The following is a 55,739-nucleotide window of genomic DNA, read 5'->3' as shown; positions in this document are numbered from 1 at the left end:
CAAATCATCACGACGATCCAGCCGGCGATCAGCATGAACGTCGGCGAGAAGCGCAAGCCCACCACGAGCGCCGCTGCCATCGCCACCTTCGTATCCCAGCCGCCGATGAAGAAGGCTGGTGCAACAAGCGTGGTGAGGACGGCGGCCGGCACTGCATTTAACGCCGCCTCGACGCGCGGAGGAATGCGGGTCATCTTGGTAATGAGGATGTAGCCGCCGATGCGTGTGAGGTAGGTCACGACGGCGGCGGCGAGGATCAGCAGAACCATATGCGGATCGAAATCGGTCATGGTCAAACCTCGTGATTTTCAGTCGCGAGGTCGGGCTTGCGGTTCGACCGGACCGGCGGAAGCATGGCTGCTAGGGCCACGCCGGCAAAGGCGCCGATGCTGACGTGCCAGGGCGAACCGACATAGCGATAGGCGATGGCCGAGGCGGCGGTGCTTGCAATCACCACGGGCAGGAAATTGTCGCGTTTGCGGAAACCGATGACGATGCCGAGGAAATAGATCGGCAGCAAAATATCGAGGCCGATCGTCTTGGGATCGCCGACGAGGCTGCCAAGCATGCCGCCGATGAGGCTGATCACCACCCAGGGAACGTAGATCATCGCTGCGAAACCGAAGTACCAGGCAAAGGTGACCGGCTTGCCGCTCTCGGCGCGCTTGATCGTTTCGGCAAATTGCGGATCGACCAGCAGGAAGAAAGTTAAGAATTTTTCAATTGGCGAGAAACGCCTGATGTAACGGGCGATCGCGGCCGAGTAGAGCACATGGCGGAAATTGACCGCCAGGATCGACAGAACGATCAGCCACGCCTGGACATTGTGGCCGAATAGCTCAATGCCCACCATCTGGCTGGCGCCGGCATAGACGGTGCCGCTCATCAGGGTGAGTTCACCGAGCGACATGCCCTGATCGCGCGCCAAGGCCCCGAACAACGCGCCGAACGGCGCCGCAGCAAGGCCGATGGGAATACCACCCTTCAACCCCTCAAAAAAATCCGCGCGACCCATCGCCCGCTTTGTCCTTTATGGAAAACTTTTCGAGCTGTAAGCTGCGGGGGGAGCCTCGGCAATTCAATTTCCTTGATGGGACAATTGATTTCTTTGAACTAGCCGATTGGATTTGCTTCTAAAACGCCGGAGCGCAATGAATGAAAAAGATTACCTTCCCGAAAGAGGAAAAAGCCGCGATCGTCGCCCGCCTTCAGCAATATTTCGCCGATGAGCTCGACCAGACGATCGGCGCATTGCCGGCAGAATTCCTGCTGGATTTCTTCGCCACGGAAATCGGTCCGCATTTCTACAATCAGGGCCTGCGCGACGCCCATGCGGCGCTGATGACCAAGATGGAGGATTTTGGCGAGGCGATCTATCTGCTGGAGAGGGAAGCGGAAAACCATTCACGTCAGGCGAAGCGCTAAGCGACATCGGCGCAATCAAGCGCTTTACCTTCAGTCATTCGCAGCAAACCATCGTCCGCTACTTTTTCACTTGGAATGTATGTTCCTGCCCCGGGAATGTCCGTGCCTTCACCTCTTCCGCATAGGCTTCCGCCGCCTTTGAAACCACTGGCGCCAGCTCCGCAAAATGCTTTACGAAGCGAGGCTTGAAGTCGCTGAAGAGGCCAAACATATCGTCGGAGACGAGGATCTGGCCATCGCAGGCTGGCGAGGCGCCGATGCCGATGGTCGGGATGCTGATCGAGGCGGTAATTTCGCGGGCGAGCGGTTCGACCGTGCCCTCTATGAGAAGCGCGAAAGCACCGGCTTCGGTGATCACCCTGGCGTCGTGCCGGATCTTTTCCGCTTCCTTGTCAGAGCGGCCGAGCGAGCGATAGCCGCCACTCGTGTTGATCTTTTGCGGCATCAGGCCGACATGTCCGAAGACCGGGACGCCGCGATTGGTCAGGAATGCGACGGTCTCGGCCATCTCCTCGCCGCCCTCCAGCTTGACGCCGTTACAGCCAGTTTCTTTCAAAATGCGGGCCGCATTGCGGAAGGCCTGTTCCTTCGATTCCTGATAGGAGCCGAAGGGCAGGTCGACGATGACGCAGGCCTTTTGGGCACCGCGCATGACGCCTTGGCCATGGGCGATCATCATTTCCAGCGTCACGCCAACCGTCGATTCCATACCGTAGAGCACCATGCCGAGGGAGTCGCCGACCAGAAGCAGGTCGCAATGCGGATCGAGCAGGCGGGCGATCGGCGTCGTATAGGCCGTCAGGCTGACGATCGGGCGCGTGCCCTTCATCGCCTCGATCTGGGCGGGCGTGGTGCGTTTGATTTGTCCGATCGTGCTCATCTCAGGCGGCCTTGTTATTGGTGGCCTGCTTGAGGCCAATGACGCGGTTGTCGAGCAGGCGGGTGGTGCCGATGCGGACAAAAAGGGCGACGAGGATAGGCTGGCCCTGCAGTTTCGTCAGCGGCTCCAAGGTGTCGGGATGGCGAACAGCGGCGACTTCGGGCGTTGCCAGCGGCTCGTTGGCGATGAATGCGCGCAGTGCCGCCTCGAAAGTGGCGGGATCGTCGGCGCCCTCTGCATAGAGCCGTTCGGCTTCGGCCAGTGCCTTCGGTACGATGATTGCGGCGGCGCGTTCTTCTTTCGAGAGGTAGACATTGCGCGACGACAGCGCCAGGCCATCGGCATCGCGTACGGTCGGCACCGGCACGACGCGAACGGGCTGGGCCAGATCGTCCACCATGCGGCGGATGATCGCCACCTGCTGATAGTCTTTTTCGCCGAAATAGGCGCTGTCGGGCTGGACGATGTTGAAAAGCTTGGTGACGACGGTGGCAACACCAGAGAAATGGCCGGGGCGAACCGCGCCCTCCAGCTCCATCGCGAGCTTCGGCACGTCGACGAGCGTCTCCATCGGCCGCGGATACATGTCGGCGACACCGGGCGCGAAGAGGATATCAACCTTGCCATCGTGCAGCATGGCGCTGTCGCGCTCGAGATCGCGCGGATACTTCGCAAGGTCCTCGTTGGCGCCGAATTGCAGCGGATTGACGAAGATCGACACGACAACGATATCGTTTTCCGCCCTGGCGCGGGCAATTAGTTCCATGTGGCCGGCGTGCAGATAACCCATGGTCGGCACCAGGCCGATGCTTTTGCCAGCCTTGCGATGTTCGCCGAGCTGCACACGCAGGGTGGCAATCGTGGTGATGGTTTCCATAATGGCGCTCCTCCGCTGACAACGCCTTCCCACGTCGCCTGCTTCCATCCCTAAAATTGCGGGGTCTTCTAACGTGTGCAGTGCAAAAAAGCAATTCAACGAGATTGGTCTGTTGCAATCCGGAGGGCGTTCGTCCGCTAAAATTTGAGAAGTATCTTTCAGGGAGGCGAAGGATCTCCGTGCTGTATTGCCGTCGGTCAACGCTTCGTGGGGGATCGCGTGATTGATATTCTTTTCGGCTTCCGGGGAACCTTGGGGAGACGGCAGTATTTTTGGTGGCATTTTGGCGTCGGTTGCCTGGCTGGTATCTTACTTGCTCTCCTGCTCGACGTTATGGCTTTCACCGGCAACGGCAAACCAACGATCCTTAGTCCCTGGGCATTGCTGCCCTTCGGACTCTTCCTTGCTCCGTTTATCTGGATGGATTTGAGTATCCAGTCGGCAAGAATGCGCGACATAGGAGTGCCGCCGCTCCGTGTCTTTCTGGCGTTTGTTTTGATTTTTCTTGTCACGACCGCTGTCTCGATTTTTATGCATGATGGGTCGATAGAGAAGATATTCAATATACTGTATCGCGGCATTGGAGTGGTCTATTCTGCCCTGCTTCTATTCGCTCCTAGTGGATGCCTCTCACATTGGATGTCGCCCGATCCCGAAGACACGGATCAAAATGGACGACCAGCACCGGTCGCCTATGTTGCTCCGAACAATCCTACGACGGGTAGGACCAGTTTTGGTCAGCGTGGCTTGAACCGGAGCTAGTCTCATACACCGCCCTGGCACGGCCGGAAGCGTCTCCCGACGCGCCTGCGAAGATGCTGTCGCTGGTTTTGATGCAGTCTGATAGCAAAGTGCATCGCGATAGGCTCGATTTACGTACAGAATTGCTCGGTCCGAATTAGCGCTTTTCTCAGCTTTTTGCTGTTAGCTGCCGCCATGGCAAAGATCATAGCATTGGCTGCATATTTCTATCAGGCGGCGGTGGCTTTCGGGCTGCTGATCGCGGTCGCGCATCTGCTGTCGCCGGCGGATTATGCGGCCTATTCGCTGTTCATCTCCATCAGCCAGTTCGCGGCGATCTTCTGCTTCGAATGGGTGCGCTTTGCGTGCAGCCGCTTCTATCCGGGGCAGGTGCCAGGCAGCGAGGCAGCGGAGCGTACGGCATTGAGCGTCGAATTCGCCGCCTGCTCCGTGATCTGCATTCTGGCCGCGGTTGCGTCGACCTTCTTCGCCGTGCCGAAGGAGATCGCGGTGCTTGGCGGTCTGGTGGCGATTTTTCAGGGAGGCAGCGATCTGCATCTGACGATGCTGCGCTTCCGCCAGGAGTTCCGCGCCTTCTCGCGGCTGCAGGGTTCGCGGGCCACCATTCTGGCGGTCGGCACGCTGGGCGGCGCGGCGATGATGCCGAGCTTCGCGTATACGGTCGCCGGTCTGCTTGCCGGTTACGTCGCCTATAGTGCGCTGGCAATGTTCCTGACCCGCAACAGCCTGCGGGAGGCCGCCGGTCTCCAACTGCCGCTGGTGCGAAAGCATTTTATCTATGGCAGCGTCGCGGCGGGTGCCTCGGTCATCGGGCTTTTGGCACCGCTTGGGTTGAAATCGATCCTGACGGCGGCATTGGGGGCAGGCGGGGCCGCGGGCGCGCTACTGGCACTCGACCTGCTGCAGCGGCCTTTCGTGCTGATTGTCTCGGCTCTTCAGGCCATTCAATATCCCGATGTGGTCGCAACATATGACCGCGAGGGCGCCACCGCAGCATTCCGGCGGCAGCTCGGCGGCTATTATTCGCTGCTCACGGGTTTCACCTTGATGACGGCGGCAGGGATTTTTGCGCTGCTGCAACCGGTCGGCCATTTCGTCATCGCTCAGGGCCTGCGCGATGGCTTTTTGAGTGCGGCGCCGTTCGTCACCGGCCTGTCGGTCTGCCGTGCCTTGACGCTCAACATGCTGCCGACGCCGGCGCATCTGCGCCATCGGCTGCTGGCGATCTTTTTGCTGGCGGTCGTAGATTGCGCCCTGCTCAATGCAGGAGCTTTGGCGGGCGGCTATCTCGCTTCCTTCAGCGACGGCGCGCTGATGGCCGGAGCCATGGTCGGGGCGCTGATCGCGATGGTGATCGGCGTGAAAGTGCTGATGGCGCTGCCCTTCGATTTCGTATGGCAGCCGGTGGTGCTCTCCGCTGCCGGGCTTACGGTGCCGGTGCTGGCGACGGCCGGATTCGACTATTCGCTCTGGATATCGGTCGGCACAGGAATGGCCGGCGGCGCGGCCTTCTGTCTGCTGGGTCTCTACAGTTATTTCGTCAAGATGATCCGCCGGCAGGCTATATCCTAAAGCATGTCGCGCAAAAGTGCGCTGCGGTTTTGCGATAACGACACGCGCAAAATCGAGGGCTAAAGCGCAAGAAGCGAATCTGAAAGATCGCGACGCGCTTTAGATCAGAGATCTTCCAGCATGGTCAGCACCCGATCGGCGCTGCGGTCCCAGGAGAAACGGGCGACATTCTCGCGGCCCCTTTGGCGCAGGTCCGCGCGCAATGTTTCATCGCCGGCAATCCGGCGCATGGCGGCAACCAATTCATCCTGCCTTGTTGGATCGAAATAGATCGCGGCGGTGCCGGAGGCTTCGCGTACCGCGGGGATATCGGCGGCGAGCACCGGGCAGCCCTGCGTCATCGCTTCCAGGGGCGGAATGCCGAAACCTTCGTAGAGGCTCGGGAAGACGAAAGCGGTGGCGTGACGTTCGAGAGCGGCAACTTCCGCATCGCTCAGCCGGCCGGGAAAGAGCATGTGATCGTTTGATTCGGGACCATCCGACTTGAACACTGTCGGCGCGGTGCCGCCGACGACCACCAGCTTTTGATCGGGATCGCCCAGAGCTTCGAAAGCCCGGATGGCGAAATCGAGGTTCTTGTTCGGCTTCATCGTGCCGACCAGCAGGAAGAATCCGTTCGTTTTGAGGTCCAGGCGCTCAATGATCGTCTCATCCGGCTCGATGGCGGCGAAATGATCGACGGCGTTGTAGACGACGTCGATATTGTCGGAGGGGACATGGAAGACGGAGGCCAGTTCCTTGCGCGAGAATTCCGATACGGTGCCGATCTTCGCGGTGCGGGTCAGCACCGAGCCGAGCGCGCCGTGCAGCAGGCGATAGCTGCGCTTGAAGGATTGGGGATGACGGAAGATCGTCACGTCATGGATGACCACGGCCTGGCGGCGATGCAATAGGGGACCGCTGCCGCCGAAGCCGATCAGCCGGCCGCCGCGGGAATGGGCAAGCAGCGCCGTCTGTTCCCAGACATGGCCCGGACCGGAGCTGAAGGCATTGACCGATATGGCCGAGAGGCCGATATCAACCGGCGTATCGCGCGGCACGGCCAGCCGCCAGTTGATGCCCTTCAAGGCCGCTGGCACGGCGCCTGCGGCGATCTTGCGGTCTAGCGCCAGCGTCAGTTCGCGGGCGAAACGTTGCACGCCCGACAAAGGCTGGCTGAGGAAACGGCCGTTGATGGTGATCGACTGCACGCGAAATGTCCCAATATCTTCAATACCGGGAACAGCTTGCGCTATTTTCTTTAGGGAAGGTTTAGCCTGATAGGAGGAATTTTAGGCAAGCACTTCTTTGCTGTCGATAATGGCGACGCCACGCGCCCGCATTTCGTTGATCGCGGCCTCGACGCCGTTCGGATCGATGCCGCGGCTGGCGTCCTCGATGAAGCGGACCTTTACACCCGGCAGCATCTCCACGGCGTCCAGAGCCGAGAATTTCACGCAGTAATCCGTCGCCAGCCCGCAGAGGTCGAGTTGGGTAATACCCTCGGCGCGCAAATGCTCGGCAAGACCGGTAAGGGCTGCATGATCATTGTCGCGGAAGGCGGAATAGCTGTCGACAGTCGGATTCTGACCCTTCTGCTGGATGAAATCGATACCGTCGAGGTTCAGTTCAGGGTGAAGCATGGCGTCTTCGGTATTCTGCACGCAATGATCCGGCCACATCATCTGCGGCTTGCCGGAGAGCATGCCCATTTCGAAGGGCTTCTTGCCGGGATGGGCGGAAGCGAAGCTGCCGTGGCCGGGGGGATGCCAATCCTGGGAGGCAAGAACCAGATCGTATTTGCCACTGTCGATCAGCCTGTTGGCGACAGGCGCCACCTGATCCCCATCCGGCACCGGCAGATTGCCGCCGGGGCAGAAGCCATTCTGGATATCAATCAGCAGCAGCGCTTTCATGGCTTGTCCTTCATCTCTGTTGCACTGCACGATGCCAAGCGTTGCGCGTTGGATCAAGCTTTTAATGCTCAGACTGAATATAAGGTGGAGCGCGATGGTTTTCGAGGGGCTATGCGGGCTTGTGGCTTGGGGGCCAGGGAATGCTTGAAGTGCACCGGACAATTGGGGCGGCATGTGGCAACGCACGCTGTTGAGATTGCTGACGGGTCGCGGTGACGTGCCGGACATTGAAGATACCTGGTGAATCTCAGGAAACTGAGGTGTCTTGCCAACCAGCGTCGCCGAGGTGTCCGCGATTGACAAATGAACGCGAAGCCATAATCTGCTTTTCAGCCCTTGCGATCATCCGTTTTTCGGAGACGAGGATAATGCTGGTGCCGTTGCCCCGCATACAGGTCTGGCCAAGCGCATGAGACGGTTGCTGCTGACGGGCCTTGCCGTTTTCTTTTCGATCTGCGGAGCGAGCGCCGGGACGCTCGACACGCTTCACCAGCATACAACCCTGCGCATCGGCTACATCGCCGACGAGGCACCGTTTTCATCCAGCAAGCCGAATGAAAAACCGACGGGATATGCCATCGACCTCTGCGGGAAGGTCGCGGACGAAATCGAGCATGCGGTTCCGCAGTTGAAGCGCGAATATGTAGAAATGACGCTGGCCAATGGTTTCGACGCTGTCAAGAACGGTCAGATCGACCTGCTTTGTGGGGCTATCACCGTCAATCTGGAGAGGCGGAAACTTGTCGATTTCTCACAGCCGATCTTCCTGACCGGAGCGAGCGCCCTGCTGCGCAAGGATTCGCCCGACTATCTGCACGCGCTTTTTCTCGACACGCCCGCCGTTCGTTCCGTTAGCCAGCGTGCTCCATCCACCAGCGTCATCGGCGTGCGCGCAAACACCACGACGGACGCAATATTGCGCGAGGCGCGCAGCATCGAGACGTCGAAAACCCGGATCGCCGATTTCGACACGCACGAAGACGGACTTAAGGCGCTGGAGGAACATAAGATCGACGCCTATTTTGCCGATCGGGTGCTACTCATGAGCTTGGCCCAGCGCGCGCACGATCCGTCCTTGCTTGAAGTCGGCGATCGCCTGTTCACGCATGAACCATATGCAATCGCCCTGAGGCGCGACGATGCCGACTTCCGCCTAGTGGTCGACCGCGCGCTCACGGATTTTTATCTATCGGACGATTTTCTGCCGCTACTGAAGACTTACTTCGGAAGCGAAGCGCCGATGCTGCACACGCAAATCATGATGGAGCATGTGCCCTAGCTCCGGGGCAAAGGGCATTGCGTTGGCAAAGCAGATGATCGATGCGGCAGATGCCCACCGCAACCGTCAAACCCTCTCCACAAACCCATCCAGCACCCTTTTCTGCCCAGCCCGATCGAAATCGATCGTCAGCTTGTTCCCTTCGATCTCGGAAACATTGCCGTTCCCAAACTTTATGTGGAAGACGCGGTCGCCGATCGCAAATTTAGAGGGTTCGGTGGAGGTGGATTTGGCGACGAGTTCGCCGTCGATGGTGCGGGTTTTGGGGCCGCTTTCGCCGTAGCCGATGCGTTCGACGGCGTGGCCGGAGCGGGAGCCCCAATTGTCGCGGGTGGCGTCGGTCTTGTTGGCCTGGGCGCGTTTCCAGCCGGGAGTGGAATAGGAGTTGGCGAAAGGGTCGGCCTTGTCGAAGCGCGACTGGCCATAGCCGCCGCGGCCGTAACCGCCGTAAGATTGCTCCATCTCGGCCACTTCGACATGGGTTTCCGGCAGTTCGTCGAGAAAGCGGGAAGGGATGGTCGATTGCCAGAGGCCGTGGATGCGGCGGTTGGAGACGAACCAAATGTGGCAGCGGCGCTTGGCGCGGGTGAGGCCGACATAGGCGAGGCGGCGTTCTTCCTCCAGGCCGGCGCGGCCGCTTTCGTCGAGCGAGCGCTGGTGTGGAAACAGGCCTTCCTCCCAGCCAGGCAGGAAGACGGTGTCGAATTCCAAGCCCTTGGCGGAGTGCAGCGTCATGATCGAGACTGCGTCCAGATCCTCGTTCTGCTCGGCGTCCATGACGAGGGCTACGTGTTCGAGGAAGCCGCGCATGGATTCGAAGCTTTCCATCGAGCGGATGAGTTCCTTCAGGTTTTCCAGCCGTCCGGGTGCTTCCGCCGATTTGTCATTCTTCCACATGTCGGTATAGCCGGACTCTTCGAGAATCTGCTCGGCAAGCTCGGTATGCGGGGTGTTTTCAAGCAGTCCCTGCCAGCGGCGGAAGGATTGCACGACGTCGAACAGCGCCTTGCGCGCCTTCGGCTTCATTTCGTCCGTTTCGATGATATCGGCCGCTGCCGCCAGCATCGGAATGTCGCGGACACGGGCGTAATCGTGCAGCGCGCGCACGGTGGTGTCGCCGAGGCCGCGCTTCGGCGTATTGATGATGCGTTCGAAGGCGAGGTCGTCGGCCGGCTGGCAGACGAGGCGGAAATAGGCCATGGCATCGCGGATTTCGAGGCGTTCGTAGAAGCGAGGGCCGCCAACGACGCGGTAGTTCAGGCCGAGCGTAACGAAGCGGTCTTCGAATTCACGCATCTGGAATGAGGCGCGCACGAGGATCGCCATGTCGTTGAGATTGTGCTTGTTGCGCTGAAGCTGCTCGATCTCCTCGCCGATCGCGCGGGCTTCCTCCTCGGAATCCCAGGAGGCGTGCACCTGCACCTTGATGTCGTCGGGATCGGAGCGGTCAGTGAATAGTGTCTTGCCAAGTCGGCCCTCATTATGGGCGATGAGATGTGCGGCCGCGCCGAGAATATGCTCGGTAGAGCGGTAATTGCGCTCCAGTTTGATGACCTTGGCGCCGGGAAAATCCTTTTCGAAACGCAGGATGTTGTCCACCTCAGCGCCGCGCCAGCCGTAGATCGACTGGTCGTCGTCACCGACGCAGCAGACATTCTGCAGCTCGCCCTTTTGCCGCTGCGCCAGTAAACGCAGCCACATATATTGAGCGGTGTTGGTGTCCTGATATTCGTCGACGAGGATGTAGCGGAACCGCTGGTGATAATCCTTCAATATATCAGGATTCTGACGGAACATATTGATCGGATGCAGCAAAAGGTCGCCGAAGTCGCAGGCGTTCAGCGTCTTCAAGCGGGCCTGATACGCGGTATAGAGGTCGCGTCCCTTGCCATTGGCAAAGGCGCGCGCATCGCCTTCCGGAATATCGGCCGGGCCAAGGCCCTTGTTCTTCCAGGTGTCGATCATCCCGGCAAATTGCTTGGCGGGCCAACGCTTGTCGTCCAGCCCCTCCGCCTGGATCAATTGCTTGATCAGGCGCACGACATCGTCAGTGTCGAGAATGGTGAAGCTCGAGGAGAGGCCGACCAGCTCGGAATGACGGCGCAGCAGCTTGACGCCTATCGAATGGAAAGTGCCGAGCCAGGGCATGCCTTCGACCGCGCCGCCGACGAGGAGGGCGATACGCTCCTTCATCTCGCGCGCGGCCTTGTTGGTGAAGGTAACGGCGAGGATCTGAGAGGGGAAGGCACGGTTGGTGGAAAGGATATGGGCGATGCGGGTCGTCAGCACCCGCGTCTTGCCGGTGCCGGCGCCGGCGAGCACCAGCACGGGCCCATCCAGCGTCTCGACCGCTTCCGCCTGTTCCGGATTGAGGCCAGCGAGATAGTCAGGGCGGCGGCCGCTGTCGCGCGCCGCCATGGCGCGGGCCGCAATACCGCCACCGGCGCTGGGGGCAGGGGCAGGCCGACGCGGCGCCGCGTGCTCCGGCTCCTCGTCAAAGAAGGGAATGTCGTCATGTCCGATGGTCATGCGGCTCAATGTAATGATTCTGCCCTGAAAGGCAAAAGAAACGGCCGGGAAATAGAACAAAAAGTGCACATTTCTTGGGTTGTTAGCCTTTCAAGGGACTGTCTCGCAGTTCCTGCGGCTTGTTGTTCAACGGAGCGGCGGCTGCATGAAGAGATGTAGGAAGCGGCATTGCGTGCGAAGGCGGCCAGGCTCCGGGCGGCGGAATGATCGCAACCTGAACGCGATAACGATTTTCTGATCGAGGGCGATTTATGGTAAATTGCCAGTTTCCATTATCGCTTTCTTAAGCATGATTGCTAATCATAGCGCCTGTAACCGCTCGAGTTTCAGGCGCTGTTTTTTTGCCGGACTCCACCTTCGCCGACTTCGGTTGGCCCGCGCGCATGAGCGCCCGCGGCATGGTTCCAATGTCTTCATGTATCTGTTGTGTATCGTTGCGTCCGGAGTCCTGTGTCGTGAGTATTTTTTCGACCTTCATAAGGGTAAGTTCCCCTGTCAAAACAGCCCTTGAAGTCCTTCGAAACACACAGGCGGATCTGAATGTCGCACAGCGTCAGATGTCATCCGGTCTGCGTGTGCAGACCGCTAAGGACAACGCCACTTACTGGACGATCTCGACATTGACGCGCACCGATATTGGCGCCGTCTCGGCCGTGCAGGATGCGCTGGGGCTTGCTGCTGCCACGGTCAGCACCGCCTCCACGGGCATCACCAGCGCAATCGATATCGTCACTCAGATCCGATCGAAGCTGGTGACTGGCTATGAGGGCAGTGTCGATAAGACCAAGCTCAACGACGAAATCTCCGAACTTAAGGACCAGCTTCGCAGCGTCGGCGAGTCGACGAGCTTCAACGGCGTCAACTGGGTCGTGCTGCAGAACGGTGACGATCCGACCGAGCCACACGAGATCCCGGGCTCCCTCATCCGCCACACCGATGGCACGGTTTCGATCGGCATGCTGAACTATGAGGGTGTCGGCTCGACCAGCGGCCCCATCGTATCGACGGATGCACGATATCTGATCGACGATCAGTCAAGCGGCACGGGCGGCTATGGCGTGCTCACCTCCACGGCTTTTGCAACGGAAGCGGGGGCAGCCGAGAACTATGTGCTGATCGGCAGTAAAAATGGCGATACCAGCGGGCAGGTGGAAATCTCGCTCGACGCCAATACGACACAGGGCGCCGTGACCGACATGGTCAACACCGTCACCGCCATGCTGCACCAACTGAACACGATAGGATCGGCCTTCGGCTCGTTGGAAACGCGCGTCAGTCTGCAAAACCAATTTGCCAGCAATCTCAGCGATTCGCTGACGAGTGGCGTCGGCAAGCTGGTCGATGCCGACATGGAGAGGCAATCAAGCAGGGTATTGGCGCTGCAGACGCAGCAGCAACTGGGATTGCAATCATTGTCGATTGCCAATGCCAGCTACGATACGGTGAGACAACTCTTCCAAAACCTCTGACGGCGGAAGCCTGGATTTCAAGGGGAATAGATCGGCGGAGCGGATCCAATCTCCTTGAACTGGTTAGTTTGGAAGAAAACGCTCCAGAATAGTGGCCGGGCAGCCCGGCCGCGGGTGGACGAAAATTATATTTCATCATATTGCCGCAATGCTTCATATCTGCTGCGGACCATCGAACCGGAGAGCGACGATTCTATGATCAAGAAATTTGCCATCCTTGCCGTCTCGGCAGCCTTTCTCAATGCATGTACGACAACCGATCCCTATACGGGAGAGCAGAAAGTATCCAACACGGCGGGAGGCGCCGCGATCGGTGCCGGCGTTGGTGCGGTTGCCGGTCTTCTCATCGGCCACTCGCCGGCATCGCGCCGCAATGCTGCGCTGATCGGCGCCGGCGTCGGTGCGCTTGCGGGTGCCGGCATCGGCAATTACATGGACCAGCAGGAATCCGAGCTGCGCGCGCAGTTGCAGGGTACTGGCGTCTCCGTAACGCGCGTCGGCGACCGCATCATCCTCAATATGCCGTCGGCCATTACCTTCGACATCGACCAGGATGCGATCAAGCCGGAATTCGATCCGACGCTGAATTCGGTCGCGATCGTGCTTCGCAAGTTCAACCGCACGCTGATCGACGTCAACGGCCATACGGATTCGACCGGCAGCCTGCAGCATAACCAGGAACTGTCCGAACGCCGCGCCGATTCGGTTGCCAGCTATCTCGGCAGCCAGGGCATCGACCAGCGCCGCATGTCTGCCGTCGGCTTCGGCCCGAGCCAGCCGGTCGCCACCAACGCCAGCGAAGCCGGCCGTGCGCAGAACCGTCGCGTCGAAATCCAGATCGCGCCCATTACCCAAAACGGCTGATCTGACGTAGACCTTCAAACAAGGACGGCCGGGTTTTGCGACCCGGCCGTTTTGTTTGACCGCTGCCCGTTCACGAGTGCATCGTCGCGCCTTTGGTGATCTTGTCGACGATCTTCTTGTCCGCGCGCAGCGCGATGCCAACCACCTTGGCGTCCTCAGGCGTAAATTCGGAGAAGACGGCGCGATTGGCGACATCGTGGCCGGTTGAGAACATTTCCTCGATGAAGATCGAGGAGGTGACGTTGCGCTCCAGCGAGCGGCGATGAATCGTGCTCATGGTTTCTTCGTTGGCCGACAATACGATCATCGGCTGGATCGATAGCGCGTTGTAGAGGTTGCCGGCGCGATCGCGATAGGGTTCGCCGATCATGTCAGGAAATTGCCCGGCAATGCCGGTCGCCAGGAAAGCAGTCACGTTCAGTTTCTGCCAGGATTCAAGATTGCTTCGCAGAACGATCGCGATTTTGGTATTGAACATGGGTGATCTCTCTTATGCAGTCTGGGAATGAGCCTTTGCGCGAGGATGTTGCCGGCCATATCTTCGAAGGTCTTGAACGTTCGTGCACGATGCCGGAAGCAAACCGCATCGTCTCCGCACCCGCTTACCCCGGTATCGAGCGTATTCAGGCGCAATTCCATGGTGATGCGTTCGAGCCGCACCGGCACGATACCTATGCGCTCGGCGTCACCATCCGCGGCGTGCAGACCTTCAGCTATCGCGGCGAACGGCGCTACAGCCTGCCGGGAAGGGTGATCGTCCTCCATCCGGACGAGCTGCACGACGGCGGCGCTGCGACCGACGACGGCTTGCTCTACCGCATGCTTTATCTCGAACCGTCGATGCTGATGCAGTGCCTGGAAGCCGCGCGCATTGGCCTGCCCTTTGTCGAGGACCCGGTGGTCGAGGACGATCGTCTGGCCGGCTTGCTGCTGGCCGCCCTCGGCGAGCTCGACCGCGAGCTGGATGAACTCTTTGTCGATGATTTTGTCTCACGGGTGGCTGCGGGGCTCGCTTCGCATGCACATCTGCCGCAGAAGCCGCTGGGCAGCGTGGCCTGGGGCCAGGTGAAGACGGCGCGCGATTATCTAGAGGCGCATGCCATGCGCGGCGTCCGCTCGCAGGAGCTGGAACGAATCACCGGCCTCGATCGCTTTGCGCTCTCACGGCATTTCCGCGCCGCTTTTGCCACCAGCCCGCATCGCTTCCTGCTGATGCGGCGGCTGCAACGGGCGAAAGGAATGATCGCCGATGGCGAGCCGATCGCCGAAGTCGCTGCGGCCACTGGGTTTGCGGATCAAAGCCATCTGACACGGCATTTCAAGAAGGCGTTCGGCATGGCGCCGGGCGCCTGGGTCGGCATGCTGGGAACTGCTGGGGCACCGGTTCGAGGTTAACCGGCGGCTGAGAGCTCTCAGTGCAGGCCGAGAAACTGTTTGAGTTCCGGGGTCTGCGGATTGGCGAATACATCGCCCGGCGGACCGATTTCGTGGACGCGACCCTGGTGCATGAAGACGACGCGCGAGCAGACGTCACGAGCGAACTTCATTTCGTGTGTCACCATCAGCAGCGTCATGCCTTCGCTGGCAAGTTCGCGGACGACTGCGAGAACCTCGGACACGAGTTCGGGATCGAGCGCGGAGGTGATCTCATCGCAAAGGAGCGCGATCGGCTGCATGGCAAGCGCCCGGGCAATGGCAACGCGCTGCTGCTGTCCGCCGGAAAGTTCGTCGGGATAGGCGTCGAATTTGTGCCCGAGGCCGACGCGATCGAGCATGCGCCGCGCCATTGCCTCGGCATCGGCCTTGGAGGCCTTCTTGACGACCATCTGCGACAGCATGACGTTCCGCCCGGCGCTCAGATGCGGAAAGAGATTGAACTGCTGGAAGATCATGCCGACCTTTAGCCGCAAGGCCTTCAAATGCAGATCATCGGGCAGGAGCTGTGCGCCGGCGACCGAGATTGCGCCGTCATCGATCGTTTCCAGCCCGTTGATGCAGCGCAGCAGCGTCGATTTGCCCGAGCCGCTCTTGCCGATGATGGCGATCACTTCGCCGGGCGCGACATCGAGGTTGATGCCTTTCAGCACTTCGTTTGCACCGAAACTCTTGCGGACTTCAGTGACCTCGATGAGCGACATTGAGCTTCCTCTCCAGGATCTGGCTGCTCTTCGACAGCGGCCAGCACAGGGCGAAATAGATGAGGGCGACGAAGCCGTAGACGGTGAACGGCTGGAACGTCGCGTTGGTGATGACAGTGCCGGCCTTCGAGAGCTCTACAAAGCCGATGATCGAGGTCAGAGCCGTGCCCTTGACCACCTGCACGGAGAAACCGACTGTGGGCGGCACGGCGATGCGAAGCGCCTGCGGCAGGATGACGTAGCGCATCTGCTGGAGGTAGCCCATGCCAAGGCTGGCAGAGGCTTCCCATTGGCCCTTTGCCACGGCCTCGACGCAGCCACGCCAGATTTCGGTGAGAAAAGCGGCTGACCAAAGGATCAGAGCAACGCCGGCCGCCAGCCATGCCGGTACGTCGATGCCGAAGAGCCCAAGGCCGAAGAAGGCCAGGAAAAGCTGCATCAGCAGCGGCGTGCCTTGAAAGAGCTCGACGAAATATTTGACCATAGTGCGCGCGGCCCGGTTTTTGCCAATGCGCAGAAATAGCAAGATTGCGCCGACAGCACCGCCGCCGGCGAAAGAAATGAGCGAGAGCAGAACGGTCCAGCGTGTGGCCAGAAGCAGACCGCGCAGAATGTCCCAGGTGGAGAATTGAATCATCGGCGAACCCTGCGCGGGAAAATCAGGCCGCCCACAACGGTAAGTAACTGCCGCAGGATGACGGCCAGACCCAGATAGATTGCGGTGGAAACGAAATAGGCCTCGAAAGCGCGGAAGGAGCGCGACTGGATGAAATTCGCCGCAAAAGTCAGGTCCTCCGCGGCGATCTGCGAGACGACCGAGGAGCCGAGCATGACAATGACGACCTGCGACGACAATGCGGGCCAGATGCGCTGGAGTGAGGGCACTAGGATGACGTGGCGGAAGGTCTCGAACGGCGTCATTGCGAGGCTGGCGCCGGCCTCGAACTGGCCGCGTGGCGTCGCCTGGATGCCGGCACGAATGATCTCGCAGCTATAGGCGCCGAGATTGATGACCATGGCAAGGTTGGCGGCAGCGATCTCGTTCATGTGAATGCCGGCGGCGGGCAGACCGAAGAAGATGAAGAAAAGCTGGATCAGGAACGGCGTATTGCGGATCAACTCGACATAGGCCGCGACAAAAGGCTTGAGCCAGCGAGGACCCAGCGCCCGCGCCCAGGCGCAGGCAATACCAAGAGCGATACCGACCGCAGAGCCAACGAAAGTCAGCTCCATGGTGACGAGAATCCCCTTGATCAGAACGGGATAATAATCGGCAAGCCAGCCGAAATCGAAGTGATAGCGCATGAGAAGGTGCCTCGCTCGGCCCGGACCGCGCCATCGGACGATGGCACGGCCGATGCTCTGTTGATCAGAAGCCGGCGGGGAGGGCCGCGCCCAGCCATTTCTGCGATATCTTGGTCAGCGTTCCATCGGCCTTGGCGGCGGCGATAATGTCGTTGACCTTTTTCTGCAGGGCGGGCTCGTTCTTGTTCAGGCCTATGAAGCAGGGCGAATTGGTGATGAGGAACTTCATCTCCGGCTTCTTCGGCGGGTTCTTGGCGAGAATGGCCGCTGCAACCACGTTGCCAGTGGCGATGAGATCGACCTGACCCGAGAGGAAGGCGGAGATGGTGCCGTTGTTGTCTTCATAGCGCTTGATCGTCGCGTCCTGCGGCGCGACCTTCGTCAGCGCGAGATCCTCGATGGCGCCGCGGGTTACACCGATCGTCTTGCCGGAAAGATCCTCGGGCTTGGCGGCCGCAACATCGGCAGAACCGAAGACGCCGTTGAAGAAGGGTGCGTAGGCGTCGGTGAAGTCGATGACGGCCTGGCGCTCGGCATTTTTGCCCAGGCTCGAAATCACCAGGTCGACCTTGTTCGTCTGGAGATAGGGGATGCGGTTGGCGCTGGTCACCGGCACCAGCTCGGTCTTCACGCCGAGCTTTTCGGCGATCAGGTTTGCCATGTCGATATCATAGCCCATGGGTGCCATGTCCGCCCCGACGCTGCCGAAGGGAGGAAAGTCCTGGGGAACGGCGACGCGGAGCGTGCCCTTCGCGGTAATATCGCTCAAGGCGTCCGCCCGGGCTGCGTGTGGGCTCGAAAGCGCCCCCATCGTCAGCATCGCCATACCGAGTGCCATGAGCAATTGTCTACGCTTCATCGAATGTCCTTCCAATCGTGGCTATGTCAAAGCTGCGGGGTAAAACGCAAGACATGTGCCAGTCGCGGGACGGCATAGTTTCCCGTCAAGCGCGTGCTTTTTGCGAGAGCTTTGTGCGGTGTAAATCGAATTCTGCCCAAAAAAATTGCAGATTTTGCATTTCGCGTCGTTTGCCATCGCTTATGAACGACAACGTGCGGCCGTATTGGTTTCCTTCGATAGCGCTGGCTGGACAGGCCGGTTCCTATTGCCCATACAACCCATGCAGGCGAGGGAGATCGGTCCGATGGCTTTGATGGGTGCTATGGCGGGCAGGGGCGTGTGGCCGCTATCGTACCAATGATTTTTCGTGCCGGTTCGCGGCCGCGCCGAATGCTTGCCGTCACCGTGTCTCGCGCAGGCAAACCACAGGCTATTTTCGTGACTGGACAGCGTCGCGCTGATGTCTCATAGAACCGCGAAAAGGGTTAACATTTCCTTTTTTGATTGTGATGGGAGATCGGAACGATGGCTCTGACTGATACGAAGGCGGGGATACGCAACGAGGCGGGCATTGCTGCCGTTCTCGGCATCCTGAAGCAGGCCTTCGGCGAGCGTTTCCAAACCGGCGAGAGCTTTCGGGCCCAGCATGCCCACACGACCACCTATATCCCGGCGCAACTTCCGGACGGGGTGGTTTTTGCCGAGACGAGCGCGGACGTGCAAACGGTCGTCAAAGCCTGCGCCGAGCACAAGGTTCCGGTTATCGCCTTCGGCACAGGTTCTTCTCTGGAAGGGCAGGTGAATGCGCCGCAGGGCGGAATATCGATCGATTTCAGCCGGATGAATCGGGTGCTTGAAGTGAATGCCGAGGATCTCGACTGCACGGTCGAGCCTGGCGTCACCCGCGAACAGCTCAACACATATCTGCGCGATACCGGCCTGTTCTTCCCAATCGATCCTGGCGCCAATGCCTCGATCGGCGGCATGGCTTCGACGCGTGCTTCCGGCACCAATGCGGTGCGCTACGGGACGATGAAGGACAATGTGCTCGCCGTAACCGCAGTCACCGCCAATGGCGAGGAGATCCGCACCGCCCGCCGCGCCAGGAAATCGTCCGCCGGCTATGACCTGACCCGGCTCTTCGTCGGTGCTGAGGGAACGCTCGGCGTCCTGACGTCGGTGACGCTGCGGCTGCAAGGCATTCCGCAGAAGATCGCCGGCGGCACCTGCGCCTTTCCGAACGTGAAGGCAGCTTGCGACGCGGTCATCATGACCATCCAGATGGGCGTTCCGGTTGCTCGCATCGAACTGCTGGACGCCGTCCAGATGCGGGCCTGCAATCGCTATTCCGGCTTGACCTATGACGAGCGGCCAACCTTGTTCCTGGAATTTCACGGTACGGACGAGACGGTCGCGCTGCAATCGGCGCAATTCGCAGAGATCGCGAGCGAATGCGGCGGCGGGGAATTCCTCTGGACCAGCAATCTCGAAGAGCGCAACAAACTCTGGAAAGCGCGTCACGATGCCTATTGGGCATCGCGGGCTCTGGCGCCGGAACTGGCGGCCTTGTCGACGGATGTCTGCGTGCCGATCTCGAAACTTGCCGAATGCGTTGCAGCGACCCAGGCCGATATCGAGGAACACGGATTGCTGGCGCCGATCGTCGGTCACGCCGGCGATGGCAATTTCCACGTCCTGGTGCTGTTCGATGACAAGACGCCGGAAGGTATCGCCGTCGTCGAGGCCTTCGTTGCCCGGCTGAACGGGCGGGCGCTCGCGATGGAGGGTACCTGCACCGGCGAACATGGTATAGGGCAGGGCAAGATGTCGTTTCTCGAACAGGAGCTTGGCGGCGCCGTCGATCTGATGCGCCAAGTCAAGCAGGCGCTCGATCCTGATGCGATTTTCAATCCCGGCAAGATATTCCACAGTCATTGAAAAATGGAATATTGCCAAGATCTTGGCTTGCCCCCGGCGTGAATGGCGTTAGGCTAGACCATCCCGTTTTCATATGGCGTCATGGAAAGCGGTGGAGATGCCCTAGATTTGCAGCATGGTCCAAGAATTGCGATGCGGTTCTGGATAGGAAAGCAGGCTTAAGCCGAAGATCTGGGATGTCTTTTGCATGTCCGCTTCGCTATGTGACGCTTGATATCGTAATTGGAATGCAGAATGGAGACGGTGTGCATTGTTAGGTAAGGTCCTGGTTTTTCTGGGGGGAGTGCTCGTAGTGGTGCTGTTCGTGGCGCTGCTCGCTCCGCTCTTCATAGACTGGACCGATTTTCGCAAGAATTTCGAGGATCAGGCGAGTCGGATCATCGGAAAGAAGGTGACCGTTCACGGCACCGTTGACGCCCGCCTTTTGCCTTTTCCTTCCGTGACATTGCATGACGTCCGCGTCGGACAGGAAGCCGACGGGACGCCATTGGTGCAGATCGCCCAATTCTCCATGGACGCCGAGCTGGCGCCGTTCCTGTCCGGCGAAGCGCTGATTTTCGACATGCGCGTTTCCGAGCCGAAAGTGCGTCTGCGGCTGTTGAAGGACGGGACGCTCGACTGGATGCGCGGCAGCCAGCCGGAAATCCCTGCCAAGTCGGTGGTGCTCGAGGGCGTGCATCTCGATGGCGGCGATATCCAGTTCATCGACGAGCAATCTGGCCGCACCCGGCACATAACCGGTCTCAACGCGCAAATGTCCGCCCGGTCGCTGGCGGGACCCTGGCGAATCGATGGCGATGCGGCGCTCGACGGCGAGCACGGCAATTTCAGCATTTCCAGCAGCCAGCCTGACGATAATGGCGTCTTGCGCGTCCGCACCCGGCTCTTGCCGGACCGCCATCCGCTCAATGTCGACCTCGACGGCGAATTGAAGCTGGTCAACAGCAAGCCGGATTATATCGGCATGTTTACGGCGGGGATTGAGGACAAGCAGACACATAAACCTGCCGACGAACAGGTTCAGCCCCGTGTCAAAGGTCGATTCGAGCTTACCAACGAGCGCATACGGGTTTCGGAATATCGTCTCGAAGTGGGTACCGCGGACGATCCCTATGTGGTGACGGGGGAGGCGACGCTGGACACCGGCACCAAGCCGGAATTCCTGCTGACGGCCGACGGCCAGCAGATCGACGTCAACCGCCTCGGCAACACGCAGGGCACGAGCGGCAAGACCAACCGCAATCCCACCATTTCGGCGCGCCAGCGACTAAACAGCCTGATTGCCATTGCCGCCGAAATTCCGGTGCCGCAGGTGCCCGGCAAGGCGACTTTCCGCCTGCCGGCGATCGTTGCCGGCGACACGACCATCCGCGACGTACAGCTCGATCTGGAGCCTGCCGGAACCGGCTGGAAGATCGATCACGCCATCGGCATGCTCCCTGGCCGCACCCAGGTGGAGGCCAAGGGCAATTTGATGCTGCAGGGCGATCCGAATTTCATCGGTAATCTCGTGGTCGCCTCCAATCAGCCATCCGGTCTGGCATCCTGGCTGGTGGGTTCGGTCGATCCGGCGATCCGGCAGTTGCGACAGGCCGGTTTTTCCGCCGATGTCAGCCTGCGTCACGAGGAGCAGCGCTTCGAGAATCTTGAAATCGCCGTCGGCTCGGCGACGCTCAAGGGCCAGCTCGACCGGCAGGCGCCGGCAAACGACCAGGCGCCGAGGCTTGCCGTCGATCTCAGCGGCGATGCGCTCGATCTCGATGCGCTGAGGGCGCTGACAGGGCTGTTCACCGGTCAGGATGCCGGCGAGACCTTGCTCGATCACCGGATTACGGCCCATCTGAAAGCGGACAAATTCGCCGCGTTCGGCGTGCAGGCCGACAATGTCGAAACGTCGTTTTCGATCGCCGATGGCGCACTCACGCTCGACAAGCTTGCCGTGCGCGATGTCGCCGGTGCCGAGCTTACCGCAACCGGCCGTGCCAATGGTTCGCTGCTGGACTACAAGGGGTCGGGCGAAATCACCTTCAAGGCGGCCGATCCCGGTCCCTTCTTCGATATGCTGAGCCAGCATCTGCCGCATCATCCGGCGATGGACCGGCTGGTGCGAAACGCTGCATGGTATGGAAATACCGCGCTTCGCGGCGCGCTGACGCTGGGCGGCGACCAGGGCGATGGGCTGGCGGTAACGCTTGCCGGCGTCTCCAACGGCAGCCGCGTCAATCTCGATTACCGCATGTCCGACCTGTTGGCGCTGACCGGCAAAGAGACGACGACGCTTGAAGCAACGCTCGAAAATTCCGTGACCTCGATCCTGTTCGGGCAGGCGGGCCTCGATCCGCTGCCCGTCGAAGCGGATGCCAATGGCCGCCTGACGCTGAAGGTGACAGCAAACGGCACCGATCCGGCGGATGCGGCGCTGACCTTTGCCACCGACAAGACCTCGTTCACCGCAAACGGCAAGGTCGATGTGCGTCCCGCAACCTTCCTCAACGGCAAAATCGCGCTATCGCTCGAGAGTGCCGATCTTGATCCCTATTTCGTCATGAACGGCATCGGCGTACCGCAGATGGGCACGGGCCTGCCGGTCAAATTCCAGGCGAATGCCGCGCTCGATGCCGGCAAGATCGTATTCTCCGATATGAAGGGCCTGCTTGCCGACAACAATGTTTCGGGCGCGCTCACCTTCGACCGCAAGGCGCCGAATATCAAGGCTACCGGCCAATTGACGCTCGACAAGGCCGATCTCGGCTGGCTGGGCGAAGCAATCTACGGGCCGGTGACGGATGCGATGACGGGCAACCTCACCAAGGCCAAGCTGGGGTTGCCGATGTTCAGCGGGCTTGATCTCAACGTCAAGCTTTCGGCCAAGCAGTTGTGGCCGGGCATCTTCGGCCCGATCTCGGATTTCAGTACGAACGCTGCCTATAAGGGCGAGGAGCTGCGGCTGAACGACATCGCCGGCGCTTGGAACGGCGGTACGCTTAGCGGCAATTTGATGTTTGCGAACTCGGACGGCACCGGGCTGATGCAAACGAAACTCAACCTCGCCAATGGCGACCTTGCCGCGGTTGCCTGGCAGCGCGATGGCGCGCCGCTCGCCAATGGCCGCTTCGGTTTGGGACTGAGCATGGAAGCGAGCGGCAAGAGCCTGGGGGAACTGGCTGCCAACGCCAGCGGCTCGGGCGAGATCAAGCTTGGCGACACGCATGTCCGCGGCCTCAACCTCTCCGTTTTGCCGCCGCTGTTGTCGGCGACGGACCAGATCCAAGGTGAGATCACAGCCGATAAGGTGCTGCCGATCGTCCAGACATTGCTCAACAATGGCGAGGCGGCATTGCCGGCCATCAACATACCGTTCAATATTTCGACCGGCGTCATCCGTGCTGCCAATATCAGTGCCGGCAATGACCTGGCGAAGCTTTCGGGCAATGCCGAGATCAGCCTGCCGGATGAGCGCATCCGTGGCTCCATGGGCATCGATTTCGATGCCGGCAACGAGGCGCTGAGCGGCGCCGAGCCGGCATTGCGCCTCGATTTCGCCGGTCCGTTGGCGACGCCGGGTCGGACGATGGACGTTACCGACATTACCAGCTTCCTGTCGCTGCGCGCCTTCGAACGTGAGCGCCAGCGCGTCGAGCGGCTTCAGGCAAGCGTATTGGAAAAGCAGCGGCTGCGGCGCGAGGTGGCGCTCTACAAGTACACTGCCGTCGCACGCGAAGCCCAGCGTCAGCGCGATGCGGCAATCGAGCAGCAGCGTAGCGCCGAAGAGAAGCGCTTGAGGGAACTGGCGCGCAAGGCCGAGGCAGAAAAGCAGGCGGAAGCCGCAGCCAGGGCGAAGGCGAGTGCGGAAGCCCGAGCGAAGGCGGAAGCGCAGCAATTACCTGCTCTCAACGGACAGGTGCCGCAGACAGGCGCGCCGCTGAACTTTAACAATCTTCCCGGCATCGCCCGATAGATCATTCTCCATCGACCATACGAAATCCGCCGCTTTCGTCGCTGGGAGCGGGGATGCTATTGAGTAGAGAATGAAGTGACTAAGCGCCCTCGTTCAAGGCGGGGCGTTTCAGGTGCGATCCTTCAGCCATTTCAGAACATAGAGCCGAAGCGCCGAGGAAAGGTTGCTTGCCGGATCGCGGCCGTCGTCGATCTCTGAGATCAGAGCCGCAAGCGACGTCCCGCGCGCATTGGCGATCACCTTCAGTTCGGCCCAGAAGGCGTCTTCGAGGGAAAAGCTGGTGCGATGGCCATGCAGCGTGGCGGAATGTTTGCGGATCATCGGCGGATCGATCAAAAGTTCGGAAACGGAAGAGGTAATTCTAAAAATGATTCAAAATGCTGGGGTAAGCGATTGATTTCGGAGGGCTATAGACTTTCAGCTCGGTATTTCAATCGTCTGTTTTGGATGACTCGATATGGCCGGCCTCGTGTGTTTTCGCGGTCTTTTCATTGAGCGCCTTGGTCAACTGCTTCTCCGCCTTGGTGCGGCCAAAGGTAACACGGTTCTGCTCCGCCTGCTTTTCTTTTTCCAAGCGTGTCTGTTTCTTACGGAACTGGCGCAGATTGACGATTTCGGCACTCATCGATGGTTCCTCACGGCCGATGTGAAAAGGGGAAGCGCCTGCTTCCCCGGATGCTATTGCTTCTTGCGGAATGCGTCGAGGGAGACGACCGATCCCGGCTTCTTCTCCTCGCCGTCCTTGGCGACCGCGGGCTCCTCGCTGCCCTCGGCCGATACCGGATAGGCGGTGATCTCGCCGGACGGCATTTCCTCGTCCTCGGCGAGCGGCACGTCGAATTCCAGCTCGAAATTCACGGACGGATCGTAGAAACCCCGAATGGCATTGAACGGGATGACCAGCTTTTCCGGAACGTCGGAGAACGAAAGACCAATCTCGAACTGGCTCTCGGTAACCTTCAGGTCCCAGAACTGATGCTGGATGACGATGGTCATCTGCTCGGGATATTTCGACTTCAGGTGCTGCGAAATGCGCACGCCGGCCGCACCCGTCAGAAAGGTGATGAAGAAATGATGGTCACCGGGCAGACGGCCGGTGGTGCCGACCTCGGTCAACACCTTGCGGATGACCCCACGCAGGGCGTCCTGTGCCAAAATGTCGTAGCGGATATGATCCTGCCCCATACTTTCCTGTCTTTCGTTGGCCATGTTTTTTCTAAGGCTTATGCCACGCCCTGCGCCGACGGGAAACCCCCGTGCGCGAGTCAACGCCTGATCATACATAATATCGAAGAGAGGGAGAAGGTGAAGGCTTCTGTTGCCAGGTGCCTTCGAACCCCGCCTAAGAGTGCGACCCCTTAGGACTTTATTTGAAGTGCCACACTGCGATTAAGCAGCGAGACGAGCTTCCGCATAGTTGTCGTTTGCAACTACAATTTTAGCCCGATAACGGTGGTACAATGCCGAGCGAAAAGTCGATCTTTACACCCTTGTCGATCCTGTTTCGCCCCCATCAAAAGCCGGTCTTGCCCGACCAGTTTTTGGTGGAGGCGCCGGGTACCGCCCCCGGGTCCAATAGGTTTATTACACCGCTCATTTATCGCCATAGCCGGCCCGAAGACCGGCATGGCTGATATAGTGTTTTCCTCAGGCGAATGGAAGGGGATTTGTCATAAATGCTTCGCCGAAACACAGGTTTGCCATAACAAACGACGGCCGGATGGGAGAATTCCAGGGATTATGCTTGCCCGCAGTTGGTTTCGTGCCGACTTGCCATTAAATTGAGGAGGAATGGAATCGGCGGCGGGTGCGATGAAGCAATATCTCGATCTTTTGAAGCATGTGATGGACACCGGCATCGATCGCGGCGACCGCACCGGCAAAGGTACGCGCTCGGTCTTCGGTTACCAGATGCGCTTTGACCTTTCCGAAGGTTTTCCGGTGCTCACCACCAAGAAGCTGCATCTGCGCTCGATCATCCACGAGCTGCTATGGTTCCTGAAGGGCGAAACGAACATTCGTTATCTCAAGGAAAACGGCGTTTCTATCTGGGATGAGTGGGCCGACGAAAACGGCGATCTCGGCCCGGTCTACGGCCATCAATGGCGTTCCTGGCCGGCTCCCGACGGCGGCCATATCGATCAGATCGCCAATCTGATCGAAGGGCTGAAGACCAACCCGAACTCCCGCCGCCATATCGTTTCGGCCTGGAATCCGGCTGAGGTGGACGAAATGGCGCTGCCGCCGTGCCATTGCCTCTTCCAGTTCTACGTCGCCGACGGCAAGCTTTCCTGCCAGCTTTACCAGCGCTCCGGTGACACCTTCCTCGGCGTGCCCTTCAACATCGCCTCATACGCGCTGCTGACGTTGATGGTAGCGCAGGTCACGGGGCTGAAGCCTGGCGACTTCGTGCACACGCTGGGTGATACGCACATCTATTCCGACCATTTCGAGCAAGCCAGGCTGCAACTGACCCGCACCCCGAAAAAACTGCCGACCATGCGCCTTAATCCGGCGGTGAAGAACATCTTCGATTTCAAGTTCGAGGATTTCACGTTGGAAGGCTATGAGGCCGACGCCAATATCAAGGCGCCGATCGCCGTCTGAGGGGGTAGGGATGGCCGAACCGGTAAAAACCATTCTCGTCGCCGTCTCGCGCAACGGCATCATCGGCCGCGACGGGGATATGCCGTGGCGGCTGTCGTCCGATCTCAAGCGGTTCAAGGCCATGACGCTCGGCAAGCCCGTCATCATGGGACGCAAGACGTTTCAGTCCATCGGCAAGCCGCTGCCGGGCAGGCCCAACGTGGTGATCAGCCGCGATCCCGGTTTTTCCGCCGAAGGCGTACAGATGGCGCATTCGCTCGGCGAAGCCATCGATATTGCGAGCCGCCTTGCGGCAGAGAGCGGAGTTGACGAGATCTGCGTCATCGGCGGCGGTGAGATCTACCGGCAGGGGATCGGCCTTGCCGATCGGTTGCTGATCACGCATGTGGAAGCCGAGGTGGATGGCGACACGTCCTTTCCGGCGATCGATCCGGCCCTATGGCAGGTCGAGAGCGAGCTTGCCGTGCCGGCCGGCGAAAAGGACAATTATCCGACGCGTTTCGTCAGCTATTTCAGGCGAAAAGCATAAAAGCTGCCCGCGAAAATCAACTATTTTCCAATAAATCCGACGAACTTCCTGAAGTTGCGTTGAAAGCAGATGCGCCGATACCTATAACGGGAGACAATCGCCGCCGCCTGCGAATTTCAAAGTCTGCGCGATACTGGGAGTCCACAAACAAAGAGGTTTTGATGCCCTGGAGCAATCAGAATGGCGGCGGCGGCCCGTGGGGCGGCGGTGGCGGCGGAAACAATCAGGGGCCTTGGGGGCAGGGACCGAACCGGCCGCGGGGAAGCGGCAGCGGTGGCCCGCCGGATCTTGAAGACATCATCCGCCGTGGTCAGGACCGTCTGAAGGGACTTGTCCCCGGCGGCTTCAACGGCGGCGCCTTTGTCATCGTCGCGGCGGTCATCGTCGTTTTCTGGCTTATCCAGTGCGTCTATACGGTTCAGCCGGACGAGCGCGGCGTCGAATTGCGATTTGGCGAGCCGCGCCCGGAAGTGTCCATGCCCGGCCTGCATTTCCATTTCTGGCCGATGGATCGTATCGAGATCGTCAAGGTTACCGAACAGCAGCGCAATATCGGCGGCCGTTCGAGCTCGAGTTCGAATGCCGGCCTGATGCTGACGGGCGATCAGAACATCGTCAACGTGCAGTTCTCGGTGCTCTACACAGTCACGAACCCGCAATCCTACCTCTTCAACCTCGAAACTCCCGACGAGACGCTGCAGCAGGTTGCCGAAAGCGCCATGCGCGAGGTGGTTGGCCGCCGTCCGGCCCAGGATATCTATCGCGACAATCGCCAGCAAATCGCGATCGAGGTAAGAAACATCATTCAGGATACGATGGACCGATATGGCTCGGGCATTTCCATCAACGCCATACCGATCGAGGATGTGTCGCCGCCGCGCGAAGTGGCCGATGCCTTCGACGAGGTGCAGCGCGCCGAGCAGAACGAAGACCAGCAAGTTCAAGAGGCCAATCAATACGCCAATCAGAAGCTCGGTCAGGCTCGTGGTCGTGCGGCGCAAATCCGTGAAGACGCGGCTGCTTACAAGGACCGTGTCGTCAAGGAAGCCCAGGGTGAAGCGCAGCGCTTCGTCTCCATCTATGACGAATACGTGAAAGCGCCGGAAGTGACCCGCAAGCGGCTGTTCCTCGAAACCATGGAGTCCGTTATCGGCAATTCCAACAGCATCATCATCGACGACAAGCAGGGCGTCGTGCCCTACCTGCCGCTGAACGACCTCGGCAAGCAATCCACGACGCAGTCGGGTAAGCCCGCGACCGCACCTCAGCCGGAGGCCAAATAATGACGTCCAGCCGTTTGCCAGCCATTCTCATCGCGCTCGCGGTGGTGCTGCTGATCGTTTATTCCTCGGTTTTCGTGGTCAATGCCCGCGAACAGGCGATCGTTCTGCGCTTCGGCCAGATCCGTGCCGTCAAGACGGAGCCGGGCCTCTACTTCAAGCTGCCCTTCGCCTTCATGGATGCCGATCGGGTGCAGTATATACAGGACCAGGAGCTGCGCTTCGATCTGGACAATATCCGTGTCCAGGTTTCGGGCGGCAAGTTCTATGAGGTCGATGCTTTTGTCGTCTACAGGATCACCGATGCGCGGAAGTTCCGCGAGACGGTGTCGGGTGATCGCGATGCGGCGGAATCGCGCCTCAGGACCCGCCTCGATGCATCGCTGCGCCGGGTCTACGGTCTGCGCGGTTTCGAAGCTGCCCTATCGAACGAACGCGCTTCGATGATGACGGAAGTGCGCGACGACCTGCACCGCGATGCAGAGTCCCTCGGGCTGAATATCGAGGATGTGCGCATCCGCCGTACCGACCTGACCCAAGAGGTGTCGCAGCAGACCTACGACCGCATGAAGGCCGAACGTCTGGCGGAAGCGGAGCTGATCCGCGCCAGAGGTAACGAAGAAGGTCAGCGCCGCCGCGCCATTGCCGATCGTCAGGTGGTCGAGATCGTGGCGGATGCACAGAAGGATTCGGAGGTCCTGCGCGGTCAGGGCGAGGCCGAGCGCAACGGCATCTTCGCCGACGCCTCCTCGCGCGATCCGAGCTTCTACGAGTTCTATCGCTCGATGGCCGCCTATCGCACGTCGCTTGCTTCAGGCGGCAAGACGTTGGTGCTGCCGCCGAACCAGTCGGAATTCTTCAAGTATTTCGATAGTTCGGTCGGTTCGGCTCCTGCAGCGGGTGCCCCGGCGCTGGCTGCGCCGTCCATGACGACGCCTGCGAAATGATGTGAGGCAACCTCACGAAATCCAAGGGGCTGCCTGTCGGCGGCCCCTTGTCTTATGTTTGATGGCATCAATCTTACCTTGAATAAAAAGGCCGGATGGACGTTCGGAGATTTCGCAAAAAGGTGATTTCACGCTTCATCATTCCGCCTTATGTTGATGCTTATACAAGACTTCCCTTTCTCGATGAGGATGCCTGATGGCTTTGACCAATCGCCTGCCTTTCAGACGTTCGTTCGCTCTTCTGGCCAGTGTGGCGCTGATTACCGGTCCCACCCTTGCAGGCGTCGATCGGGCGTATGCGCAGACGACACAGACGCCTTCGACGGATACGACGACGCCGAATAGCGGCGCGGCTCCAGGCGCACAGGTTCCCGCCAATTCCGCGACGGACGCGCCCGCGTCAGGCTCGGCTACGGCGCCGGCGACCGGTTCGTCGGCTGCGCCAAGCGGCGAGACGAAGACCGAAACGCAGGCGCCAGCCAATTCCGGGACGACAGCGCCGGCAACAACCGGCGAGACGGGTCAGGCTCTAGCCACGGGCTCTGCCAGCGCACCCAACGGCAATGCCGTGTCCGGCACGCAGCCGCCCGCGACCTCCAACGGCCAGACCCCAGCCACGGCGACCAATCCGGCGCAGGCTCCGATGGGCGGCTCGACGGCAACGACGACCGAAAATCCAGCCGTCGTGCCCAACACGCCGCCGCCGGTCACGGGCAATCCGGCAATGAATGCCGGCCCGGCTTCGGTTGCGGATCTGGCATCCGGTCTGCTGGACGCAGTGGTCAACATTTCCACCTCCCAAAAGGTCAAGGATGAGGGCGATGGCCCGGCGACACCCAAGGTGCCGGACAACTCGCCATTCCAGGAATTCTTCAACGACTTCTTCAAGAACCGGAACAACGAAAACAGCAACCGCAAGGTCAGCTCTCTCGGTTCCGGCTTCGTCATTGATCCATCCGGCTATATCGTCACCAACAACCACGTCATCGAGGGCGCCGACGATATCGAAGCGATCTTCCCGAACGGCACCAAGCTGAAGGCGAGGTTGATCGGCACCGACACCAAGACCGATCTTTCCGTGCTCAAGGTGGAACCGAAGCATCCGCTGATAGCAGTGAAATTCGGCGATTCCAGCAAGATGCGGATCGGCGACTGGGTGATGGCGATCGGCAATCCATTCGGCCTGGGCGGCTCGGTGACCGTGGGTATCGTGTCGGCCCGTGGCCGCAATATCAATGCCGGTCCCTATGATAATTTCATCCAGACGGATGCGGCGATCAACAAGGGCAATTCCGGCGGGCCGCTCTTCAACATGAAGGGTGAGGTGATCGGCATCAACACGGCGATCATTTCGCCGAGCGGCGGCTCGATCGGCATCGGCTTCGCCGTGCCGTCCGAACTGGCCGAAGGTGTCGTCAAGCAGCTCATGGATTTCGGCGAAACCCGTCGCGGCTGGCTCGGCGTGCGCATCCAGCCGGTAACCGACGATGTTGCCAACAGCCTCGGGCTCGACAGCGCCAAAGGCGCGCTGGTGGCTGGCGTCATCAAGGGCGGACCGGTCGATAACGGCTCGATCAAGGCCGGCGATGTCATCCTGAAGTTCGATGGCAAGGATGTTGACGAGATGCGCGACCTGCCGCGCGTTGTCGCCGAAAGCCCCGTCGGCAAAGAAGTCGATGTCGTCATCATACGCGACGGCAAGCAGCAGACCGTCAAGGTTACGCTTGGCCGGCTCGAGGACAGCGACCAGGCAGCCGCAGCCAGCGCCGGCGACAGCAATCAGGGCGACAAGGGCGGCGGCGACAAGGCACCCCAGCTTGCGCCCAATGATCATGGCGGTCGCGACGGCGTCATCAATCCCGACGAGGGGGATGAAGATGATGAGGGAGCGGACGGCCAGGACCAGGACAACGATCAGCAGCAGCAAGCGCCGCAGCCGCAGGCTACCCAGGACGTGCTCGGCATGAGGCTTGCGACCCTCAATGCCGAAAACCGCAAGAGCTTCGGCATTGCCGACAGCGTCGACGGCGTGGTGATCACCCAGGTCACTCCGGGTTCGGCCGCAGCGGACAAGGGGCTGAAGCCCGGCGAAGTCGTCGTCGAAGTGGCGCAGGAATTCGTGCAGACGCCGACGGCTGCCTCGGAAAAGGTCGCAGCGTTGAAGCGGGAAGGTCGCCGCAATGCACAGATGATGATCGCCTCTCCGAATGGCGATTTGCGTTTCATCGCGGTAGCGCTGGAATAGGCTGCTTCAACGTTCCGTAGCCTGCATCTGCCGCTGGCGCCATTCTGCAGCGCTGAGGCGATAGAGCGCATGGCGCTTCAATTGCGGATGAGTGGCGGGAATATCGGGGTGGTCGAACGCGCCGGCCGGATCCGGACGCATGCCAATCCTTTGCATGACGGCCAAGGCGCGGTGATTATTGTGCACGGCGATGGACACGATTTCATCGAGTTTCAGCGTCTCGAAACCATGGCGCAACAGGGCCGCGCCTGCCTCGCTAGCATAGCCCTGACGCCAATTCCCTGCTGAAAGTCGCCAGCCGATTTCGACGGCGTTTTCGGGAAGGAACGGTTCAAGTTTCGGCCCTGAAAGTCCGCTGAGGCCGATCGGCTTGCCGCTCTGCTTCAACGTCAGCACGAGAAGATCGAAACCGTCTTCCGGCGTCTGTCCGCTGATCATGTCGAAGACGGCATCAGCGTCTTCACGGCTGCGGCGGAAGGGAAAGAATTCGAGGACATCGGGATCGGAACTCAGTTCATAGAAGAGTTCGCGGTCGCTTTCCCGGCACGGGCGCAGGATGAACCGCGGCGTCTCGATGATCGTCATTGCAGGGCGCGCCACTCGGCTGCGGTGAGGCGATAGAGCACGTGACGCTGCAGGTGAGGGTAGGTATCGGGAACGCCGGGGTGGTCGAAATCCCCGCCTTCGACCCGATGCATGCCGATCCGCTCCATTACCGATGTCGAGCGGATATTATTATGAACCGCGAAGGATACGATCTGGTCGAAATCAAGCGTTTCGAAGCCGTGGGCAAGCAATGCCCGCGCCGCCTCGCTGACAAATCCCTTGCCCCAATATCGCGCCGCAAGCCGCCAGCCGATCTCGACGGTACCTGCTGGTACAAACGGTTCCAGATGGTTTGTCTGTGCCAGTCCACAAAAGCCAAGCGCCTCACCACTTGCCTTGAGCTCCAGGGCATAGAAGCCAAGCCCGGTCTCAGCGATCATGGATTGGACGCGCTCGAAAAAGGCGTTGGCTTCCTCACGATTGCGGCGGAATGGAAAGAACTCCATGACGGCCTCGTCGGAGTTGATCTCGTAGGCGAGTTCGCGATCCGCCTCGCGCCAGTTCCGGATGATGAGTCGGTCGGTTTCGGTGATGATCATCTGAGCCCCGATCCCGGCGATTGCGCCGTTCTATGGTTTGATGAAATCCGTTTTCCGGTAGCCCTGGATGTAGAGCAGGGCGGTCAGGTCGCCGTGGTCGATGCGCATCTTGGCCTGGGCAGCCACGGTCGGTTTGGCGTGCAGGGCGACACCGGAGCCGGCGAGTTGCAGCATGCCGAGATCGTTGGCGCCGTCGCCGACGGCAATCGCGTCATCGGTGGAGATGCCGAGCTTTTCGGCAATAGTGTTGAGTGCGTCGACCTTGGCTTGCATGCCGAGAATGGGTTCGGCGACAAGGCCGGTCAGCACGCCGTTGTCTTCCAGCAGGATGTTGGCGTGGTTCTCGTCGAAATCCAAGGTGGCCGCGATGCGGCTCGTAAAGAGGGTGAAGCCACCGGAGACGAGGGCGCTGTAATAGCCCTTGGCTTTCATGGTGGCGATCAGTTCCGCCCCGCCGGGAGTGAGGGTGATGCGTTTGGCGATGACGTCATCAACGACGGACAGCGGCAGGCCCTTCAGCAGGGCCACGCGCTCACGCAAAGCCGGCTCGAAGGCGATCTCACCATTCATGGCGCGCGCGGTGATGTCGGCGACCTTTTCCTTCAATCCGACTTCGGCGGCCAGTTCGTCGATGCATTCCTGGCCAATCATGGTGGAGTCCATGTCGGCGATCAGCAATTTCTTCCGGCGCGTCTCTGCTTCCTGGATGACCAGATCGATCGGCGCTCCGGCAATGATGGCGAGAATGTTGGCTTCCGCTGCCCGCAGGTCGGCGTCGTCGCGCAGCGCAATATCGCAGGCGATGCCGTCAGCCAGCCAATAAAGTCCCAGCGCCTTGACGGCGTCCGCCGCCGGCTCGGCGATTGCCGGAACGAGAACGGGGTTTGACGGATTGGCAATAAGCGTGGCAACGAAGGCCATGAGCAGAAACCTTATAAGCGATATCGACGCGATCCTGATAACCGGGCCGACCGCCAGCGGCAAGTCCGCGCTTGCCGTGGAATTGGCGCGCGCGCATGACGGCGTGGTCGTCAATGCCGACAGCATGCAGGTCTACGACACATTGCGCGTGCTGACGGCTCGGCCATCCGAAGCGGAGATGCAAGGCATTCCTCATCATCTTTATGGCCATGTGCCGGCAAGGCAAGCCTATTCCACCGGCGCCTGGCTGCGCGAGGCTGCCGCGTTGGTGGCGCAATTGCGCGATGAGAAACGGCTGCCCGTTTTTGTCGGCGGCACCGGGCTCTATTTCAAGGCTCTGACCGGCGGGCTTTCCGACATGCCCGAGATCCCCGCGGAGATTCGCAACCACCTGCGGGAGCGGTTGTTGATGGAGGGAGCCGAGGCGCTGCATCGGGAGCTTGTTATTCGCGATCCAGCCGTAGCGGAAAGTCTCAATCCTCAGGATGGCCAGCGCATCGTGCGTGCCCTGGAAGTGATCGAGGCGACGGGACAATCCATCGCCGCTTTTCAGGGCAAGACCGGTCCCGTTATCGTCGATGCCGATCGTGCGCGAAAGATCATCGTGCTGCCGGATCGCGCGGTCTTGCATCAGCGCATCAACGGCCGTTTCGAAAAGATGCTCGCCATGGGTGCTGAAGATGAGGTGCGGGCCTTGCTGGCATTGAAACTGCCGGACGAGATGCCCGTCATGAAGGCGATCGGCGTCACGCAGATTGCTGCGATGCTACGCGGCGAGATGACGCGTGAGGAGGTTCTTGAAACCGGTGCTGCCGCGACGCGGCAATATGCCAAGCGGCAGATGACCTGGTTTCGCAATCAGATGAATGAAAGCTGGGAGCGGATTAGTCCGTAGTCCGCGTCAGTCCTTGTTATAGAGGCTGCTCAGCGGCTTCTTCAGGATACTGTCGCGCAACGAGAGGCCGCCTTCGCGCCGCACAGACGGAGCGGGCTCCTTCTCCGAAGGGGATGGACTGCTTGTGTTGTCGCCGCCTCGGAACTCTCGGCGCAGCTCGGCAAGTCTGCTATCGATCGACGTCTGGGGAGCTGCGCTAAAAGCCGAAGCCGCCGTGGCGCGCGGCAGCATGTCGGGCCGATAAGGCTCTATCGGTGGCGGATCAATTCGCACCGGCTGGGGCTCGGATATTGCGGCAGGCTGATCGAAATCGTCATCGCCAATGTCCTCGTCCATATAAGCGGCCGGCTCGCTTGAGGCCTTATAGCTCTGCTGAAAGGCAGAGATGTCGGGACCGGAGATCGAGCGCATGCGGCCGACGATGGTGCGCAAGTCGACGGTATCGGGTGATTCCTCGCTCGTTCTTGCGATGCTACCGCTGGCCTTCGGCAGTAGGTTTTCTTCGACGCGGGAAAAGCGCATGCGCATGGGGACTGCAATGGCTTCGCCGAAGGCGATGGCTTCGCCGTTGCCGATCGAAGACAGGAAGCTCGTCGTCGAAATTGAGGAGTTCGGGATTGCCGACCGTATGATGTCCTGGTCGCGATCGTTTGCGAGGCGCATGGCGAACAGCGTCGAGCATTGCGACAGGATCGTCTGATCAAGTTCGCCCGGACGCTGGGTGATGATGCCGAGCGACACACCGTATTTGCGGCCCTCCTTGGCGATGCGGGCAATCGCCTGCCGCGTTGGGAAGAAGCCGAGGTTCGGGTCGGCGGGGATATAGCGATGCGCTTCTTCGCAGACGACCAGCATATGGATCGCCCCTTCGCTCCAAAGCGTAAGCTCGAAGGCCATGCGGCAGAGAACGGAGGCGACGGAATTGACTACTTCGGAGGGAATGCCGGCGAGCTGGAAGGTACAGATCGGCTTGTCATCACCGGGAATACGAAAGATCTGCGCGATCGTCTCCATGATCGTGTCGCTGATCGTATTGTTGGAGAACATGAAATGATAACGCGGATCGTTGATCGCCGAGATGACGCGCATCTTCAGAGAGCGCAAATGCGGTTTTTCCTGCCGGCCTTCGAGGCGGCCGATGCGCTCGTCGATCAGGGCCAGCAGATCGGCCATGCGATAGGGAACCGGTGTATCTGCTGTCACCGAGCTTTTTTCCGTCTGACGGCGCATCAGCGGCGAGTCACTGCCGCGAAAGGCGCGCTTCGCTTCGGGAATAATATCGCGCAGCATATCCAGTTCGTCGGGGATCGGCGGCCGGCCCCGGAAGACAACCTCGGCAAACTCGTCGAGCCGCATCAGCCAGAAGGGCAGGTCGAGCGTATCCGTATCGACGACGACAGAATGCTTGGGAAAGGCGGCGGCGAATTCGTTGTGCGGATCGAGGATCAGCACGCGCAGTTTGGGATCGGAGACGATTGCCTTGTGCAGCAGCAAGGAGACAGCGGTCGATTTGCCGACGCCGGTGGAGCCGACCACGGCGAAATGCTTGGCCAGCATCGAAGGGATATGAATGGCGGCGTCGATGCTTTCATCCTGCGTCAGCTTGCCGATGACGCAACTGCTGTCCTTGCCGGCATCGAAAATGCGCATGAGATCGGCGGCGCGGATACGGTGAGCGATGGCGCCGAGATAGGGATAGGCGGAAATGCCGCTGGAAAACTCTTCGCGGCCGTTTGATCCGACGCGGACTTCGCCCAGCAGTTCCACTTCGATGCGGAAAAGATTGTCCTGTCCTTCGCCCCAGCCGGTATTGCCGGTGTTCATGGCGTAGACGAGAGCTGCGACGCGATTGGAGCCTACGCTGATCGAGATCAGTTTGCCGACGGACCAAAGCTCGGTCAGATCGGTACCGCCATCCTCGGCGACTGCGGCGATGGTTGCCCTGGAACCGGTGCACGCGACGACACGGCCGAGGAAGCGATTTCCCGGCTTCAGATTGTCGCGGCGATCAAGGTCCCCAGCTTTGCCGGACGTCTGCAAATCATTATTGAGCAAACGGCTACTCCCAGCGTTAAGACATGGAACATAGGGAAGGTGGCTTAACAAAACCCTTAGCGCCGCTCGACATTTTAAGAGGATCGGTAAAGGTCGCGATTTTTTATTGCTGAATGCGTTGACGCTTGGAAATTTTCTGTCTATCAATTCCGCCCATGAAAAACTCGACGGCTCTTATCGTGGTGGGAAAGCGCATGGGCAGGATGGTGTAACCATCCGGCGATAGCCACCCATGCGCTAGACGACAGGCTCCACAGGAGCCTTTTTTTATGCCCGAAATCGAGATTTCACTTTCCAAACCCTCAGCAGATAGCGGAACAAACGTATGACCGGCAAAGATAATCAGACGAGCGGCAATCAGATGACAGGCGCGGAGATCGTGTTGCAGGCGCTCAAGGACAATGGCGTCGAACACATCTTCGGTTATCCGGGCGGCGCGGTTTTGCCGATCTATGACGAAATTTTCCAACAGGACGATATCCAGCATATCCTCGTGCGCCATGAGCAGGGCGCCGGCCATGCGGCGGAAGGTTATGCCCGCTCGACCGGCAAGGTCGGCGTTATGCTGGTCACCTCCGGTCCGGGCGCGACGAACGCCGTCACGCCGCTGCAGGACGCCTTGATGGATTCGATCCCGCTGGTTTGCCTGAGCGGCCAGGTTCCCACATCACTGATTGGCTCGGACGCGTTCCAGGAATGCGACACGGTCGGCATTACGCGGCCTTGCACCAAGCACAATTGGCTGGTCAAGGATGTCAACAAGCTCGCCGCGGTCATCCACGAAGCTTTTCGTATCGCCCAGTCCGGCCGTCCGGGTCCCGTCGTCGTCGACATTCCGAAGGATGTTCAGTTCGCCACCGGCACTTACACACCGCCGGAAGCGCATGATGTCCAGAAGAGCTACCAGCCCAAGGTTCAGGGCGATCTCAACAGGATCACGCAGGCTATCGAGCTGATGGCGAGCGCGCGCCGGCCGATCATCTATTCCGGTGGCGGCGTCGTCAATTCCGGTCCGGAAGCCTCGAAGCTGTTGCGCGAACTCGTCGAGCTGACGGGCTTCCCGATTACTTCGACGCTGATGGGCCTCGGCGCCTATCCGGCATCCGGCAAGAGCTGGCTCGGAATGCTCGGCATGCACGGTTCCTACGAAGCCAATATGGCGATGCATGATTGCGACGTCATGGTCTGTATCGGCGCACGCTTCGACGACCGCATTACCGGCCGCCTGAATGCCTTTTCGCCGAATTCGAAGAAGATCCACATCGACATCGATCCGTCGTCGATCAACAAGAACGTTCGCGTCGATATCGGCATCCTCGGCGATGTCGGCAATGTTCTGGAAGATATGGTTCGCCTGTGGCGCGCACTGCCGCACAAGCCGGCGGCGGATCGCCTCGGCGATTGGTGGACGAACATCACGCGTTGGCGTGCACGCAATTCCTTCGCTTACAAGCCGCACGATGATGTCATCATGCCGCAATATGCGATTCAGCGTCTCTATGAGCTGACCAAGCATCGTGACACCTATATCACCACCGAAGTCGGCCAGCACCAGATGTGGGCGGCACAATTCTATGGCTTCGAGCAACCGAACCGCTGGATGACTTCGGGCGGCCTCGGCACCATGGGTTATGGCCTGCCCGCCGCCCTCGGCGTACAGATCGCCCATCCGGAAAGCCTGGTCATCGACATTGCCGGCGATGCCTCGATCCAGATGTGCATTCAGGAAATGTCGGCGGCTATCCAGCACGATGCGCCGATCAAGATCTTCATCCTGAACAACCAATATATGGGCATGGTGCGCCAATGGCAGCAGTTGCTGCACGGCAACCGCTTGTCGCACTCCTATACCGAGGCGATGCCCGATTTCGTCAAGCTGGCGGAAGCCTACGGCGCCGTCGGCCTGCGCTGTGAAAAGCCCGGCGATCTCGATGCTGCCATCCAGGAAATGATCGATGTCAAAAAGCCTGTCATTTTCGATTGCCGCGTTGCCAATCTCGCCAACTGCTTCCCGATGATTCCCTCGGGCAAGGCACATAACGAGATGCTGCTGCCGGACGAAGCCACCGACGAAGCCGTCGCCAACGCCATCGATGCCAAGGGCCGGCAGCTCGTTTGATCGGAACGCCGGGACACGGTAGGTTTGCCGTGTCCCCCGGGCCGCTGGAACAATCATCATTCAAATCAGCATCGAGCTGGCATCCTGATCATAAGAACCGAGGAAACGGAACAAGGACAATGACCGCACACCTTCAACCCACGGGCTCCGCCTATTTCATCTCGCCGGAAACCGCGGCGGCCGAGAGCCATACGCTTTCGGTGCTGGTCGACAACGAGCCCGGCGTTCTCGCCCGCGTCATCGGCCTCTTCTCCGGCCGGGGTTACAACATCGAAAGCCTCACCGTTTCCGAGACCGAGCATCAGGCGCATCTGTCGCGCATCACCATCGTCACGCGCGGCACGCCGCAGGTGCTGGAGCAGATCAAGGCGCAGCTTGAGCGCATTGTGCCGGTCCATCGTGTCGTCGACCTGACGGTACGCGCCCGCGATCTCGGCCAGGAGCGGCCGATCGAGCGCGAAGTGGCGCTGCTGAAGGTGATCGGAAGCGGCGAGACCCGCGCTGAAACGCTGCGGCTGGCCGATGCCTTCCATGCCAAGGTGGTGGACGCGACCGTCGAGCATTTCATTCTCGAGATCACCGGCAAGTCCTCGAAGATCGATCAGTTCATCGCCATCATCAAGCCGCTCGGCCTGATCGAAGTCTGCCGCACCGGCATCGCCGCGATGAACCGCGGCCCGCAGGGAATGTGAAGAACGCCTGTCGTTGACCGGCTTATCGGCGTCGCGTAGCTTGCGCGGCGCTTGGGCGTGCAAGGTAGGCCCCAACTTACGCAGGTGGCATGATTGGGGCTTTCGACCGAAGAATATACGCCCGATATCGGCGAGAAGAGCTGGCATCCTCCGGCAGGAATGCGTCTCGGCGCCACGTTTTACGTCCGCAATGCCTTTCCCTGGCTTGGCCGATATTTCGGGGCGCAGAAGATCGCATCGACCCTCTCTCCCGGCATCGGCGGTATTGTATCCTGGGGTGGGCGCACGCCGGCAAAGACGGCGGCGGCGATCTCGCGGTTGCGGGGATTGCCGCATTGGAACCTCGAAGACGGTTTTCTGCGATCCGTCGGCCTTGGGAAGGCCGGCGCCAACCCTCTTTCCATCGTGGTCGACGATCTCGGTCTACCCGTTGACGCAAGCAAGCCGTCGCGCCTTGAACGATTGATTCAAGGGGCCGACGGCGCGCATATTGGCGAACTTGGCAGGGCGATCCGCGAACAGATCGTCCTCAACAAGCTCTCCAAATACAATCATCTGCCGCACAAGGCGCCCACGATCGAGCGGACGACGAAGCGCCGGATCCTGCTGGTCGATCAAGTGGTCGGCGATATTTCGGTCGGCAAAGCACTCGGCTCACGCGCCTCGTTCGAACGGATGCTTGCCGATGCGCAGACCAGCGGCGCGCAGTGTGTGATCCGGACACATCCGGATGTCATGGCCGGCCACCGCAAGGGATATCTGACCACAGAAATTGCCGGCAAGAGCGACGGGATATTACTCAACGATGCGGTGTCGGTAGCATCGGTCCTGGATGTCGTGGATGAGGTCTGGACGGTCTCCAGCCAGTTCGGCTTCGACGCGCTGCTGCGCGGCATTCCTGTCCGCTGCTATGCCGCGCCGTTTTATGCCGGATGGGGTGTGACGGAAGATCAATTCGGCGTCTACACGAAAGCAGTCCTATCCGACAGACGAACCAGGCGGCGGACCGTCGATCAAATCGCCGCGGCTGCCTTTTCGCTTTATCCAACCTATCGCGATCCGGCCGATTGGCGGCAGATCGATGTTTTCCAGGCGATCGAGCTGATCGCCAGGCAGCAGCGCGCGGAGGCAGGCCGCTAGAGCATCTCCAGCGGCTTCTTTCGTGCCGGTGGCGGAAAGGCGGCGTCGAGGGTGGCCCAATCCTCGTCGGTGATGTCGAGCGAGACGGCGTCGCGGTTTTCCGCAACCCGTTGCGGATTGGAGGTCTTGGGAATGGCGATCACGCCGTCGCGCTCCAGCAGAAAGGCAAGCGCCACCTGAGCCGGCGTTGCCTGATAGGTCTTCGCGATGTGGATCAAGTCCGGATGGTGCGCCAGGCGGCCCTGCTCGATCGGCGAATAGGCCATGATCGCAATGTTGCGCTCCTGGCACCAGGGCAGCAGATCGTATTCGATGCCGCGCCGGCCGAGATTGTAAAGCACTTGGTTCGTGGCGACATTGCCGCCATCGGGAACGGCCAGCAGTTCCTCCATATCGTCGACATCGAAGTTCGATACACCCCAGGCGCCGATCTTGCCTGCGGCTTTCAGGGCCTCGAAGGCGGCCACTGTTTCGGCCAGCGGATACTCTCCGCGCCAATGCAGCAGATAGAGGTCGATGCGGTCGATTTTCATCCGTTTCAGGCTGCGCTCGCAAGCCTCGATCGCGCCCGTGCGGCTCGCATTCATGGGATAGACCTTGCTGACGACGAATGCTTCGTCGCGCCGCCCTTCGATCGCCTTGCCGACAATTTCCTCCGCGCCGCCGTCGCCATACATCTCCGCGGTGTCGATCAGCGTCATGCCAAGGTCGAGCCCTGCCTTCAGGCTGGCGATCTCTTCGTCGGCCCGAGCGGCCGTTTCGCCCATGTTCCATGTCCCCTGGCCAAGTGCGGGAACGGTGATGCCGGAGGGGAGAGTGACGGTGGGAATGGGATCGCGCATGGCCTGTCCTCGCTGTTTGAGAAGCGAAGGATAAGTGCATTCATCGGGATTTCAATCGAGGCCATTCATGTCACCGTGACAATCATGTCATGGCATTCGATTCCAAGGCGAATTAGGGTTGCCCGGCGCTGCTGTGACTGACGCGCATCGCGAGGAATGGACGCTTCCGTTGACCAAAAGAGCTGCGTCCGGGGAGGCTTTATGGCGCCGGATACATTTTTGGCTCTTCTTTTGTTTGCGTTTACGACATCGATCACGCCAGGGCCTAACAATATGATGCTGTTCGCATCGGGCGTGAATTTCGGTTTTCGTCGCACGATCCCGCACATGCTCGGCATCGGCGCCGGCTTTCTGTCGTTGCTGCTGGGCGTCGGGCTGGGGCTTGGCGCACTGCTACACACCGTACCGCTGCTCTACACTGCCCTGAAGTTCGCCGGTGGAGCCTATCTCGTCTGGATCGCCTGGAAAATTGCGACGTCACGCAGCCTCAGTGAGAAGGAAAGCGGCGTGGAGCCGATGAGTTTCCTGAGCGCTGCCGCCTTTCAGTGGGTCAATCCCAAGGCCTGGGTGATGGCGGTCACTGCAATGGCGACCTACACCAATCCGCAGCTCTACCTCATCAGCGTATTACTCGTCGGCCTTGCCTTTGCGGCGGTCAATGTTCCCAGCGTTTCGACCTGGGCCGGTTTCGGCTCGGCGCTGCGCGACTGGCTTTCGGACCCCGTTCGCCTCAAATGGTTCAACATCACCATGGCGGTGCTGTTGGTGCTTAGCCTCTGGCCGATGCTAAAATAGCGATATGGATGGCTTGTTGAGCATCAGCCAGAGAATGCCAATGACCGCGAAAAAGGCTGGGAAGCCGCAAGCAAACCAGATGCGATAAAGACGGTGATAGGCTGCCGGCAGCGGCGTTCCGGTCGCGGATGCTGTCCGGGCGAGATCCCGCAGGCGAATTTGTATCCAAACCACCGGCAGCCAGAAAACGCCGGTCAGCACATAGAGCAGCAAGGACAGGGCGATCCATCCTTCTTCGAGCGGCCAGCCGATCGATTGTGCGAGCAGATAGCCGGTCACCGGCTGAAGGATGACGGCCGTTGCCGTAAAGATGGTATCGGCGATGACGACCGTTGCGGCGACATGTGCGATCAGCTTGGGGTCGCCGGTACGATGCGCCATAACCATGAAGAAGGCGATACCCGCACCGGTGCCGAAAAGCACTGTGGCGCCGACGACATGAACAAGCCGAAGAAGCTCCTCTGTCAGCATCAGCGCTCCTCCAATACCGCAAGTGTGGCAAGCGTCAGGAGGATCGCCGGCAGTGCTTTGACAAATGGCCCGAGTGGATCGAACCAAAGCGACGGTTCGAGCAACGTGCCGCCGGCAAGATAGCCGAGCGTGACGGCGAGCATTCCGAACAAGGCCGATCGCGCGAAGGGCCGCACCAGGACAAAGGCGCCAAGGGCTATGTCAAGGAGACAGGTGGTCAGCGTCAAAGCCATTGCCATGCCGTCCGGCATGAAGGGTAGGAAGTGCCGGCTTGCGGCCGTCGGGGCTAGCATCGGAATGATGCCCGACAGCATCCAGAAGAGCGCCAGCCCGCCGATCATCAACGGCTTTAACAGGTAGAGGCGGGCAAACCACAAATCCTGAACGCCGGAGGGATTGGCATTCAGCGTTTCGATGGCCGTCGCCAAACGTTGAGTTGGGAGGTGCCCCGCATTCCTTCGGCTGAGAACGCCTTCGGACATCACCGCCATCGCAGTCGACCGGAGCGGCGAGCGCCATCCAAGCCTGCCGGCGATGTCGGCCGCCCAGGTCACCGGCTTTGCCAAACCGATCGGTATTGGCATAACCCGCGCCGGCGGCAGGCCGAGCCAGTTTCGATGAAGGATGACGAGTTCGCGCAGCGTCAGTGCTTCGCCGGCAGCAAGATCGATGTCGGCGCCGGATTCGAAGTCGCCGGCAACCGCCGCCGAGACGATCGCGGCGACATCATCGACCGAGACCGTCTCGACCGGGCTTTGCGCATGGGTGAGAGGCAGGACAAAAGGTATGGCCGCAAGCGCGCGCAGCAATGCCGTACCGCCATGGGCGTTGCGGCCCAGGACGAGCGCTGGCCTCAGAATAATGTGGTTGAGACCACTTGCCGCCAGCGCCTTGTCGGCATTGCGCTTTGTCGCCAGGAACGGCTGCTCTTGGCCTCCACCTTCCGTGCGGGCGGAAATCTGCACGACGAGCTCGATTGCCGATTGTGCTGCTGCGGCATAGAGCGCCAGCATTGCCTTTTCCTGCGTGGCGGCGAGATCATCGGAAAGCCCGTCCTGAAGGGCGCCGGCGCAGTTGATGACGAGCTGATGGTCGTTCAGCACGGCATGCCAGTTTGATGGATCGGTCATTTTGGCCAGATCGGCTTTGATCCAGGTAATCGAAGGGTGTTTTATCCGCGCCCGGCGAGGATTACGGGCAAGACCGGTGATCATATGCCCGTCCTTGCGTAATCGCGCCGCGATCACAGAGCCGATGAAACCAGTTGCGCCGAGAATCAAAATCTTCATGCTGGGCAGACTAGCTAAACGCGCTAACAATGCGAGGGGTTGCGGCATCTGATCGCGGTTGCAACCTATGAAGAAGGCGCTTGGCGGCCGTATGGCAAAGGCTTAGAACTGAGGCTTGTTCGACGGGGAGATTTATTATGCACGATCATGACGACCATCATCACCATGATCATGACAACCACTATTCCGATATGCAGGCGCGCGTGAAGGCGCTTGAGACACTGCTGACGGAAAAAGGGCTTATCGATCCGGCGGCGATCGACATCATCGTCGAGACCTACGAGACGAAGGTCGGGCCGCGCAACGGAGCGCAGGTGGTGGCGAAAGCCTGGAGCGATCCGGAGTTTGCCGAGTGGCTGAAGCGCGACGCGACGGCGGCGATTGCCAGCCTCGGCTTTACGGGCCGGCAAGGCGAGCATATGCGCGCCGTGTTCAATACGCCGGAAACGCATAATCTCATCGTTTGCACGCTCTGCTCCTGCTATCCTTGGTCTGTGCTCGGCCTGCCGCCGGTCTGGTACAAGGCGCCGGCCTATCGTTCCCGCGCCGTCATCGATCCACGCGGCGTGTTGGCCGAATTCGGCCTGACGCTGCCTGATGGGCAGAAGATTCGCGTCTGGGATTCGACGGCCGAGCTGCGCTATCTCGTTATCCCGGAACGTCCTGATGGCACCGAGGGCATGAATGAAGCGGCTCTCGCCGATCTCATCAGCCGTGACGCCATGATTGGTACGGCAATCGCCAAGGCTCCGGAGGTGACGTTATGAACGGGCCGCACGATCTTGGTGGGCAGATGGGCTTCGGTCCGGTCGCGCCGGAGCCGAACGAACCGGTCTTCCATGCGGAATGGGAAAAGCGGGCGCTCGGCCTCACGCTCTCCTGCGGCGCGTTCGGCGCCTGGAGCATCGATGAAAGCCGGCATGCGCGTGAAAATATCCCTCCGGCTGCATACCTAGCCGCCAGCTACTATGAACTCTGGATGCGCGGGGTCGAGATGTTGCTGGAGCGGCATGGTTTTGTGACGCACGAGGAGTTGCGAACCGGCCATTCGTCGCAGCAAGGTGTGGTGCCGAAGCGTATCCTGAAGGCCGATATGGTTGCGGGTGCTCTCGCGAAGGGCGGCCCCTGCGATCGGCCGATCGATGCGGCGCCGCTTTTTGCGGTCGGCGATCACGTGCGGACGAAGAACATCAATCCGACGGGACATACGCGTTTGCCCCGCTATGCGCGAGCCAAGACGGGTGTGGTGGAAGCTGTTCAGGGCTCGTTCGTTTTCCCCGACGACAATGCTCATGGCAAGGGCGAGAATCCGCAATGGATTTACACCGTCGTTTTCGATGCGCCGGAAATCTGGGGTGAGGGCGCCGATCCGTCGCTAACCGTCTCCATCGACGCCTGGGAGAGCTATCTTGAGCGCGTCTGAGACCTTGTCGCTCCTGGCGCAATCGCCGCAACTGCCAAAATCCGCCGATGGTGAGCCGGTCTTCCCCGAGCCCTGGGCGGCGGAGGCTTTTGCCATGACCTTGCATCTGCATGAGACGGGACTGTTTAGCTGGGGCGAGTGGGCAGAGCAGCTTTCTGCCGAATTGCACAGGCCTGGCCGGGCGGAAGACGGCAGCGATTATTTCGACTGTTGGGTGGCCGCACTCTCCAGCCTGTTGATCAGCCGCGGCATCGCCGATGCCAGCGCGATCCTCGACCTGCAGAAAAGCTGGCAGCGCGCGGCGGAAGCGACGCCGCACGGCAAGCCCATCTTGCTGGAGAACGATCCCGAACGCTGAGCGTCTTACGAGGAGAATTGCTTATAGCATTCATCCGCCACCCGCCTCAGCATGTCGCGCGAGATCTCGCCGGTCACGGCATAGCCGAGCTTGCCGTCGATCCAGTAGAAGGTCTCGACCGTACCGGCACTGGTGAAGCGGAAGCTGGTCGTCGTATTGTCCTTGTTGCTGCCGACGAGCACGGTCAAGCGTTGGCCGCTGGCGTTCTCATACATGAAGAGTGCGCCGGGCGTGCCATTGATCGGCAGCAGCCGGCCGCCGACAAGCTGGAAGCCGAGCGCGCTGAGGCTCGGTACCTTGAGGCCGGCGACATTCATGCGCTTGCCGAGCCAGGTGGCGAGATGCGCTTCCTGATCCGCGCCGACCTCGACCGGGTGGCGGGCATCGCTCGCATAGACGACGAAGGCCGATTGCGCCTGCCGCGGCAGCGCTTCGATACCCGTCAGGCGAAGGTCCGGCTGCGTCAGAAGCGGTGGGCCGAAATGGCCGGCGGCAGCGCCGACCAGGAAGATCGCTAGGGAGGCCGCGGCCATCGGCAGCCAGCGAAGCCGACGTGACGCTGCGGCAGGCACAGACGACGCCGGGATGCGCAATACCAGCTCACGGTCGCCTTCCTTCGACGTTTCATACGGCGCAAACAGCGCCTTGATGCTGGCGTTTTGCGCCTGCCATGCGGAGATCTGGTCCGCTTGTTCGGAGTTTTCGACAAGCCAGGCTTTCAATCGGGCGTGATCGTCCGCCGGCAGCAATCCGTCCGCAAAGGCGTGGAGATCCGCTTCGGTCACGGTCGGGTTACGTTCGCTCATTTCGGTCTCCGAAGCGTAATGACATTCTCGGCACTCATCAGATTGGTCATTTTCCGGCGCGCTCGAGACAGGCGCGACATGACGGTGCCGATCGGAATATCCAGTGTGGTGGCGACGTCCTGATAGCTGTAGCCTTCGACCACCACCAGCATCAGCACTGCGCGGTAATCCTCCCCGAGGCTGTTCAGCGCCGCTTCCAATCGCGAGCGCTCCAAAGGGTCACTGCTGGTCTCAGTGGCCGGCAGATCGGTGTTGTCGTCAAGATCGACGAAATTGCGACGACCTTGCTGGCGCAGGCCGTTGCGGTAGAGATTGGTCATGATGGTGAGCACCCAGCCGCGCAGGTTCAGCCCGCGCCACTGGCTGCGCCGCACCAGCACCTTTTCCACGCAATCCTGCAGAAGGTCTTCGCCATCGGCGTCGGATCGGGTGAGGCTGCGCGAATAGCGCCGTAACGAGGGGAGGAGCGCCAGCACCTCCGCCTCGAAGCTGTCGGGTGCGGGGGAGGCTCCCCCCGCATCCCGGCCGGTCCGATCAGGGCCGTGCGGCATCCCAGACACCCTTGAAGCCATCGCCGGCAACTTCACCGGCCTTGGTATCCTTCATAAAGAAATAGAGCGGCATGCCGTCCTTCGCCCATTGCTTCTTCCCGTCTTTGCGGGTGATGATCGAATATGCGCCTTCTGCCTTGGCTTTGCTATCGGCCATTAGCGGCGGCCATGCCTTGGCGCAATCGTCGTTGCAATTGGAGACACCCTTCTTGTCATTCTTGAAGGTGTAGAGTGTCATGCCGTTTTCGCCTGTGAGAACCTTGCCCTTGGCGCTTTCGCCGGTTTTTACCGGGGCGGCGGCAAAGGCCGACGTCGCTACGGCCGATGCCATGACCAGGATCGGCAAGAATTTCGCGGCTTTCATGATGTTTCTCCTCGGAATGGTAGACCTATGGTCTAGGCCCCACGTTTTGCGTTGCCGGACATGAGACGCGAATTGCCACGATTTTATTCCCAACAATTCTGGGTTTTTTACTGCTTGCTTCTGCCGGGCGAATCCTGCCAAGTCGGCCCATGCAATTCGCACCACAACAAGACGAAGCGCTCAAGGCCGTTGCCAAATGGCTGAAGGAACGGCGCTCGCCGCTGTTTCGCCTGTTCGGTTATGCCGGTACGGGCAAGACGACGCTTGCCCGGCATTTTGCCGAGCATGTCGATGGCGAAGTCCTGTTTGCCGCCTTTACCGGCAAGGCGGCGCAGGTGCTGCGCTCACGCGGCGCCAGCAACGCCAAGACCATCCATTCGCTGATCTATCGCCCGCGCGGTGAAGAGGCCGTCGAGGACGAAGAAACCGGCAAGACGTCGATCGCCCCGATGTTCACCATCAACCGGCAGAGCCCGGTCGCCAAGGCCGCGCTGATCATCGTCGACGAATGTTCGATGGTGGATGAAGCACTCGGCAAGGACCTGATGAGTTTCGGCACGCCGATCCTCGTCCTCGGCGACCCCGGGCAGTTGCCGCCGGTTTCGGGCGGCGGGTTCTTCACCAACGAAGAGCCGGACTATCTTCTGACGGACATTCACCGTCAGGCCCGTGACAATCCGATCATCCAACTCGCCATGCATGTGCGCGAGGGCAGGGAGATCATGCACGGCGATTACGGCACCGCGCAGGTGATTTCGAAGAATGAAGTGACGCAGCCGCTGGTGCTCGAGGCGGATCAGGTGTTGGTGGGCACCAACCGGACCCGCCGGCGGTACAATCAGCGACTGCGCGAGCTCAAGGGTTTTACGGCCGAATATCCGCAATCCGGGGACAAGCTGGTCTGCCTGCGCAACGACCCCGCCAAGGGCCTGCTCAACGGTTCGCTCTGGCAGGTGATGACATCTTCCAGGGAAACCACGAAGCCCGGCATCAATCTGCTTGTTCGGCCGGAAGATGACGACATGGATCGGGGTGCCGCGAAGATCAAGCTGCTGAAGCAGGCCTTCGAGGATGTCGAGGGCGAGATCCCCTGGTCGACCCGCAAGCGCTATGACGAATTCGACTATGGCTACGCGCTGACCGTGCATAAAGCGCAGGGTTCGCAGTGGAACAATGTGGTGTTGTTCGATGAAAGCTGGGCGTTTCGCGATACGCGCGAGCGCTGGCTTTATACGGCGATTACGCGTGCCGCCGAGACGCTGACGATCGTCCGCTGAAGTTTACTTGCTCGCCTTACGACGCCGATCAGGTGGCCTCAACCCCATGCTGAAACGGTCTATCAGATGTCCCCACCATGAGAATGAGGGCGCTCTGCAGTGCTATCATAATCAAGGAGATCGGTGACTTTCTGCATCTGCCGATTCAATTCGGACATCTCGATGATGAGTTCGCGCTTGCGGTGGTTGAGGGCCGTGCGGAAGATGGTCTCGGCATCGTCTGATGTTTCCGCATCATCGAGCTTTTCCATGATCTCCTGAATGGCGGCGATCGACATGCCGATTTCGCGGCAGACTGTAATGACGGCCATGCGCAGCACATCGTCGGTGCCGTAGATGCGCATCAGCCCGTGGCGATCGGCTGAGATCAGCCGCTTTTCCTCGTAAAAATGCAGCGTCCTGTGTGTCACCCCGAAAGCGCTGGCCATATCGGCAATGGCGACTGCCCCCTCCGGCAGGTCAGAAGGAAGTGCGGTCTCAGGCAGGAACCGGTACTTGGCACGCGCCCGCGAAACAAGGTTGGCGGCAGCAAACGGACGTTTGGAACCGTCAGACATGAGTACCTCCATATTTCCATCCCCTTTTGTCGCGGCGCCCCACGCCACGATTGAGTGCCTATTTTTTTGTCTGACGGAGGAGGCCGCAGCTACGCCCAACTCGCTTTCACAATGACGCGACTAACAAACGCAGATATGTCGCCGATGAAAATTCTTAGGTTTCATAAGGACAAATTTACTGTGGGTGAGCTTGAGCTCCCTCGTTCCCGGACGAATCAAATCAGGCGCCCGATACAACGACGCTATCGGGTTTCGGCGAAATTATAAGTTGCCCGAAGGGGGTATCGTCGGACGGGCGAGACGGCAAAAGAGGGGAAGACCATCAATCTTTTGCATGAGTCGATGTTCGAATCTCGTTGGTCTTGCGGCGTGCAATCGCATAAAACGGATGTATTATCCTCTTTATAAATCATGGATTTCGATCATGCCCGCCAAGCTCTCCGTGAACCTCAACGCCATCGCGATGCTGCGTAACCGGCGCGATCTTCCCTGGCCAAGTGTCACGGGCTTGGGACGCATCGCGCTTGCCGCCGGCGCCAGCGGTCTGACCGTGCATCCGCGGCCCGATCAGCGGCACATCCGCTTCTCTGATCTGCCCGAAATCCGGGCGCTGATCGACGATGAATTTCCGGAAGCGGAGTTCAATATCGAAGGCTATCCGACAGACGAGTTCTTCGATCTCTGTGCATCCGTAGAGCCGGAGCAGGTGACGCTGGTACCCGACGATCCCTCACAGGCGACATCCGACCACGGCTGGGATTTCCGTAAGAACCGCGATTTGCTGGTCGATGTCGTCGCCAAATACAAGAAGATCGGCTGCCGCGTTTCGCTGTTTGCCGACGGCGACGGCGATGCCGACGCGGTGAAGATCGCCAAGGAGGTCGGTGCCGACCGCATCGAGCTTTACACCGGCCCCTATGGTGGCTGCTATGACGCACCGGAGCGCGCTGCCGTCATTCTCGAAGCGCTTGGCAAGACGGCTGATGCTGCATTCGCCAACGGCCTTGACGTCAATGCCGGTCACGATTTGACGGTCGCCAATCTGCCAGCGTTGCTTAAGCGTATTCCGAAGCTTGCAGAGACTTCGATCGGCCATGGGCTGACTGCCGATGCGCTGGAATATGGCATGGCCGAAACGGTGCGGCGCTTCCGCCGGGCTTGTGGTCAGGCGGTTTGAGCTAAAAATCCTTCACGTACCGAGAAATCAACTCGTATAGCTGTTGTTTCCGCTTGCGATCTGAATATCGCGGGCGTGCCTCTTGCTAGCATTGTTCTTTTCAGCCATTCTGCACGCAAAACGGGTGCAGAATGGCTTTTCAATTCTGAGGCTAAGCTGCGAACCCTCCTGTCAAAGAGAGTTAGTTGCAGCAACTAGCTCGACCCCAGTGATCGTGAGTTTGTGTAATGAAGGCCGCAAAGCTGACAATTCTTATTGTATTGTTGGTGCTGGGATTGATCGACAGCTTTGTTATCAGCTTTGTTGGATTCGCGGCTCTTTCGGACGGCTTAGAGCAATGCCCTGACGGAAATCATTGTGACAGAGCAATCACGACTCTGGTGATTTGCTCGATGGTTTTGCCCGTAAGCGTAGCGACGTGCGTCTTCTCTCTTCGCGCGGTCATGCGAAAGATTTCGTCGCCATCTCACACCGTACCGTCCACACTCAGCGTATAGTCAACTGAGGCTCCTAATACGCAAGCGCAGATTTGCGCAGTTCTTAACGATCAGCGGATGTTGTCTTTGGTTGTTCCCCGTCGACGCGGACTAGTTTGGAGTAGGCGGTCAGGCAGGCCCTTGCCGCCGTGGCGGCCCAGCCTGACCTTCTCCAAAGCCTTAGCCGAGCAACGCGGCCTTGTGTTCCTCGACGAAGCTGCGCAGTGTCTGCGGCTCCTTGCCGGTCAGCTTGTTGAAGTCGTTCGTGAGGATGTTGAAATTGCCGGCGCGGATGTTAGCGTCGAAGGAGACGAGCATGTCGACCACGAATTTCGGCAGGCCGGCGCCGTTGAGGCCAGCGGCGAGTTGTTCGTCGTTGACCTGTACGACTTCCAGCGGACGGTCGGTGATCCTGCTGACGACGCTCGCAATCTCATCGATGGTGACGGCAGTCGAGCCCGTCAGAGTGTAGGTAGCATCTTCCGTCGCATCGGACGCCAAGGCGGCGGCGATGGCGAGCGCGCAATCTTCGCGGCTGATGTTGCTGACGCGGCCGCCGCCGGTCGCGGTGTACCACTTGCCGGTTTCGAGGCTATGCGGCAGACCCATCAGATAGTTGTCGAAATACCAGGCGTCGCGCAGGATGGTGTAGCCGATGCCGCTTGCCTTGATGGCGTTTTCCGTGCCGAGATGGTCAGGCGCGAAGCTGACGAGCGAACCTTCCGGGGCCGGCATGGAGGTGTAGAGAATGTGCTTCACGCCAGCGGCCTTCGCGGCTTCAACGGCAGCCGTATGCTGCTTCAGGCGCTGACCGGGAACGGCGAGCGAGTCGGTGCTGATGATAAGCAGGCGGTCGACGCCGGCAAAGGCGGCGGACAGGCTGGCGGCATCATCAAAATCGGCCTTGCGGGTGACGACGCCCTTGGCGGCGAGGTCGGCAAGCTTCTCCGGGCTGCGGGTGGCGGCAATGATGCGGCTGGGCGCGACCCTGTATGTCTCCAGCAGGTGATGAATGACGCGCTGACCAAGCTGACCCGCGGCGCCGGTGACGAGAAGAGTGCTGCTCATATGTTTTTCCTTGTTTGACCGCCGCGGACTTGCAGAGGTTTTCCGCTCTCAAAAAGAGACTAGCACTAGAATAGGAATTGACTTCGGGCTGTAAAGGAGGCAGTTTTTCAGCCCTACGTTACCAAAAGGGAACCAGCCCGATATGAGCGCCAGCACCGTCGTCAACTTGCGCAGCACAGAGGAACCGCTGCGTGTCTTCGATGTCAGCAAACTCGATTTTACGAATTGCCCGGTGCGGGACCTGATCTCGCAGATCGGCGGCAAGTGGTCGGTGTTGCTGCTGGAAGCCTTGGCGCAGCGGCCGTATCGTTTCGGCGAGCTGCGGCGCATGGTGCCGGATATTTCACAGCGCATGTTGACCCAGACGCTGCGGGACCTCCAGCGCGATGGCTATATCGGCCGCGAGGTGTTTCCAACCAAGCCGCCGAGTGTCGAATATCGCATGACCGATCTCGGCCGCTCGCTGTATGTGCCTTTGGCGCAACTCTTGAATTGGGCCGAGGCCAACCATGATGCTGTGCGCGCTGCACGCGTCCGTTTCGATCAATCGCAGGACTGAGCGCGGCCAGTGAAATCCCTGAAAATTGCGATCGTCGGTGCCGGACCTGCGGGCCTTGCGGCTGCCCTGTTTCTATCACGTGCCGGTCATACGACGGAAATTATCGAGCGGTTCGATAGTCCTTCGCCGGTCGGATCCGCGCTGATGCTGCAGCCAACCGGCCTGACCGTGCTGGAATCGCTCGGCCTCGGTCCTGCCATTCACACCGCCGGCAATCGCATCGATCGGCTGTTCGGCACCGAGGCGAAACGTGGCTGCATCGTTCTTGACGTGCGCTATGACACGCTGGCCGGCGGGCGCTATGGGCTGGCGGTTCATCGCGCCGCACTGTTCGACACGCTCTATGACGAAGTCTCTGCGCGGCGACACCTTGTCCTCACCGGACGGCGGGTAACTGGCGTGCTGGAAGAGGGCAGTCACACCCATCTCATTACCGAGGGCGGAGAGCGGTTGGGGCCGTATGATCTTGTCGTCGACGCGAGCGGCGCGCGTTCTGAGTTGGTCGCTGCCTGCCCGGTCGCACCACGGGTGCGCAATCTCGCCTATGGCGCCTTCTGGGCGACGCTGGATTGTCCCGATGGATTGGTGGATGAGAGGGCACTGACGCAGCGCTACGACCAAGCGAAAGTGATGATCGGCGTGTTGCCGATCGGACAGCGTAAGCCGGATCTGCCGAAGCAGGCGGCGTTGTTCTGGAGCTTGAAGATAGCGGATGCAGACGAGGTGCGCCGGCAGGGGCTTGAGCGCTGGAAGTCGGCGATCCGCGGCTATTGGCCGGAATGCCAGCCGTTGCTTGATCAAATTATCGATTGGGAACAGTTGACGCTGGCGCGCTACGCCCATCGAACCGTGGCCATTCCCTATAGCGGCCGCACGGTTTTCGTCGGCGACTCCGCCCATTCGACCAGCCCGCAACTCGGGCAGGGCGCCAATATGGCGCTGCTGGATGTAGCGGCGCTTGCGCATGCATTGGCGGGCAACGACGATATCAGCGCGGCGCTTGCGGCTTACGCCAAAGCGCGGCGCATGCATGTGCGGCTGTTCCAGTTGCTATCGCTGACGTTTACGCCGTTCTACCAGTCGGATTCGGCAGCATTGGCCTGGATCCGGGATCGACTGGTTGCCATGATCGCCAGGGTACCGCCGGGGCCGCAGATCTTGGCGTCTATTGTCTCCGGCACCTTGATCGACCCATTTGCCGCTGCCGGCCTCAGTGAATGCGACTGGCTGCGGACCATCGTTCCGCAGCCGTCTTGATCATTTCTGCCGCTCGGTCAGGAAAATGAGCAGCGCCACGACCGGGAAGCAGACGCCGATCCAAGAGGCGAGGTTCCAGCCGCCGGTGGCATAGGCCCAGCCGCCGATCGCCGAGCCGAGGGCGCCGCCGGCAAAGAATGTCGCCATGTAGAGACCGTTCAGGCGGCTGCGATGTTCGGCGCTCAGCGCAAAGATGGCGCGCTGGCCGAGCACGAGATTGGTCTGTACGCCGAAATCGAGCAGGATGCCGGAGAGCGTCAATGTCGCCAGCGCCAGTAGCGAACCGCTGCCGGACGCATGGCCAATAAGGAGCGCGATGATGGCGAGCACTAGGGCGAAGGTGGTGGCAAGCTTCGTCCAGCCGCGATCAGCGACACGGCCGGCAATCGGCGAAGCGACCGCGCCCGCAGCTCCAGCCAGCGCGAAGAGCGCAATACCGTTCTGCGTCAGGCCGAAGGCAGGGCTTGCAAGCAGCAGCGGCGTCGTCGTCCAGAACAGGCTGAAGGCGCCGAACATGCAGGCCTGATAGAGCGCGCGGCGCTGTAGCACCGGCGTATGCAGCGCGAGATGGCCCATCGAATAAAGCAGTTGGCCGTAATGCAGCTTGGTATGCGGAACACGGGTCGGCAGGACGACGCGAAGGATGATGGCAAGTCCGATCATGACGCCGGCGGAGAGGATATAGACCGCATGCCAGGAGAAGAGTTCCGACAGGAAGCTTGCCGCGGGCCGCGCGAGCATGATGCCGCAAAGCAGGCCACTCATGACATTGCCCACAACCGCGCCGCGGCTGGCATCCGGCGCCATATGGGCGGCGAAAGGCACCAGCACCTGGACAGCGACGGAGGCGAGGCCGATGCAGAGCGAGGCGAGCAGGAAGAGCGACGGCGACCACGCAAAGGCGGCGCCGACGAGCGCCAGTGCCGAAAGACCGATCAGCGTCAGTACCAGCCTGCGGTTTTCCAGGAGATCGCCGAGCGGCACGATCAGCAGCAGGCCGAGGCCGTAACCGATCTGCGTTAGTGTCACGATCAAACCGGTTGCCGCCGGCGTGAATCCCAGCGCCTGGCTGATCGGACCGGCCAGCGGCTGGCCGTAATAGAGATTGGCGGCCACCAGCCCGCAGGCGGCAGCGAACATGAATGTCAACAGCGGTGAAATGGTCTTCTCGGGGAGCGGTGTGCTCTCCCGTCTGGCAGCGGAAGTTGCGGGCATGTTTTATCCTCGATGCGGGCGAGGGAGCGTGCTCCCCGAAAATTCGTGTGAAAAAATCAGTTCAGCAGTTTCATGGCCGTCTCGGCGACGGCGAGCATATGTTCGGTTTTGCGGCCGGTCTTTCCGATCACGCGCATGCCTTTCGTTAGGGCAAGCAAGGCGCAGGCGGTGCTTTCAGGGTCGATATGCTTTGCCACGGATCCATCCGCCTGACCCAGAAGGACGAGGTCGCGAATGCGCCGCTCGTCGAAATCGAAAGCCACGCTGACACGGCTGGCGACCTCCTTGTCGAAAAGCGCAAGCTCGGTCGCGCTGCCGACCACGAGACAGCCTCTGCGGCCGATCTCACCGCACGAAGCTTCGGCGAAGAACGCCACCAAAATACGCAGTTTCTCATATGCGTTCGGGCCCTTCGCAAGAGCCTCATCGATCAGTTGCTGGCGCATACGGCGATAGCGATCGAAAGCGGCCAGGAACACGCCCCGCTTGTCGCCGAACGCCTTGTAGACGCTGCCCGCGGTCAGCCCCATGGCCTCGGTCAGTTCGCTAATCGAGGCGGCATAGTAGCCGCGCTCGGAAAAGACCCGCAGTGCCTCGTCGAGCGCTGCGTCCATATCGAATTCCCGCGGGCGACCGCGAAGCTTCGGGGAGAAGTCTTGTGTGTCTGTCGTCATGCAGACTGTTTAGGAAATGATCGTTTCCAAATCAAGCGGAATTTTGCGGCGCAACATAATCGTGATGGCGCGTTATTTGATTAGAGGTCCAGCACCCATGTCTGGCCGTTCAATTCGGGGCCGAACATACGGTGTTTTTCTTCCGAGACGAGTCGGAATCCAGCCTGGACATAGATGGCTCGGGCAGTATCGAGGATGTCGTTTGTCCAGAGCGAAAGCTGACGATAGCCGGCGTTGCGGGCAAAACGGATGCATTCACCGACCAGCAGCTTG

Annotated in this window: 55 protein-coding genes, 1 other RNA gene and 1 pseudogene (2 of these 57 cut by a window edge); 26 read left to right on the top strand and 31 right to left on the bottom strand. The window is 60.3% G+C overall.

The features are described 5' to 3' along the window. A protein-coding gene (locus PH547_RS03620; protein ID WP_104823539.1) for an AzlD family protein crosses the window boundary here: on the bottom strand, nt 1-290 show its 5' portion. 22 nt of this gene lie to the left of the window's left edge; only the first 290 of its 312 coding nucleotides appear in the window; it begins with the start codon at nt 288-290; its stop codon lies off the left edge, out of view. A 2-nt stretch (nt 291-292) separates the two neighbouring features. Beyond that, nucleotides 293-1,015 (bottom strand): AzlC family ABC transporter permease, encoded by a 723-nt coding sequence (locus tag PH547_RS03615; RefSeq protein WP_104823538.1) that lies wholly within the window; start codon nt 1,013-1,015, stop codon nt 293-295. 140 nt (nt 1,016-1,155) lie between these two features. On the opposite strand from PH547_RS03615, the gene PH547_RS03610 reads away from it, so the two are divergent. Next, entirely contained in the window at nt 1,156-1,425 is a 270-nt protein-coding gene (locus PH547_RS03610) for a DUF2164 domain-containing protein (protein WP_104823537.1), read from the top strand. 58 nt (nt 1,426-1,483) lie between these two features. On the opposite strand, the gene panB is transcribed toward PH547_RS03610, so the two are convergent. Together panB and panC are read right to left on the bottom strand one after the other, a co-directional pair. Then, complete coding sequence (panB, locus tag PH547_RS03605) at nt 1,484-2,305, bottom strand: 3-methyl-2-oxobutanoate hydroxymethyltransferase (protein WP_104823536.1); 822 nt, start codon at nt 2,303-2,305, stop codon at nt 1,484-1,486. Nucleotide 2,306: 1 nt separating this feature from the next. Further along, nucleotides 2,307-3,182: a pantoate--beta-alanine ligase gene (panC, locus tag PH547_RS03600; RefSeq protein ID WP_104823535.1), complete on the bottom strand. Its 876-nt coding sequence runs from the start codon at nt 3,180-3,182 to the stop codon at nt 2,307-2,309. A gap of 219 nt (nt 3,183-3,401) precedes the next feature. Between panC and PH547_RS03595 the strand changes: the two genes are divergently transcribed. Continuing rightward, entirely contained in the window at nt 3,402-3,944 is a 543-nt protein-coding gene (locus PH547_RS03595) for a DUF805 domain-containing protein (protein WP_158704472.1), read from the top strand. A gap of 174 nt (nt 3,945-4,118) precedes the next feature. Then, nucleotides 4,119-5,516 carry a polysaccharide biosynthesis protein gene (locus PH547_RS03590; RefSeq protein ID WP_104825139.1) on the top strand — a complete coding sequence of 466 codons (1,398 nt, stop codon included), beginning with the start codon at nt 4,119-4,121 and terminating at the stop codon, nt 5,514-5,516. Between the two features lie 104 nt (nt 5,517-5,620). Here PH547_RS03590 and PH547_RS03585 read toward each other — a convergent pair whose 3' ends face one another. Both PH547_RS03585 and pncA read right to left on the bottom strand, forming a co-directional pair. Further along, on the bottom strand, nt 5,621-6,706 hold the full coding sequence (locus tag PH547_RS03585) for a glycosyltransferase family 4 protein (protein WP_104823533.1): 1,086 nt from the start codon (nt 6,704-6,706) through the stop codon (nt 5,621-5,623). Nucleotides 6,707-6,787: 81 nt separating this feature from the next. Then, nucleotides 6,788-7,411 carry a bifunctional nicotinamidase/pyrazinamidase gene (pncA, locus tag PH547_RS03580; RefSeq protein ID WP_285167420.1) on the bottom strand — a complete coding sequence of 208 codons (624 nt, stop codon included), beginning with the start codon at nt 7,409-7,411 and terminating at the stop codon, nt 6,788-6,790. A gap of 409 nt (nt 7,412-7,820) precedes the next feature. Here pncA and PH547_RS03575 point away from each other — a divergent pair, with 409 nt between their 5' ends. Next, entirely contained in the window at nt 7,821-8,690 is an 870-nt protein-coding gene (locus PH547_RS03575; protein ID WP_260303955.1) for an amino acid ABC transporter substrate-binding protein, read from the top strand. A gap of 66 nt (nt 8,691-8,756) precedes the next feature. Here the strand turns inward: PH547_RS03575 and PH547_RS03570 are convergent, their stop codons facing one another. After that, entirely contained in the window at nt 8,757-11,219 is a 2,463-nt protein-coding gene (locus PH547_RS03570; RefSeq protein ID WP_104825138.1) for an ATP-dependent helicase, read from the bottom strand. A gap of 455 nt (nt 11,220-11,674) precedes the next feature. On the opposite strand from PH547_RS03570, the gene PH547_RS03565 reads away from it, so the two are divergent. Both PH547_RS03565 and PH547_RS03560 read left to right on the top strand, forming a co-directional pair. Continuing rightward, entirely contained in the window at nt 11,675-12,688 is a 1,014-nt protein-coding gene (locus PH547_RS03565) for a flagellin N-terminal helical domain-containing protein (protein ID WP_245463848.1), read from the top strand. Nucleotides 12,689-12,883: 195 nt separating this feature from the next. Beyond that, nucleotides 12,884-13,552, top strand: coding sequence for a YiaD family glycine zipper/OmpA-like lipoprotein (locus PH547_RS03560; protein WP_104825136.1), 669 nt, complete (start codon nt 12,884-12,886; stop codon nt 13,550-13,552). Nucleotides 13,553-13,622: 70 nt separating this feature from the next. Here the strand turns inward: PH547_RS03560 and PH547_RS03555 are convergent, their stop codons facing one another. Further along, nucleotides 13,623-14,030 (bottom strand): DUF2000 family protein, encoded by a 408-nt coding sequence (locus PH547_RS03555; RefSeq protein WP_104823530.1) that lies wholly within the window; start codon nt 14,028-14,030, stop codon nt 13,623-13,625. Nucleotides 14,031-14,044: 14 nt separating this feature from the next. Between PH547_RS03555 and PH547_RS03550 the strand changes: the two genes are divergently transcribed. Further along, nucleotides 14,045-14,947, top strand: a complete 903-nt coding sequence (locus PH547_RS03550; protein WP_445945000.1) for an AraC family transcriptional regulator — start codon at nt 14,045-14,047, stop codon at nt 14,945-14,947. Nucleotides 14,948-14,964: 17 nt separating this feature from the next. On the opposite strand, the gene PH547_RS03545 is transcribed toward PH547_RS03550, so the two are convergent. The 4 genes from PH547_RS03545 to PH547_RS03530 all read right to left on the bottom strand — a co-directional run bounded on the left by PH547_RS03545 (nt 14,965) and on the right by PH547_RS03530 (nt 17,833). Continuing rightward, nucleotides 14,965-15,690: an amino acid ABC transporter ATP-binding protein gene (locus tag PH547_RS03545; RefSeq protein WP_104823528.1), complete on the bottom strand. Its 726-nt coding sequence runs from the start codon at nt 15,688-15,690 to the stop codon at nt 14,965-14,967. Further along, on the bottom strand, nt 15,668-16,327 hold the full coding sequence (locus tag PH547_RS03540; protein WP_104823527.1) for an amino acid ABC transporter permease: 660 nt from the start codon (nt 16,325-16,327) through the stop codon (nt 15,668-15,670). Before PH547_RS03540 ends, PH547_RS03545 begins: the two co-directional genes overlap by 23 nt. Next, nucleotides 16,324-16,995 (bottom strand): amino acid ABC transporter permease, encoded by a 672-nt coding sequence (locus PH547_RS03535; protein ID WP_104823526.1) that lies wholly within the window; start codon nt 16,993-16,995, stop codon nt 16,324-16,326. Before PH547_RS03535 ends, PH547_RS03540 begins: the two co-directional genes overlap by 4 nt. A 64-nt stretch (nt 16,996-17,059) precedes the next feature. Next, nucleotides 17,060-17,833, bottom strand: a complete 774-nt coding sequence (locus PH547_RS03530) for a transporter substrate-binding domain-containing protein (protein ID WP_245463983.1) — start codon at nt 17,831-17,833, stop codon at nt 17,060-17,062. 528 nt (nt 17,834-18,361) lie between these two features. Here PH547_RS03530 and PH547_RS03525 point away from each other — a divergent pair. Both PH547_RS03525 and PH547_RS03520 read left to right on the top strand, forming a co-directional pair. Next, on the top strand, nt 18,362-19,774 hold the full coding sequence (locus PH547_RS03525) for an FAD-binding oxidoreductase (protein WP_260303954.1): 1,413 nt from the start codon (nt 18,362-18,364) through the stop codon (nt 19,772-19,774). Between the two features lie 250 nt (nt 19,775-20,024). Then, the gene (locus PH547_RS03520; protein ID WP_285167410.1) at nt 20,025-23,732 is read left to right on the top strand and encodes an AsmA family protein; all 3,708 of its coding nucleotides are present in this window, start codon (nt 20,025-20,027) and stop codon (nt 23,730-23,732) included. A 108-nt stretch (nt 23,733-23,840) separates the two neighbouring features. On the opposite strand, the gene PH547_RS03515 is transcribed toward PH547_RS03520, so the two are convergent. From PH547_RS03515 to ssrA, 4 genes are all read right to left on the bottom strand, one after another. After that, nucleotides 23,841-24,053, bottom strand: coding sequence for a ribbon-helix-helix domain-containing protein (locus PH547_RS03515; RefSeq protein WP_104825135.1), 213 nt, complete (start codon nt 24,051-24,053; stop codon nt 23,841-23,843). Between the two features lie 109 nt (nt 24,054-24,162). Continuing rightward, a complete protein-coding gene (locus PH547_RS03510; RefSeq protein ID WP_104823522.1) occupies nt 24,163-24,357 on the bottom strand; it encodes a DUF4169 family protein in 195 nt (64 codons plus the stop codon). Nucleotides 24,358-24,410: 53 nt separating this feature from the next. After that, complete coding sequence (locus PH547_RS03505) at nt 24,411-24,917, bottom strand: SspB family protein (protein ID WP_104823521.1); 507 nt, start codon at nt 24,915-24,917, stop codon at nt 24,411-24,413. Nucleotides 24,918-25,036: 119 nt separating this feature from the next. After that, nucleotides 25,037-25,397, bottom strand: a transfer-messenger RNA (tmRNA) gene (gene ssrA / locus PH547_RS03500). Nucleotides 25,398-25,544: 147 nt separating this feature from the next. Between ssrA and PH547_RS03495 the strand changes: the two genes are divergently transcribed. From PH547_RS03495 to PH547_RS03475, 5 genes are all read left to right on the top strand, one after another. Beyond that, nucleotides 25,545-26,339 (top strand): thymidylate synthase, encoded by a 795-nt coding sequence (locus PH547_RS03495; protein WP_104825134.1) that lies wholly within the window; start codon nt 25,545-25,547, stop codon nt 26,337-26,339. Nucleotides 26,340-26,349: 10 nt separating this feature from the next. Then, entirely contained in the window at nt 26,350-26,868 is a 519-nt protein-coding gene (locus PH547_RS03490; RefSeq protein ID WP_104823520.1) for a dihydrofolate reductase, read from the top strand. A 161-nt stretch (nt 26,869-27,029) separates the two neighbouring features. Beyond that, nucleotides 27,030-28,151: an FtsH protease activity modulator HflK gene (hflK, locus tag PH547_RS03485; protein ID WP_104823519.1), complete on the top strand. Its 1,122-nt coding sequence runs from the start codon at nt 27,030-27,032 to the stop codon at nt 28,149-28,151. Beyond that, a complete protein-coding gene (gene hflC / locus PH547_RS03480; protein WP_104823518.1) occupies nt 28,151-29,095 on the top strand; it encodes a protease modulator HflC in 945 nt (314 codons plus the stop codon). The genes hflK and hflC overlap by 1 nt, the downstream gene beginning before the upstream one ends. A 196-nt stretch (nt 29,096-29,291) precedes the next feature. After that, complete coding sequence (locus PH547_RS03475) at nt 29,292-31,340, top strand: DegQ family serine endoprotease (RefSeq protein ID WP_245463847.1); 2,049 nt, start codon at nt 29,292-29,294, stop codon at nt 31,338-31,340. 6 nt (nt 31,341-31,346) lie between these two features. Here the strand turns inward: PH547_RS03475 and PH547_RS03470 are convergent, their stop codons facing one another. The 3 genes from PH547_RS03470 to serB are packed head-to-tail and all read right to left on the bottom strand — an operon-like array spanning nt 31,347 to nt 33,406. Next, on the bottom strand, nt 31,347-31,925 hold the full coding sequence (locus PH547_RS03470) for a GNAT family N-acetyltransferase (protein ID WP_104823517.1): 579 nt from the start codon (nt 31,923-31,925) through the stop codon (nt 31,347-31,349). Continuing rightward, nucleotides 31,922-32,485: a GNAT family N-acetyltransferase gene (locus PH547_RS03465; RefSeq protein ID WP_104823516.1), complete on the bottom strand. Its 564-nt coding sequence runs from the start codon at nt 32,483-32,485 to the stop codon at nt 31,922-31,924. Before PH547_RS03465 ends, PH547_RS03470 begins: the two co-directional genes overlap by 4 nt. Before the next feature lie 30 nt (nt 32,486-32,515). Then, on the bottom strand, nt 32,516-33,406 hold the full coding sequence (gene serB / locus PH547_RS03460) for a phosphoserine phosphatase SerB (RefSeq protein ID WP_104823515.1): 891 nt from the start codon (nt 33,404-33,406) through the stop codon (nt 32,516-32,518). On the opposite strand from serB, the gene miaA reads away from it, so the two are divergent. Then, nucleotides 33,405-34,301 (top strand): tRNA (adenosine(37)-N6)-dimethylallyltransferase MiaA, encoded by an 897-nt coding sequence (gene miaA, locus PH547_RS03455; protein ID WP_104823514.1) that lies wholly within the window; start codon nt 33,405-33,407, stop codon nt 34,299-34,301. The two genes, serB and miaA, sit on opposite strands and share 2 nt — an antisense overlap. A gap of 6 nt (nt 34,302-34,307) precedes the next feature. Here miaA and PH547_RS03450 read toward each other — a convergent pair whose 3' ends face one another. Further along, nucleotides 34,308-36,356 carry an ATP-binding protein gene (locus PH547_RS03450; RefSeq protein WP_285167403.1) on the bottom strand — a complete coding sequence of 683 codons (2,049 nt, stop codon included), beginning with the start codon at nt 36,354-36,356 and terminating at the stop codon, nt 34,308-34,310. A 325-nt stretch (nt 36,357-36,681) separates the two neighbouring features. On the opposite strand from PH547_RS03450, the gene PH547_RS03445 reads away from it, so the two are divergent. From PH547_RS03445 to PH547_RS03435, 3 genes are all read left to right on the top strand, one after another. Further along, complete coding sequence (locus PH547_RS03445; protein ID WP_283050928.1) at nt 36,682-38,475, top strand: acetolactate synthase 3 large subunit; 1,794 nt, start codon at nt 36,682-36,684, stop codon at nt 38,473-38,475. Between the two features lie 119 nt (nt 38,476-38,594). Continuing rightward, nucleotides 38,595-39,167: an acetolactate synthase small subunit gene (gene ilvN, locus PH547_RS03440; RefSeq protein ID WP_283050926.1), complete on the top strand. Its 573-nt coding sequence runs from the start codon at nt 38,595-38,597 to the stop codon at nt 39,165-39,167. A 159-nt stretch (nt 39,168-39,326) separates the two neighbouring features. Continuing rightward, nucleotides 39,327-40,307 (top strand): capsular polysaccharide export protein, LipB/KpsS family, encoded by a 981-nt coding sequence (locus PH547_RS03435; RefSeq protein ID WP_285167499.1) that lies wholly within the window; start codon nt 39,327-39,329, stop codon nt 40,305-40,307. Here the strand turns inward: PH547_RS03435 and PH547_RS03430 are convergent. Then, nucleotides 40,304-41,149 (bottom strand): aldo/keto reductase, encoded by an 846-nt coding sequence (locus tag PH547_RS03430; RefSeq protein WP_285167398.1) that lies wholly within the window; start codon nt 41,147-41,149, stop codon nt 40,304-40,306. The genes PH547_RS03435 and PH547_RS03430 overlap by 4 nt on opposite strands. Nucleotides 41,150-41,350: 201 nt before the next feature. Between PH547_RS03430 and PH547_RS03425 the strand changes: the two genes are divergently transcribed. After that, nucleotides 41,351-41,944 carry a LysE family translocator gene (locus PH547_RS03425; protein ID WP_104823509.1) on the top strand — a complete coding sequence of 198 codons (594 nt, stop codon included), beginning with the start codon at nt 41,351-41,353 and terminating at the stop codon, nt 41,942-41,944. Here the strand turns inward: PH547_RS03425 and PH547_RS03420 are convergent. Together PH547_RS03420 and PH547_RS03415 are read right to left on the bottom strand one after the other, a co-directional pair. After that, on the bottom strand, nt 41,936-42,412 hold the full coding sequence (locus PH547_RS03420) for a DUF2269 family protein (RefSeq protein WP_285167498.1): 477 nt from the start codon (nt 42,410-42,412) through the stop codon (nt 41,936-41,938). The two genes, PH547_RS03425 and PH547_RS03420, sit on opposite strands and share 9 nt — an antisense overlap. A gap of 2 nt (nt 42,413-42,414) precedes the next feature. Then, complete coding sequence (locus tag PH547_RS03415; RefSeq protein ID WP_285167395.1) at nt 42,415-43,704, bottom strand: SDR family oxidoreductase; 1,290 nt, start codon at nt 43,702-43,704, stop codon at nt 42,415-42,417. 137 nt (nt 43,705-43,841) lie between these two features. Between PH547_RS03415 and nthA the strand changes: the two genes are divergently transcribed. The 3 genes from nthA to PH547_RS03400 are packed head-to-tail and all read left to right on the top strand — an operon-like array spanning nt 43,842 to nt 45,485. After that, nucleotides 43,842-44,471: a nitrile hydratase subunit alpha gene (nthA, locus tag PH547_RS03410; protein ID WP_285167393.1), complete on the top strand. Its 630-nt coding sequence runs from the start codon at nt 43,842-43,844 to the stop codon at nt 44,469-44,471. Then, nucleotides 44,468-45,127: a nitrile hydratase subunit beta gene (gene nthB, locus PH547_RS03405; RefSeq protein WP_285167391.1), complete on the top strand. Its 660-nt coding sequence runs from the start codon at nt 44,468-44,470 to the stop codon at nt 45,125-45,127. The genes nthA and nthB overlap by 4 nt, the downstream gene beginning before the upstream one ends. Continuing rightward, complete coding sequence (locus PH547_RS03400) at nt 45,114-45,485, top strand: nitrile hydratase accessory protein (RefSeq protein WP_285167390.1); 372 nt, start codon at nt 45,114-45,116, stop codon at nt 45,483-45,485. The genes nthB and PH547_RS03400 overlap by 14 nt, the downstream gene beginning before the upstream one ends. Nucleotides 45,486-45,490: 5 nt before the next feature. Here the strand turns inward: PH547_RS03400 and PH547_RS03395 are convergent, their stop codons facing one another. Genes PH547_RS03395 through PH547_RS03385 form a run of 3 tightly spaced genes read right to left on the bottom strand, consistent with a single transcriptional unit; the run spans nt 45,491 to nt 47,206 of the window. Beyond that, the gene (locus PH547_RS03395; protein WP_285167389.1) at nt 45,491-46,291 is read right to left on the bottom strand and encodes an anti-sigma factor family protein; all 801 of its coding nucleotides are present in this window, start codon (nt 46,289-46,291) and stop codon (nt 45,491-45,493) included. Continuing rightward, the gene (locus PH547_RS03390) at nt 46,288-46,842 is read right to left on the bottom strand and encodes an RNA polymerase sigma factor (RefSeq protein ID WP_104823503.1); all 555 of its coding nucleotides are present in this window, start codon (nt 46,840-46,842) and stop codon (nt 46,288-46,290) included. Before PH547_RS03390 ends, PH547_RS03395 begins: the two co-directional genes overlap by 4 nt. Then, complete coding sequence (locus PH547_RS03385; protein ID WP_104823502.1) at nt 46,826-47,206, bottom strand: COG4315 family predicted lipoprotein; 381 nt, start codon at nt 47,204-47,206, stop codon at nt 46,826-46,828. Before PH547_RS03385 ends, PH547_RS03390 begins: the two co-directional genes overlap by 17 nt. Nucleotides 47,207-47,355: 149 nt before the next feature. Here PH547_RS03385 and PH547_RS03380 point away from each other — a divergent pair, with 149 nt between their 5' ends. Then, nucleotides 47,356-48,483, top strand: a complete 1,128-nt coding sequence (locus tag PH547_RS03380; protein WP_104823501.1) for an ATP-dependent DNA helicase — start codon at nt 47,356-47,358, stop codon at nt 48,481-48,483. 86 nt (nt 48,484-48,569) lie between these two features. On the opposite strand, the pseudogene PH547_RS03375 reads toward PH547_RS03380, so the two are convergent. After that, nucleotides 48,570-49,040 (bottom strand): annotated as a pseudogene (locus PH547_RS03375) (MerR family transcriptional regulator); the annotation flags it as partial. A gap of 424 nt (nt 49,041-49,464) precedes the next feature. Here PH547_RS03375 and PH547_RS03370 point away from each other — a divergent pair. After that, complete coding sequence (locus PH547_RS03370; RefSeq protein ID WP_104825130.1) at nt 49,465-50,217, top strand: pyridoxine 5'-phosphate synthase; 753 nt, start codon at nt 49,465-49,467, stop codon at nt 50,215-50,217. 656 nt (nt 50,218-50,873) lie between these two features. Here the strand turns inward: PH547_RS03370 and PH547_RS03365 are convergent. Beyond that, nucleotides 50,874-51,761: an SDR family oxidoreductase gene (locus tag PH547_RS03365; protein ID WP_104823499.1), complete on the bottom strand. Its 888-nt coding sequence runs from the start codon at nt 51,759-51,761 to the stop codon at nt 50,874-50,876. A gap of 142 nt (nt 51,762-51,903) precedes the next feature. Here PH547_RS03365 and PH547_RS03360 point away from each other — a divergent pair, with 142 nt between their 5' ends. Together PH547_RS03360 and PH547_RS03355 are read left to right on the top strand one after the other, a co-directional pair. Next, nucleotides 51,904-52,320, top strand: a complete 417-nt coding sequence (locus PH547_RS03360; RefSeq protein ID WP_104823498.1) for a winged helix-turn-helix transcriptional regulator — start codon at nt 51,904-51,906, stop codon at nt 52,318-52,320. 9 nt (nt 52,321-52,329) lie between these two features. Next, nucleotides 52,330-53,577 (top strand): FAD-dependent oxidoreductase, encoded by a 1,248-nt coding sequence (locus PH547_RS03355; protein WP_104823497.1) that lies wholly within the window; start codon nt 52,330-52,332, stop codon nt 53,575-53,577. Here PH547_RS03355 and PH547_RS03350 read toward each other — a convergent pair whose 3' ends face one another. The 3 genes from PH547_RS03350 to PH547_RS03340 all read right to left on the bottom strand — a co-directional run. After that, nucleotides 53,578-54,792 carry an MFS transporter gene (locus tag PH547_RS03350; RefSeq protein ID WP_104823496.1) on the bottom strand — a complete coding sequence of 405 codons (1,215 nt, stop codon included), beginning with the start codon at nt 54,790-54,792 and terminating at the stop codon, nt 53,578-53,580. A 56-nt stretch (nt 54,793-54,848) separates the two neighbouring features. Next, nucleotides 54,849-55,466: a TetR/AcrR family transcriptional regulator gene (locus PH547_RS03345; RefSeq protein ID WP_104823495.1), complete on the bottom strand. Its 618-nt coding sequence runs from the start codon at nt 55,464-55,466 to the stop codon at nt 54,849-54,851. 80 nt (nt 55,467-55,546) lie between these two features. Further along, on the bottom strand, nt 55,547-55,739 hold the 3' portion of the coding sequence (locus PH547_RS03340) for a bifunctional helix-turn-helix transcriptional regulator/GNAT family N-acetyltransferase (RefSeq protein ID WP_104823494.1). It continues 737 nt past the right edge of the window; only the last 193 of its 930 coding nucleotides appear in the window; its start codon lies beyond the right edge, outside the window; it ends in the stop codon at nt 55,547-55,549.

The sequence above is a fragment of the Rhizobium cerradonense genome, assembly GCF_030182455.1.
Lineage (GTDB): Bacteria > Pseudomonadota > Alphaproteobacteria > Rhizobiales > Rhizobiaceae > Rhizobium.
The sequence above is the reverse complement of the archived record's forward strand: the minus strand, read 5'-3'. Positions and strand labels throughout refer to the sequence as shown.

Bases quoted from the DNA above. Each gene is read 5' to 3' on its own strand.
- PH547_RS03615 (WP_104823538.1), bottom strand. From the start codon at position 1,015: ATGGGTCGCGCGGATTTTTTTGAGGGGTTGAAGGGTGGTATTCCCATC.
- PH547_RS03610 (WP_104823537.1), top strand. From the start codon at position 1,156: ATGAAAAAGATTACCTTCCCGAAAGAGGAAAAAGCCGCGATCGTCGCC.
- panB (WP_104823536.1), bottom strand. From the start codon at position 2,305: ATGAGCACGATCGGACAAATCAAACGCACCACGCCCGCCCAGATCGAG.
- panC (WP_104823535.1), bottom strand. From the start codon at position 3,182: ATGGAAACCATCACCACGATTGCCACCCTGCGTGTGCAGCTCGGCGAA.
- PH547_RS03590 (WP_104825139.1), top strand. From the start codon at position 4,119: ATGGCAAAGATCATAGCATTGGCTGCATATTTCTATCAGGCGGCGGTG.
- pncA (WP_285167420.1), bottom strand. From the start codon at position 7,411: ATGAAAGCGCTGCTGCTGATTGATATCCAGAATGGCTTCTGCCCCGGC.
- PH547_RS03575 (WP_260303955.1), top strand. From the start codon at position 7,821: ATGAGACGGTTGCTGCTGACGGGCCTTGCCGTTTTCTTTTCGATCTGC.
- PH547_RS03570 (WP_104825138.1), bottom strand. From the start codon at position 11,219: ATGACCATCGGACATGACGACATTCCCTTCTTTGACGAGGAGCCGGAG.
- PH547_RS03560 (WP_104825136.1), top strand. From the start codon at position 12,884: ATGATCAAGAAATTTGCCATCCTTGCCGTCTCGGCAGCCTTTCTCAAT.
- PH547_RS03555 (WP_104823530.1), bottom strand. From the start codon at position 14,030: ATGTTCAATACCAAAATCGCGATCGTTCTGCGAAGCAATCTTGAATCC.
- PH547_RS03550 (WP_445945000.1), top strand. From the start codon at position 14,045: ATGCAGTCTGGGAATGAGCCTTTGCGCGAGGATGTTGCCGGCCATATC.
- PH547_RS03545 (WP_104823528.1), bottom strand. From the start codon at position 15,690: ATGTCGCTCATCGAGGTCACTGAAGTCCGCAAGAGTTTCGGTGCAAAC.
- PH547_RS03540 (WP_104823527.1), bottom strand. From the start codon at position 16,327: ATGATTCAATTCTCCACCTGGGACATTCTGCGCGGTCTGCTTCTGGCC.
- PH547_RS03535 (WP_104823526.1), bottom strand. From the start codon at position 16,995: ATGCGCTATCACTTCGATTTCGGCTGGCTTGCCGATTATTATCCCGTT.
- PH547_RS03530 (WP_245463983.1), bottom strand. From the start codon at position 17,833: ATGGCACTCGGTATGGCGATGCTGACGATGGGGGCGCTTTCGAGCCCA.
- PH547_RS03525 (WP_260303954.1), top strand. From the start codon at position 18,362: ATGGCTCTGACTGATACGAAGGCGGGGATACGCAACGAGGCGGGCATT.
- PH547_RS03515 (WP_104825135.1), bottom strand. From the start codon at position 24,053: ATGATCCGCAAACATTCCGCCACGCTGCATGGCCATCGCACCAGCTTT.
- PH547_RS03510 (WP_104823522.1), bottom strand. From the start codon at position 24,357: ATGAGTGCCGAAATCGTCAATCTGCGCCAGTTCCGTAAGAAACAGACA.
- PH547_RS03505 (WP_104823521.1), bottom strand. From the start codon at position 24,917: ATGGGGCAGGATCATATCCGCTACGACATTTTGGCACAGGACGCCCTG.
- PH547_RS03495 (WP_104825134.1), top strand. From the start codon at position 25,545: ATGAAGCAATATCTCGATCTTTTGAAGCATGTGATGGACACCGGCATC.
- PH547_RS03490 (WP_104823520.1), top strand. From the start codon at position 26,350: ATGGCCGAACCGGTAAAAACCATTCTCGTCGCCGTCTCGCGCAACGGC.
- hflK (WP_104823519.1), top strand. From the start codon at position 27,030: ATGCCCTGGAGCAATCAGAATGGCGGCGGCGGCCCGTGGGGCGGCGGT.
- hflC (WP_104823518.1), top strand. From the start codon at position 28,151: ATGACGTCCAGCCGTTTGCCAGCCATTCTCATCGCGCTCGCGGTGGTG.
- PH547_RS03475 (WP_245463847.1), top strand. From the start codon at position 29,292: ATGGCTTTGACCAATCGCCTGCCTTTCAGACGTTCGTTCGCTCTTCTG.
- PH547_RS03470 (WP_104823517.1), bottom strand. From the start codon at position 31,925: ATGACGATCATCGAGACGCCGCGGTTCATCCTGCGCCCGTGCCGGGAA.
- PH547_RS03465 (WP_104823516.1), bottom strand. From the start codon at position 32,485: ATGATCATCACCGAAACCGACCGACTCATCATCCGGAACTGGCGCGAG.
- miaA (WP_104823514.1), top strand. From the start codon at position 33,405: ATGAGCAGAAACCTTATAAGCGATATCGACGCGATCCTGATAACCGGG.
- serB (WP_104823515.1), bottom strand. From the start codon at position 33,406: ATGGCCTTCGTTGCCACGCTTATTGCCAATCCGTCAAACCCCGTTCTC.
- PH547_RS03445 (WP_283050928.1), top strand. From the start codon at position 36,682: ATGACCGGCAAAGATAATCAGACGAGCGGCAATCAGATGACAGGCGCG.
- ilvN (WP_283050926.1), top strand. From the start codon at position 38,595: ATGACCGCACACCTTCAACCCACGGGCTCCGCCTATTTCATCTCGCCG.
- PH547_RS03435 (WP_285167499.1), top strand. From the start codon at position 39,327: ATGCGTCTCGGCGCCACGTTTTACGTCCGCAATGCCTTTCCCTGGCTT.
- PH547_RS03430 (WP_285167398.1), bottom strand. From the start codon at position 41,149: ATGCGCGATCCCATTCCCACCGTCACTCTCCCCTCCGGCATCACCGTT.
- PH547_RS03425 (WP_104823509.1), top strand. From the start codon at position 41,351: ATGGCGCCGGATACATTTTTGGCTCTTCTTTTGTTTGCGTTTACGACA.
- PH547_RS03415 (WP_285167395.1), bottom strand. From the start codon at position 43,704: ATGAAGATTTTGATTCTCGGCGCAACTGGTTTCATCGGCTCTGTGATC.
- nthA (WP_285167393.1), top strand. From the start codon at position 43,842: ATGCACGATCATGACGACCATCATCACCATGATCATGACAACCACTAT.
- nthB (WP_285167391.1), top strand. From the start codon at position 44,468: ATGAACGGGCCGCACGATCTTGGTGGGCAGATGGGCTTCGGTCCGGTC.
- PH547_RS03395 (WP_285167389.1), bottom strand. From the start codon at position 46,291: ATGAGCGAACGTAACCCGACCGTGACCGAAGCGGATCTCCACGCCTTT.
- PH547_RS03390 (WP_104823503.1), bottom strand. From the start codon at position 46,842: ATGCCGCACGGCCCTGATCGGACCGGCCGGGATGCGGGGGGAGCCTCC.
- PH547_RS03385 (WP_104823502.1), bottom strand. From the start codon at position 47,206: ATGAAAGCCGCGAAATTCTTGCCGATCCTGGTCATGGCATCGGCCGTA.
- PH547_RS03380 (WP_104823501.1), top strand. From the start codon at position 47,356: ATGCAATTCGCACCACAACAAGACGAAGCGCTCAAGGCCGTTGCCAAA.
- PH547_RS03370 (WP_104825130.1), top strand. From the start codon at position 49,465: ATGCCCGCCAAGCTCTCCGTGAACCTCAACGCCATCGCGATGCTGCGT.
- PH547_RS03365 (WP_104823499.1), bottom strand. From the start codon at position 51,761: ATGAGCAGCACTCTTCTCGTCACCGGCGCCGCGGGTCAGCTTGGTCAG.
- PH547_RS03360 (WP_104823498.1), top strand. From the start codon at position 51,904: ATGAGCGCCAGCACCGTCGTCAACTTGCGCAGCACAGAGGAACCGCTG.
- PH547_RS03350 (WP_104823496.1), bottom strand. From the start codon at position 54,792: ATGCCCGCAACTTCCGCTGCCAGACGGGAGAGCACACCGCTCCCCGAG.
- PH547_RS03345 (WP_104823495.1), bottom strand. From the start codon at position 55,466: ATGACGACAGACACACAAGACTTCTCCCCGAAGCTTCGCGGTCGCCCG.